The sequence below is a fragment of the Ruegeria sp. HKCCD3925 genome (assembly GCF_057221175.1).
Map to the genome: position 1 here is coordinate 53,815 of NZ_JBWVBI010000009.1, position 56,992 is coordinate 110,806.

General features: G+C 57.4%; 53 protein-coding genes (2 of these 53 running past the window's edge). 20 read left to right on the forward strand and 33 right to left on the reverse strand.

Features of this window, described 5'->3' with window-relative positions; genetic code table 11:
- The 3 genes from tig to AC2TEM_RS19175 all read right to left on the reverse strand — a co-directional run.
- Positions 1 to 955 carry the 5' portion of a trigger factor gene (gene tig / locus AC2TEM_RS19165; RefSeq protein ID WP_170422480.1) on the reverse strand. The gene continues 377 nt to the left of window position 1, outside the view, so only the first 955 of its 1,332 coding nucleotides appear in the window; its start codon is at positions 953 to 955; its stop codon lies off the left edge, out of view.
- A gap of 184 nt (positions 956 to 1,139) precedes the next feature.
- Positions 1,140 to 2,264: a porin gene (locus tag AC2TEM_RS19170; protein WP_170422244.1), complete on the reverse strand. Its 1,125-nt coding sequence runs from the start codon at positions 2,262 to 2,264 to the stop codon at positions 1,140 to 1,142.
- 300 nt (positions 2,265 to 2,564) lie between these two features.
- Positions 2,565 to 4,148 (reverse strand): NAD(P)H-hydrate dehydratase, encoded by a 1,584-nt coding sequence (locus AC2TEM_RS19175; protein WP_480856367.1) that lies wholly within the window; start codon positions 4,146 to 4,148, stop codon positions 2,565 to 2,567.
- A gap of 169 nt (positions 4,149 to 4,317) precedes the next feature.
- On the opposite strand from AC2TEM_RS19175, the gene AC2TEM_RS19180 reads away from it, so the two are divergent.
- From AC2TEM_RS19180 to AC2TEM_RS19200, 5 genes are all read left to right on the forward strand, one after another.
- Positions 4,318 to 4,656, forward strand: coding sequence for a P-II family nitrogen regulator (locus AC2TEM_RS19180; protein ID WP_170422248.1), 339 nt, complete (start codon positions 4,318 to 4,320; stop codon positions 4,654 to 4,656).
- Between the two features lie 33 nt (positions 4,657 to 4,689).
- Positions 4,690 to 6,096, forward strand: coding sequence for a type I glutamate--ammonia ligase (gene glnA, locus AC2TEM_RS19185; RefSeq protein WP_170396436.1), 1,407 nt, complete (start codon positions 4,690 to 4,692; stop codon positions 6,094 to 6,096).
- Positions 6,097 to 6,224: 128 nt separating this feature from the next.
- The gene (locus tag AC2TEM_RS19190) at positions 6,225 to 6,872 is read left to right on the forward strand and encodes an MSMEG_1061 family FMN-dependent PPOX-type flavoprotein (RefSeq protein ID WP_170422250.1); all 648 of its coding nucleotides are present in this window, start codon (positions 6,225 to 6,227) and stop codon (positions 6,870 to 6,872) included.
- A gap of 67 nt (positions 6,873 to 6,939) precedes the next feature.
- Positions 6,940 to 7,734 (forward strand): lytic murein transglycosylase, encoded by a 795-nt coding sequence (locus tag AC2TEM_RS19195; RefSeq protein ID WP_170396432.1) that lies wholly within the window; start codon positions 6,940 to 6,942, stop codon positions 7,732 to 7,734.
- Positions 7,735 to 7,910: 176 nt separating this feature from the next.
- The gene (locus AC2TEM_RS19200) at positions 7,911 to 8,840 is read left to right on the forward strand and encodes a hypothetical protein (RefSeq protein ID WP_255612055.1); all 930 of its coding nucleotides are present in this window, start codon (positions 7,911 to 7,913) and stop codon (positions 8,838 to 8,840) included.
- A 36-nt stretch (positions 8,841 to 8,876) separates the two neighbouring features.
- Here the strand turns inward: AC2TEM_RS19200 and AC2TEM_RS19205 are convergent, their stop codons facing one another.
- Positions 8,877 to 9,620, reverse strand: coding sequence for a heme-dependent oxidative N-demethylase family protein (locus AC2TEM_RS19205; RefSeq protein WP_170422252.1), 744 nt, complete (start codon positions 9,618 to 9,620; stop codon positions 8,877 to 8,879).
- Positions 9,621 to 9,744: 124 nt separating this feature from the next.
- Here AC2TEM_RS19205 and dddP point away from each other — a divergent pair, with 124 nt between their 5' ends.
- Positions 9,745 to 11,088 (forward strand): dimethylsulfonioproprionate lyase DddP, encoded by a 1,344-nt coding sequence (gene dddP / locus AC2TEM_RS19210; protein WP_170422254.1) that lies wholly within the window; start codon positions 9,745 to 9,747, stop codon positions 11,086 to 11,088.
- A gap of 10 nt (positions 11,089 to 11,098) precedes the next feature.
- On the opposite strand, the gene AC2TEM_RS19215 is transcribed toward dddP, so the two are convergent.
- On the reverse strand, positions 11,099 to 11,293 hold the full coding sequence (locus AC2TEM_RS19215; RefSeq protein WP_170396424.1) for a hypothetical protein: 195 nt from the start codon (positions 11,291 to 11,293) through the stop codon (positions 11,099 to 11,101).
- Positions 11,294 to 11,548: 255 nt separating this feature from the next.
- On the opposite strand from AC2TEM_RS19215, the gene AC2TEM_RS19220 reads away from it, so the two are divergent.
- Positions 11,549 to 12,763, forward strand: a complete 1,215-nt coding sequence (locus tag AC2TEM_RS19220) for a bifunctional alpha/beta hydrolase/OsmC family protein (protein ID WP_170422256.1) — start codon at positions 11,549 to 11,551, stop codon at positions 12,761 to 12,763.
- 55 nt (positions 12,764 to 12,818) lie between these two features.
- Here AC2TEM_RS19220 and AC2TEM_RS19225 read toward each other — a convergent pair whose 3' ends face one another.
- The 5 genes from AC2TEM_RS19225 to AC2TEM_RS19245 all read right to left on the reverse strand — a co-directional run bounded on the left by AC2TEM_RS19225 (position 12,819) and on the right by AC2TEM_RS19245 (position 15,291).
- Positions 12,819 to 13,169 carry a hypothetical protein gene (locus tag AC2TEM_RS19225; RefSeq protein ID WP_170403183.1) on the reverse strand — a complete coding sequence of 117 codons (351 nt, stop codon included), beginning with the start codon at positions 13,167 to 13,169 and terminating at the stop codon, positions 12,819 to 12,821.
- 10 nt (positions 13,170 to 13,179) lie between these two features.
- Positions 13,180 to 13,737 (reverse strand): hypothetical protein, encoded by a 558-nt coding sequence (locus tag AC2TEM_RS19230; RefSeq protein WP_170422258.1) that lies wholly within the window; start codon positions 13,735 to 13,737, stop codon positions 13,180 to 13,182.
- A 139-nt stretch (positions 13,738 to 13,876) separates the two neighbouring features.
- Complete coding sequence (locus AC2TEM_RS19235) at positions 13,877 to 14,464, reverse strand: biotin transporter BioY (protein ID WP_010442062.1); 588 nt, start codon at positions 14,462 to 14,464, stop codon at positions 13,877 to 13,879.
- A gap of 75 nt (positions 14,465 to 14,539) precedes the next feature.
- The gene (locus AC2TEM_RS19240; RefSeq protein WP_170422260.1) at positions 14,540 to 14,962 is read right to left on the reverse strand and encodes a DUF6314 family protein; all 423 of its coding nucleotides are present in this window, start codon (positions 14,960 to 14,962) and stop codon (positions 14,540 to 14,542) included.
- Positions 14,959 to 15,291 carry a hypothetical protein gene (locus AC2TEM_RS19245; protein ID WP_170396412.1) on the reverse strand — a complete coding sequence of 111 codons (333 nt, stop codon included), beginning with the start codon at positions 15,289 to 15,291 and terminating at the stop codon, positions 14,959 to 14,961. The genes AC2TEM_RS19240 and AC2TEM_RS19245 overlap by 4 nt, the downstream gene beginning before the upstream one ends.
- Before the next feature lie 88 nt (positions 15,292 to 15,379).
- Here AC2TEM_RS19245 and purB point away from each other — a divergent pair, with 88 nt between their 5' ends.
- From purB to AC2TEM_RS19265, 4 genes are all read left to right on the forward strand, one after another.
- Positions 15,380 to 16,684 carry an adenylosuccinate lyase gene (gene purB / locus AC2TEM_RS19250; protein WP_170422262.1) on the forward strand — a complete coding sequence of 435 codons (1,305 nt, stop codon included), beginning with the start codon at positions 15,380 to 15,382 and terminating at the stop codon, positions 16,682 to 16,684.
- 380 nt (positions 16,685 to 17,064) lie between these two features.
- On the forward strand, positions 17,065 to 17,607 hold the full coding sequence (locus AC2TEM_RS19255; protein WP_170403198.1) for a hypothetical protein: 543 nt from the start codon (positions 17,065 to 17,067) through the stop codon (positions 17,605 to 17,607).
- Between the two features lie 84 nt (positions 17,608 to 17,691).
- Positions 17,692 to 18,768, forward strand: coding sequence for a FliG C-terminal domain-containing protein (locus AC2TEM_RS19260; protein ID WP_170422482.1), 1,077 nt, complete (start codon positions 17,692 to 17,694; stop codon positions 18,766 to 18,768).
- Positions 18,769 to 18,853: 85 nt separating this feature from the next.
- Positions 18,854 to 19,777, forward strand: coding sequence for a lysophospholipid acyltransferase family protein (locus tag AC2TEM_RS19265; protein ID WP_170396406.1), 924 nt, complete (start codon positions 18,854 to 18,856; stop codon positions 19,775 to 19,777).
- On the opposite strand, the gene AC2TEM_RS19270 is transcribed toward AC2TEM_RS19265, so the two are convergent.
- Positions 19,778 to 20,479, reverse strand: coding sequence for a DUF1223 domain-containing protein (locus AC2TEM_RS19270; RefSeq protein WP_170396404.1), 702 nt, complete (start codon positions 20,477 to 20,479; stop codon positions 19,778 to 19,780).
- A 226-nt stretch (positions 20,480 to 20,705) separates the two neighbouring features.
- Between AC2TEM_RS19270 and acnA the strand changes: the two genes are divergently transcribed.
- The 3 genes from acnA to AC2TEM_RS19285 all read left to right on the forward strand — a co-directional run bounded on the left by acnA (position 20,706) and on the right by AC2TEM_RS19285 (position 25,833).
- Entirely contained in the window at positions 20,706 to 23,396 is a 2,691-nt protein-coding gene (gene acnA / locus AC2TEM_RS19275) for an aconitate hydratase AcnA (protein ID WP_170512889.1), read from the forward strand.
- 117 nt (positions 23,397 to 23,513) lie between these two features.
- Positions 23,514 to 25,016: a BCCT family transporter gene (locus AC2TEM_RS19280; RefSeq protein ID WP_480790363.1), complete on the forward strand. Its 1,503-nt coding sequence runs from the start codon at positions 23,514 to 23,516 to the stop codon at positions 25,014 to 25,016.
- A gap of 115 nt (positions 25,017 to 25,131) precedes the next feature.
- Entirely contained in the window at positions 25,132 to 25,833 is a 702-nt protein-coding gene (locus AC2TEM_RS19285) for an SDR family NAD(P)-dependent oxidoreductase (RefSeq protein ID WP_170422266.1), read from the forward strand.
- On the opposite strand, the gene AC2TEM_RS19290 is transcribed toward AC2TEM_RS19285, so the two are convergent.
- From AC2TEM_RS19290 to yajC, 10 genes are all read right to left on the reverse strand, one after another.
- Positions 25,828 to 26,370 carry a DsbE family thiol:disulfide interchange protein gene (locus AC2TEM_RS19290; protein WP_170396396.1) on the reverse strand — a complete coding sequence of 181 codons (543 nt, stop codon included), beginning with the start codon at positions 26,368 to 26,370 and terminating at the stop codon, positions 25,828 to 25,830. The genes AC2TEM_RS19285 and AC2TEM_RS19290 overlap by 6 nt on opposite strands.
- Positions 26,363 to 26,518, reverse strand: coding sequence for a heme exporter protein CcmD (gene ccmD / locus AC2TEM_RS19295; RefSeq protein ID WP_037321536.1), 156 nt, complete (start codon positions 26,516 to 26,518; stop codon positions 26,363 to 26,365). Before ccmD ends, AC2TEM_RS19290 begins: the two co-directional genes overlap by 8 nt.
- The gene (locus AC2TEM_RS19300; protein WP_170396395.1) at positions 26,518 to 27,291 is read right to left on the reverse strand and encodes a heme ABC transporter permease; all 774 of its coding nucleotides are present in this window, start codon (positions 27,289 to 27,291) and stop codon (positions 26,518 to 26,520) included. Before AC2TEM_RS19300 ends, ccmD begins: the two co-directional genes overlap by 1 nt.
- Positions 27,292 to 27,352: 61 nt before the next feature.
- Entirely contained in the window at positions 27,353 to 28,009 is a 657-nt protein-coding gene (gene ccmB / locus AC2TEM_RS19305) for a heme exporter protein CcmB (protein ID WP_170396393.1), read from the reverse strand.
- Entirely contained in the window at positions 28,006 to 28,620 is a 615-nt protein-coding gene (gene ccmA / locus AC2TEM_RS19310) for a heme ABC exporter ATP-binding protein CcmA (protein ID WP_170396391.1), read from the reverse strand. The genes ccmB and ccmA overlap by 4 nt, the downstream gene beginning before the upstream one ends.
- A gap of 130 nt (positions 28,621 to 28,750) precedes the next feature.
- A complete protein-coding gene (locus AC2TEM_RS19315; RefSeq protein WP_170403221.1) occupies positions 28,751 to 29,104 on the reverse strand; it encodes an Mth938-like domain-containing protein in 354 nt (117 codons plus the stop codon).
- A gap of 10 nt (positions 29,105 to 29,114) precedes the next feature.
- Positions 29,115 to 29,861: a TSUP family transporter gene (locus tag AC2TEM_RS19320; RefSeq protein ID WP_170404719.1), complete on the reverse strand. Its 747-nt coding sequence runs from the start codon at positions 29,859 to 29,861 to the stop codon at positions 29,115 to 29,117.
- Complete coding sequence (gene secF / locus AC2TEM_RS19325) at positions 29,854 to 30,822, reverse strand: protein translocase subunit SecF (RefSeq protein ID WP_170422272.1); 969 nt, start codon at positions 30,820 to 30,822, stop codon at positions 29,854 to 29,856. Before secF ends, AC2TEM_RS19320 begins: the two co-directional genes overlap by 8 nt.
- 1 nt (position 30,823) lies before the next feature.
- Positions 30,824 to 32,485 (reverse strand): protein translocase subunit SecD, encoded by a 1,662-nt coding sequence (gene secD, locus AC2TEM_RS19330; protein ID WP_170403231.1) that lies wholly within the window; start codon positions 32,483 to 32,485, stop codon positions 30,824 to 30,826.
- A 33-nt stretch (positions 32,486 to 32,518) separates the two neighbouring features.
- Complete coding sequence (gene yajC, locus AC2TEM_RS19335; RefSeq protein ID WP_155151194.1) at positions 32,519 to 32,806, reverse strand: preprotein translocase subunit YajC; 288 nt, start codon at positions 32,804 to 32,806, stop codon at positions 32,519 to 32,521.
- Positions 32,807 to 32,998: 192 nt separating this feature from the next.
- On the opposite strand from yajC, the gene AC2TEM_RS19340 reads away from it, so the two are divergent.
- Entirely contained in the window at positions 32,999 to 34,663 is a 1,665-nt protein-coding gene (locus AC2TEM_RS19340) for a mechanosensitive ion channel domain-containing protein (protein WP_170396382.1), read from the forward strand.
- A 72-nt stretch (positions 34,664 to 34,735) separates the two neighbouring features.
- Positions 34,736 to 36,028 (forward strand): serine--tRNA ligase, encoded by a 1,293-nt coding sequence (gene serS / locus AC2TEM_RS19345; RefSeq protein WP_170422274.1) that lies wholly within the window; start codon positions 34,736 to 34,738, stop codon positions 36,026 to 36,028.
- A gap of 52 nt (positions 36,029 to 36,080) precedes the next feature.
- Here serS and AC2TEM_RS19350 read toward each other — a convergent pair whose 3' ends face one another.
- From AC2TEM_RS19350 to AC2TEM_RS19370, 5 genes are all read right to left on the reverse strand, one after another.
- A complete protein-coding gene (locus AC2TEM_RS19350; protein ID WP_170422276.1) occupies positions 36,081 to 36,665 on the reverse strand; it encodes a helix-hairpin-helix domain-containing protein in 585 nt (194 codons plus the stop codon).
- Between the two features lie 88 nt (positions 36,666 to 36,753).
- The gene (locus AC2TEM_RS19355; RefSeq protein ID WP_170396376.1) at positions 36,754 to 37,740 is read right to left on the reverse strand and encodes a fatty acid desaturase; all 987 of its coding nucleotides are present in this window, start codon (positions 37,738 to 37,740) and stop codon (positions 36,754 to 36,756) included.
- Between the two features lie 164 nt (positions 37,741 to 37,904).
- Positions 37,905 to 39,368 (reverse strand): ribosome biogenesis GTPase Der, encoded by a 1,464-nt coding sequence (gene der / locus AC2TEM_RS19360; RefSeq protein WP_170422278.1) that lies wholly within the window; start codon positions 39,366 to 39,368, stop codon positions 37,905 to 37,907.
- Between the two features lie 49 nt (positions 39,369 to 39,417).
- Positions 39,418 to 40,740 (reverse strand): outer membrane protein assembly factor BamB family protein, encoded by a 1,323-nt coding sequence (locus tag AC2TEM_RS19365; RefSeq protein WP_170396372.1) that lies wholly within the window; start codon positions 40,738 to 40,740, stop codon positions 39,418 to 39,420.
- 40 nt (positions 40,741 to 40,780) lie between these two features.
- On the reverse strand, positions 40,781 to 41,452 hold the full coding sequence (locus tag AC2TEM_RS19370) for a hypothetical protein (RefSeq protein WP_170396370.1): 672 nt from the start codon (positions 41,450 to 41,452) through the stop codon (positions 40,781 to 40,783).
- A 226-nt stretch (positions 41,453 to 41,678) separates the two neighbouring features.
- Here AC2TEM_RS19370 and AC2TEM_RS19375 point away from each other — a divergent pair, with 226 nt between their 5' ends.
- Together AC2TEM_RS19375 and AC2TEM_RS19380 are read left to right on the forward strand one after the other, a co-directional pair.
- The gene (locus AC2TEM_RS19375) at positions 41,679 to 42,902 is read left to right on the forward strand and encodes an efflux RND transporter periplasmic adaptor subunit (RefSeq protein WP_170403249.1); all 1,224 of its coding nucleotides are present in this window, start codon (positions 41,679 to 41,681) and stop codon (positions 42,900 to 42,902) included.
- Positions 42,899 to 46,714: an efflux RND transporter permease subunit gene (locus tag AC2TEM_RS19380; RefSeq protein WP_170422280.1), complete on the forward strand. Its 3,816-nt coding sequence runs from the start codon at positions 42,899 to 42,901 to the stop codon at positions 46,712 to 46,714. The genes AC2TEM_RS19375 and AC2TEM_RS19380 overlap by 4 nt, the downstream gene beginning before the upstream one ends.
- A gap of 47 nt (positions 46,715 to 46,761) precedes the next feature.
- On the opposite strand, the gene AC2TEM_RS19385 is transcribed toward AC2TEM_RS19380, so the two are convergent.
- From AC2TEM_RS19385 to AC2TEM_RS19395, 3 genes are all read right to left on the reverse strand, one after another.
- Positions 46,762 to 47,085: a hypothetical protein gene (locus tag AC2TEM_RS19385; protein WP_170422282.1), complete on the reverse strand. Its 324-nt coding sequence runs from the start codon at positions 47,083 to 47,085 to the stop codon at positions 46,762 to 46,764.
- Between the two features lie 136 nt (positions 47,086 to 47,221).
- Positions 47,222 to 49,033 carry an ABCB family ABC transporter ATP-binding protein/permease gene (locus AC2TEM_RS19390; RefSeq protein WP_170422284.1) on the reverse strand — a complete coding sequence of 604 codons (1,812 nt, stop codon included), beginning with the start codon at positions 49,031 to 49,033 and terminating at the stop codon, positions 47,222 to 47,224.
- Between the two features lie 58 nt (positions 49,034 to 49,091).
- Positions 49,092 to 50,432: a LysM peptidoglycan-binding domain-containing protein gene (locus tag AC2TEM_RS19395; protein ID WP_170422286.1), complete on the reverse strand. Its 1,341-nt coding sequence runs from the start codon at positions 50,430 to 50,432 to the stop codon at positions 49,092 to 49,094.
- Positions 50,433 to 50,558: 126 nt separating this feature from the next.
- On the opposite strand from AC2TEM_RS19395, the gene AC2TEM_RS19400 reads away from it, so the two are divergent.
- A complete protein-coding gene (locus AC2TEM_RS19400; protein ID WP_480856368.1) occupies positions 50,559 to 51,110 on the forward strand; it encodes an LOG family protein in 552 nt (183 codons plus the stop codon).
- 47 nt (positions 51,111 to 51,157) lie between these two features.
- Here AC2TEM_RS19400 and AC2TEM_RS19405 read toward each other — a convergent pair whose 3' ends face one another.
- On the reverse strand, positions 51,158 to 51,610 hold the full coding sequence (locus AC2TEM_RS19405) for a baeRF12 domain-containing protein (protein WP_170396355.1): 453 nt from the start codon (positions 51,608 to 51,610) through the stop codon (positions 51,158 to 51,160).
- Positions 51,611 to 51,894: 284 nt separating this feature from the next.
- Positions 51,895 to 52,494, reverse strand: a complete 600-nt coding sequence (locus tag AC2TEM_RS19410; RefSeq protein WP_113789565.1) for a superoxide dismutase — start codon at positions 52,492 to 52,494, stop codon at positions 51,895 to 51,897.
- A gap of 101 nt (positions 52,495 to 52,595) precedes the next feature.
- On the opposite strand from AC2TEM_RS19410, the gene AC2TEM_RS19415 reads away from it, so the two are divergent.
- Entirely contained in the window at positions 52,596 to 53,363 is a 768-nt protein-coding gene (locus AC2TEM_RS19415; RefSeq protein ID WP_170422290.1) for an FkbM family methyltransferase, read from the forward strand.
- A 109-nt stretch (positions 53,364 to 53,472) separates the two neighbouring features.
- Here AC2TEM_RS19415 and AC2TEM_RS19420 read toward each other — a convergent pair whose 3' ends face one another.
- Both AC2TEM_RS19420 and AC2TEM_RS19425 read right to left on the reverse strand, forming a co-directional pair.
- Positions 53,473 to 54,039, reverse strand: a complete 567-nt coding sequence (locus AC2TEM_RS19420; RefSeq protein WP_170422292.1) for a sarcosine oxidase subunit gamma family protein — start codon at positions 54,037 to 54,039, stop codon at positions 53,473 to 53,475.
- Positions 54,032 to 56,992, reverse strand: the 3' portion of a protein-coding gene (locus tag AC2TEM_RS19425; RefSeq protein ID WP_480856369.1) for a sarcosine oxidase subunit alpha family protein. 54 nt of this gene lie beyond the right edge of the window; only the last 2,961 of its 3,015 coding nucleotides appear in the window; the start codon falls outside the window, past its right edge; it ends in the stop codon at positions 54,032 to 54,034. Before AC2TEM_RS19425 ends, AC2TEM_RS19420 begins: the two co-directional genes overlap by 8 nt.

Below are 56,992 nucleotides of genomic sequence, written 5' to 3' on the forward strand. Positions count from 1 at the left end.
GGTGTGCGATCTGCTTGGCTTCGGCTTCTACCAGTGACGGCGGCAGGTCGAACGAGACTTTCTCGTCCAGCACGTCCAACAAAGCGCGCTTCATAACTGCACGGGACGCACCAGCATATTCGGCTTCCAGACGCTCGGCGATCTGTGCTTTCAGAGCAGCCAGATCCTCAGCACCAAATTTCTTGGCCAACTCGTCGTCGACCTCAGCTGCGACCGGCTCTTTCACCTCTTTGATGGTGCAGGTGAAAACGGCGTCTTTGCCGGCCAGATGCTCGGCACCGTATTCCTCGGGGAAGGTGACGTTGACGTCTTTTTCTTCCTCGGCCTTCACACCGACCAACTGCTCTTCAAAGCCGGGGATGAAGCTGTTCGAGCCCAGAACCAGCGGGTAATCTTCAGCCGAACCGCCTTCGAACTCTTCGCCGTCAACTTTACCAACAAAGTCGAACACGATCTGGTCACCGTCCTTGGCTTTCGAACCCTTACGACGCGCTTTGAAGTTCTGCGCGGTCTCGGCCAGGTTGTTCAGCGCTTCTTCCACGGCTGCGTCGTCCGCTTTGACAACCAGCTTCTCCAGTTCAACCGATTTCAGGTCAACTTCTGGAATCTCGGGCAGCGCTTCGTAGGACATCGCAACTTCTACGTCGTCGCCTTCTTTCCAGTCCTCGTTGGTCATCTTGACCTCGGGCTGCAAAGCAGGACGTTCGCCGCTGTCCTCAAAGTGCTTGTTCATCGCACCGTCGATGGTTTCTTGCATCGCTTCGCCAAGCAAGCGCTGGCCGAACTGCTTTTTCAGCAGAGCCATCGGCACCTTGCCTTTGCGGAAACCCTTCATTTCAACCTCGGGCTGCGCTTCGGTCAGTTTCTCGTTGACCTTGTCGTCCAGCTCGGCTGCGGTCACAACGATGTTGTAGCCGCGCTTCAGACCTTCGTTCAGCGTCTCGGTAACCTGCATTTTGGTAGTCCCCATAGGATTCGGGGCGCGCAAAACGGGCGCGCCGGGCAAATTTGACGCCTTCTATTTGCACAGCCGCCTGCGTGCAAGAGGCAAAGGCCCTTTCAGGCTGGTTTTACCCCTATTACAGACGAAAAAACGCCCCGGCACAGGCCGGAGCGTTCGATCATCGAAAGCTGAGAAATCAGAACCTCCAGCGGGCCCCCAGCACCCACGCCTCGTTGTTGTCGAACGAAGCGCCATCTTCGAAATCGTGATTGCGGTATTTCAGATATGCATCTGTATTGATGCTGTCGATACGCTGAACAACAGCGATGCCCCAAGCATCGGTGCTGGAACCGTCATTTACGAAGTCCGAGCCCGAGTAATAGTCGATCCCGATACCGGTTTTACCCCAGGATACCCACTGATCCTCATAGGCAATCTTGCCGTAGAAGTAGTTCGGGTCAGACGCACCATCCGCGTCATTGTCCCGCGTACCGGCGGCTACGGTGAAGCTCAGGCCGTTTTGCAGCATAACCGAGGCCGACCCGATCGTATCCTTGCGGTCCCCCGATCCATCGTCAGCCGAACGCACCGAGTATGCAACCGCCGCTGCAAATTCAACCCCGCCGCCGAAGGTGTTGTTATAGCGAAGGCCGATATCGTAATAGTCATCGTCATCGCTGCTGGACAGAATGTTCTGACCATAGGCGATGCCGGCCTTAAAACCGCTGAACTCCGGCGTGTCATACCGAACGCGGCCACGGCGCGCACCGTCAAAGTTGCTGCTGGAATCGCCAACGGTGATGTCGCTCAGCAAACCGTCAGTACCGCGATAGAAGAACCCGCCATTTTCATCGTTGGTAAAGGAATACAGCGCAGTTCCAACGTAAGACAGATCCACTTCGGCAGCGCCATCGGCCACCATGCTGCCCTGACCGGCCGAGAATTTACCCCAGTCACCGGCAAGTGCGAAATCCACGTGACGGATATCTTCACGGGTCCAGCCGCTGAAATCTGTGCCCAGCTGGTTCCACTCGCTCGAGCTCGGCAGACCAAGCCCGGTTTCAAAACGGAAGGTGAAATCGTTGTTGCCGAAGGGCTGCAACAGTTCCAAACCGACGCGGCTGTTTGACAGGTCATTGTCCAGAACGCGCGTTTCGGTCTCTTCACCGTCGTCAACCGAGATTAAGGCCGGGTGCAACTGACCATAAAGCAGGACATAACCGCCCGTGTTGTTTTCGTATTTCAGTTCGGCGGCGGCGGGGATTGCCGTTGTTGCGACAAGCGCCGCGGCTATCGAAGTCAGCTTAAAATTCACTGTCATGTCATTCACCATAGATGGGTCAGTTTTTTAGATATTGCCGATATGCGCACCTGGATTAACGGTTCCAATGATTGCTAAAGCTTATTAGCCCGGCATTGCATTTCTGCCACAGGCGGAAGCGGGGACCTTCAGGGAAAGCGTTTTATAATCAATATTTTGACCTAGTTCGAAAGCAGCACCCAGCTAACCTGCAAGACAATTCTTGCGCTGCGTGTTGCAGCTTGCAAACACCCGTTATGCGCACAGGTAAATCATAAGGCGAAACATTGCCGCTTTGACCCGCGATCGGCCAATATTTGCCTATGACCCATTGATTTCAAGCCGTGCGAATACCGCTGGCAATTGTTCCGGCAGATCTTCAGCAATCAACCCCGGCCCAAATTGCCTGGCGCATTCCACATGTAACCAAGCTGCGGTCTTGGCTGCAGCCATCGGGTTGAAGCTCCGCGCCAGTAGTCCCGTTATGAACCCGGCAAGCACATCGCCCGACCCTGCTGTCGCCAGCCAGGGCGCCGCCCGGTCAAACAGCGCCGCATTGATCGCACATTGCCCATCCGGTGCAGCAATCACCGTGTCAGGGCCCTTGTATAGTACCACACAGCCAGCCTGCTTGGCCGCCTCACGCACGGCATCCACTTTGGAATAAGCCGGCCCTCTGCCCGGCTTGATCGAGAGCTTTTCGGAGATCTCCGGGAACAATCGCGCAAACTCGCCCCCGTGCGGTGTCAGAACACATCTGTCATGGAGCATGTCCAACAGCACCTCTGGCGCATCAGCAAACGCCGTCAAAGCATCCGCGTCCAGCACTGCGGGACGCCCCAAGGCCAGCGCCGCAGGAACCAGCTCCTGCGCACGCGCCAGCCCTAAACCAGGACCGAGGCATAGTGCATTCAACCGCGCATCCATCAGGACTTCCATCAGATCATCGCCGCTCTGGACCCGCTGCAGCATCAGCGCAGTGATGTGACTGGCAACCTCCATCTGAGCCGAGGGTGGAACACCCAGCGTCACCAATCCGGCCCCGATGCGTAATGCACCACGTGCCGCCAGCCTTGCCGCGCCGGTTGCCCCCGCACCTCCGCTAATAATCAAGGCATGCCCATGCGCATATTTGTGTAAGGCAGTTGCCTTCGAAAAATCAGCATCAGGGGTGGTCACCAGTTTGACCGCGCCCTGAACTCCCTCCTCCAAACCAATGTCCTTGACGACCAATCGGCCACTTCTGACCGGCCCCAGCCCCAGATAATGCCCCAGCTTTGCAGTATGAAACGATACCGTGAGCCTGGCCTGAACCGTCGCGGTCCCCGGGGCCAGCTCACGCCCACTATCGGAACACAGGCCAGACGGCATATCAACGGATACTGTCTTTTCGGCGATGGCTGGATCCGAGGCAGTCATTTCTGCCCATTTTAGAACATCACCCTCAAGCGGTCGCTGTAAGCCCGTCCCGAATAACGCATCGACATAAAGGTCAGCCCCTTGATGCGCGGCAAACACTTCGGAAAATGGGTGAACCTCCCCCAATTCACCCCATCTGTCATGATTCACACGCGCATCTGGTGGCAGCTTCGTCGGATCACCAAGAAGAAATGCCGCCACCTCCCAGCCGCGCTCCCGCAGCAAGCGTGCAACAACAAATCCATCCCCCCCGTTATTTCCTGGCCCGCAAAGAATTACCGCACGCGGCGGATCCTCTTCATCTGGCCCCAAATACCTCGGGGGTGCGGGGGCTGGCCCCCGCTGCAGCTCTGGCCATTCTTCAAATACGGCTTGAAGAACACCGCGCCCCGCCCGCTCCATCAGCTCCAGTCCGCTCACGTCACCGGACTCAATCGCGGACTTTTCGATCGTCCGCATCTGTGCCGCTGTCAGCAACTCTGCCATATTGCGCCCTCACGCGATTCAATTCTGATTACATTTTGTGCACATCGATCAAAATTTAACCCGTTGCACGATTTTGCAGCACCACAAGGCGACCAAATTCGCGGTTCCATTGCCGCCCGATCTTAGACGTGATCATTGCCATCAAGACAACCATACAAGGTGAGCCGGAATGAAAAAGATCGAAGCGATCATCAAGCCGTTCAAACTGGACGAAGTGAAAGAGGCGCTGCAGGACGTGGGAGTCCAGGGCCTCAGCGTGGTCGAGGTGAAAGGCTTTGGTCGCCAGAAAGGTCACACCGAACTTTATCGCGGCGCAGAATATGTTGTCGACTTTCTACCCAAGGTAAAGGTCGAGGTCGTCCTGGATGATGATCAGGTTGACGCTGCGATCGAAGCCATCGTTGGCGCCGCAAAGACCGACAAGATCGGGGACGGAAAAATCTTTGTTTCACCTATCGAACAAGCCATTCGTATCCGCACCGGCGAAACCGGTTCGGAAGCCCTGTAACACAGCAATCTTCAAATCAGAGGAACAAATAGTATGAGCAAGGACGCAGTTCTTCAGCTGATCCGTGATGAAGACGCCGAATACGTCGACATCCGCTTTACCGACCCGCGCGGCAAACTTCAGCACGTCACCATCATGTCCGATCAGGTCGATGAGGACTTCCTGGAAGAGGGCTTTATGTTCGACGGTTCGTCCATCGCGGGCTGGAAGTCGATTGAAGCTTCCGACATGAAATTGATGCCCGACACCGACAGCGCCTATGTCGATCCGTTCTATGCGGAAAAGACCATCTGCCTGCACTGCTCGGTTGTGGAGCCTGACACTGGTGAAGCCTATGAACGTGACCCGCGAGGCACCGCTCAGAAAGCCGAAGCGTACCTGAAGGCTTCCGGTATTGGTGATGTGGCCTACATGGGTCCTGAGGCCGAATTTTTCCTCTTTGATGACGTTCGTTTCTCGAACAGTATCAACAAGGTATCCTACGAAGTTGATGCGACTGATGCATCGTGGAACACCGACACCGAATACGAGATGGGCAACATGGGCCATCGTCCGGGCGTCAAAGGTGGTTACTTCCCCGTAAACCCCGTTGACGAAGCGCAGGACCTGCGCTCGGAAATGCTGTCGACCATGAAGCGTCTGGGCATGAAGGTCGACAAGCACCACCATGAAGTTGCATCGTGTCAGCACGAACTGGGCCTGATATTCGACAGCCTGACCAAGCAGGCCGATGAGCTGCAGAAATACAAGTACGTGATCCACAACGTTGCACATGCCTATGGCAAATCGGCGACCTTTATGCCGAAGCCAATCGCAGGTGACAACGGCACCGGCATGCACGTGAACATGTCGATCTGGAAAGACGGCAAGCCGCTGTTCGCGGGCGACAAATACGCCGACCTGTCTGATGAGGCGCTGTACTTCATCGGCGGCATCCTGAAGCACGCCAAAACGCTGAACGCCTTCACCAACCCGGCGACCAACAGCTACAAGCGTCTGATCCCAGGTTTCGAAGCCCCCGTCTTGCGCGCCTATTCGGCCCGCAACCGTTCAGGCTGCGTGCGTATTCCGTGGACCGAAAGCCCGAAAGCCAAGCGCGTCGAGGCCCGCTTCCCCGATCCGGCCGCAAACCCCTATCTGGCGTTCGCCGCGCTGCTGATGGCCGGTCTGGACGGCATCAAGAACAAGATCGATCCGGGCGAAGCCATGGACAAGAACCTGTACGATCTTCCTGCCGAAGAACTGGCCGACATCCCGACCGTCTGCGGCAGCCTGCGCGAAGCTCTGGAAGCGCTGGCATCTGATCACGACTTCCTGCTGCAAGGCGACGTGTTCACCAAAGACCAGATCGACGGCTACATCGCGCTGAAGATGGAAGAGGTAGAAACCTACGAGCACACACCTCACCCGGTTGAGTACGGCATGTACTACAGCTGCTGATTAAGAATTTTCGACGAAAATTCTCAGGGGGCGCCCATCGGGCGCCCCTTTTTCTGTATCTCCGCGAGATTTGACGGATCGATGATGATCTTTCAAAATTTGAGCTCAACATCAGGCGGAGAGAGCACATGCCCGCAAGCGACAAACCCTTTTCTGAGTATTCAGGACTTGTAACCTCGGAAAAAGATCTGGAACGCATTTGCGGGCAACCCTTGCCGCAGATCATTGCAAAGGAATTGCCTGCACTTGATGAGATGTGTCGAGACTTCATCGGCATGTCCTCGTTCTGCCTGATCGCTTCGGCCAATCCCGATGGGCATCTCGATATTTCGCCTCGTGGCGATCCTGCGGGGTTTGTGCAGGTGCTCTCGAACTCGATGATTGCGATCCCGGACCGGCCCGGGAACAAGCGCGTGGATACGTTTCATAATTTGCTGAAAGATCAGCGCGTCAGCGTGATATTCTTTGTCCCCGGAAAATTGGAAACTCTGCGCCTGCGGGGATCCGCGAGAATTAGCGCAGATCCCGAACTTCTTTCAAACATGGCCGTCGGTGGACGCGTGCCCAAGCTGGCCCTGTTAATCCATGTCGAAACCGTCTTTGCGCACTGTCCCAAATGCATCATTCGATCAAACCTGTGGCAACCCGATGAATGGCCGGACTCATCCAGTCTGCCAAATATGAACGCGATGATGGTCAAACATGCCAAGATCGACAAAACCCCGGATGAATGGTTCGAATCCCTGAAAGGCACAGACGAGCTTGATCTCTATTAAACCACTTTGCGGTAGGTCGAACTCGGCTTAGGCTGAGCGTAGTTTTTTCAGCACTCGGATTTCCTCTATGCCTCGTCTTCGCCTTTACGCTGCACTCGCGTTCCTTCTGCCCTCAGTGGCACTGTCCGCCCCTTGTGGGAATACCAGCAGCGGGTTCGAGGCCTGGAAAGCCGACTTTGCAAAAACCGCCAAACGGGCGGGTGTGAAAAAGAAGGGTCTGCAAGCGCTCGCGCAGACGCAATATGCAACACGTACGATTGCCGCGGATCGCAATCAGAAGAGCTTTAAATACTCATTAGACAAATTCATGCAGGTGCGCGGGGCAAACACCATCGTTGCGCAAGGGCGCAAGCGCAAAGCTCGCAATCCGCAGTTTTACGCCGCGCTCGAGCGTCAATATGGCGTACCGGCGGGTGTGCTGATTGCCATTCACGGCATGGAAACCGGCTTTGGAGGTTTCATGGGAGATAGTCAGGTTGTTTCCGCAATCACGACATTAGCCTATGATTGTCGCCGATCCGAATTCTTCATCCCGCACGCTATCGGCGCCTTAAAACTGGTTGACCAAGGTACCCTTACGATGGCGACAAAAGGGGCAAAACATGGCGAGCTGGGGCATACACAGTTCCTGCCCGGCAACGCCCTGACCTATGGTGTGGACGCCACCGGTGACGGTCGGGTCGATTTTTATAACATGACCGACGCGCTCGCCTCGACCGCGAATTTTCTACGTAAGAAAGGGTGGAAGCCCGGTCGCGGCTATCAACCCGGAGAGCCGAATTTTGCGGTCATACAGCAATGGAATGCGGCCTCGGTCTACCAGCAATCCATTGCAATCATGGCGGCGCGAATCGACAACTAGGGCAGTCATAGGCTTGACGTCAGAGCACCTGAATTCGGCCACATTGTTGCCACATAGATTTAAGGAAACCCCGATTTTCTTGGTTTCCAAAGCGTAATCAATCTTGGAATATTTCGACTTTTTTCCATTTTGGTCAAAATTTGCGCCATTTCGCCTGTTAATTTGTTGTGAAGATTATGACAGCAAAGGAACATGCTGTGACTGCAAAGCATAGTTACCACGGTGGCCTCCAGTTTGACGGGTCGGCAGATGGCGCGCTTGAGCGTCTGTGCGAGGTCGTCTCAACGACGCTGGGTGACTATGGCCATCTGGTCGAGCGCAAGACGCTTCTTAGCGCATCGGAGGCCAGTATCGTCAGCAGCCAATATCTCGTGCGTCTGACATTGGACTCGGAACCAACCCAAGTAGATCACAATCACCATGAGCGGATGGATCGAACCGCTGGTCTCAAAACTATGCCGCGTGCTGCGGTTACGCTGCCGGGAAACCGGCTGACGATCTCGATTTGTCCGGTGTCAAAACTGCTCGATGATAGTGAAATATCCGAGTTGATGCTTGTGGTGATCCTGTACCGAATGGTCGACATCTGCACGACCCGTCGTGTCGAATGGTTGTCGCCCAAAACGGTTCTGACCATCGAACAATTCATGAGTGCCTTTGATTCAATTGCGCCGCGCAACGCCCGGAACCGAAAGCAGATATTCGAAGCAGTCAGCGGCCCATTTGCGGGGCTTGATCTGCCCGATCCTGATGCGGAAGATACACAGACCAAACACGCCAAGCCGCGTCCGATCAAGCTAAGTGACGACCAACTGCTCAGTATCGCCTTCCGGACCGAGGCTGATGCTCCCCTGCCCGCCGGCAACATTCACCAGTCCGAGGACGAAACGGAACGCCCAAGCGATATTCTGCGACTGACCAGCTGGGGCATGACTGGTGCTGTGGCAAGCATATCGACACCGATTGCCATATCCCTGGCAGCAGTCAATCTGATCCGGGGTGAGGATTTCCGCCTCAACACTCAGGTTCTGGCTTTTACCACAGCGATTTTTGGCCTGAACGCTACGAATGCTTTTGCCGAGGTCGCCAGCGCGATTGGCATGTAATCAAATTACCCAAGACCCTCCTTGGAGGCCCCGCCGTCAGGCGGGGTTTTCCATTTTAAGGACCTGATCAGCGGCCATTACATAAGTGTGGATCGCGAACACCACTGCGTTTGTCTCAGGTAAACGCAAGAGAGTCTGACGTTCACTACGCAGATATCGGGCCGAATTTTCATCCCGCGGTGTGCGTCGCTGCATGAGACTACGCGGTTGGAACAATTCGGCATCATTGTACCAAAGCGCATTGAACCGCCAGAGTGGCCGGTTGGGCTGAATGCCGTCAAACAATCGTTGAACTCTGCGGGCAATATTGGCGTCGTAGGCATCAACCGGTTCATGGATCCCAATCAACGGGCGCATGAACTTTTCCGACAGCATCCAGCTTGCAGGAAAGCACAGGATCGCGCCAGTCAAAACATGCTCGTCATCGTGTTTCTGCAGAATGCAGAAATCCTCTTGCACCAAATGGCATAGCGTTTCCAACGGGCATTCCCGGTCAACCTCAACCCGTACACCGTCGGGCCGCACAACGTGATCGGAGACATTCGGATAAACTTGCTGAATGACCAGTTCCAGCAACTCCTGCGCGGGTGCCAACGCCTCGGGGCTTTGCGCCAAGACGTCCGGTTTTTGCTGCGCCAACAGCGCGGCGCGTCGTTGCATCTGGGCAGAAAACGCATCGTCGCGATGCAACCAGGCCCTGGGGTCCGCAGGCTTAATGCCAGGCAGCGGGTTTTGGGCGAGTGGATCATAGGGAATGGCTTGCTGTAGTATCACGGTCATAGTCGAGGCATAGCACCCTGCTCTGGCGCTGTCGGTCAAAAAGCGACCAGAAGACGGTCGCAAACCTAGAAGACGCAGCGCATCTGGATTTGCAGGTTGGTCAGGCAAGCAGAAAGGTCCAACCGTGAACACACCATATCGTGACACCCGTAAGATTGACCCGACCCGGGGCGCCACACTCGGGGACGGGACACCGAACGACAATGACAGGATCGAGATCGGACCGACACAGCTTGCCTTTGACGAATGGGCCGCTGCCGGGCTTAGCCTGCCCAATCTAGAACAGATGCGTAAATACCGCTGGAAACGCCTCACTCAGGCCATCGTGCAGCGCGATTGGGGCGGGATCCTGCTGTTTGACCCCCTGAATATCCGCTATGCGACTGACAGCACCAACATGCAGCTCTGGAATACCCATAACCCGTTCCGGGCCGTTTTGGTTTGCGCTGACGGGTATATGGTGATCTGGGACTACAAGAACTCTCCGTTCTTGTCGAAATTCAACCCGCTGGTGCGCGAGCAGCGCTCGGGCGCCGATCTGTTCTATTTCGACCGGGGCGACAAGATTGACGTTGCCGCAGATGTGTTCTCAAACGAGGTGCGCGCCCTGATCGAAGAACACGGCGGCGGCAACATGCGGCTGGGTGTCGACAAGATCATGCTGCACGGCCTGCGCGCGCTTGAGGCTCAGGGGTTCGAGGTGATGGAGGGCGAAGAGCTTACCGAGAAAACCCGTGCCATCAAAGGCCCAGACGAAATCCTCGCCATGCGCTGCGCCAGCCACGCCTGCGAGACCGCTGTGGCCGAAATGGAGCGCTTCGCACGTGTCAATGTCGGAGACGGGAAGACATCCGAGGATGACATTTGGGCAGTGCTACATGCTGAAAACATCCGGCGCGGTGGTGAATGGATCGAGACCCGCTTGCTTGCCTCGGGCCAGCGCACCAATCCCTGGTTTCAGGAATGCGGCCCGCGCATCACGCGGCAAAATGAAATCATCGCGTTCGATACCGACCTGATCGGGTCTTACGGCATTTGCGTCGACATCTCACGAACCTGGTGGATCGGCGATCAAAAACCGCGCCCCGACATGATCTATGCCATGCAGCACGCGCATGAGCATATCATGACCAATATGGAAATGCTGAAGCCCGGCGTCATGATCCCGGAACTAACTGCGAATGCCCATCGGCTGGATGACAAGTTTCAGGCACAGAAATACGGCTGCCTGATGCATGGAGTTGGATTGTGCGATGAATGGCCCTTGGTAGCCTATCCCGACAAGGCGGTCGAGGGATCCTATGATTATCCACTTGAACCCGGAATGGTGTTGTGCGTCGAAGCGGCAGTTGGCGAGGTTGGCGGCGATTTCTCGATCAAGCTGGAAGATCAGGTGCTGATCACCGAAGACGGCTATGAAAACCTCACGAAGTATCCGTTCGACGCACAGTTGATGGGGTCTGGCTAAGCGCTATCGCCTAGTTTGACCAGTGGGACCGTCTGACATTACCGTGCCAATCCTCAGGCGCTGTGAGAGTTGGCGTGTCCTCAGACGTATTCGTCAGCGGCCAGCTTTGTCCCAGTGCAAAACCAATTGCGCCAGTCACGAGAATTGCCAACAGAACTCCGGCGTGGAGTGTCGGGCTTAGCGGTGCAGATGTTGTATGTGCCATTTTGACCTCTGCTTTAGACAAGAAGGATGATTGCAAGTTGGGGTCCAAGAAGAAATAAGTAAAATGAATGTTTATACGACCTAACATCACATTTTTTGATTATTCAAAAACCAAACCCAACAAAGCATTGATGCGACGCGCCAAGGGCTACGTGGTCTCTCCCCCTCACCTTCCCGTTACGCCACTGACACAAGGGTTGAGAGAACCGCACACAGCACACAGTATTGTCGAAACCCGGACCACCAAGGATTCATCATGCCCACCGAACGCATTACATTCGCCGGTCACGACGGCAGCCAATTGGCCGCGCGCCTTGATCTGCCGGACGGGCCGGTACTGGCAACGGCTTTGTTTGCGCATTGCTTTACCTGCTCTAAGGACATACCTGCCGCACGGCGCATTTCGGCGCGTCTGGCGGCGATGGGCATCGCCGTGCTCAGGTTTGATTTTACAGGCCTTGGCCACTCGGATGGAGAGTTTGCGAATACGACATTCACCTCAAATGTCGAAGATCTGATCGCTGCAGCGCACTACCTGTCCGGCCGCAACATGGCCCCCGCCCTGCTTATTGGCCATTCACTTGGCGGCGCTGCGGTACTGCGCGCACGCGCTGGCATACCGTCGGTCAAGGCGGTCGTCACATTGGGTGCGCCTGCTGACCCGGGCCACGTATCACACCATTTCGAGGCCGCCCTGCCCGAGATTCAGGCGCAAGGCAGCGCAGAGGTTTCGCTTGGCGGTCGCCCGTTCCGCATTGGCAAAGCTTTTGTCGATGACATTTCAGAGGCCGCGCTTAGCCCTGCCGTTTCAGATTTGAAAGCAGCGCTTCTGATCCTGCACGCACCGCGCGATGACACGGTCAGCATTGACAACGCCAGCACCATCTTTCTGGCTGCGAAGCATCCAAAAAGTTTTGTCACGCTGGACGATGCCGACCATCTGATCACGCGCGCCGCTGATGCGGATTACGCGGCGGATGTCATTGCGGCTTGGGTGTCGAGATACGTCAAACTGTGCCCGCCCGCCCCACCACCCGGTGCCCCGGAAGGTGTTGTTCGCGTGACCGAGGCAGACCCGGCAGGGTTCCTGCAAGACATCCAGTCCGGCCCGCGCCACCATGCGGTCGCTGACGAGCCCGCCTCGTACGGAGGAACGGACCGAGGCATGTCCCCTTATGGATTTGTGTCCTCGGGATTGGGCGCCTGTACCTCGATGACCATTCGCATGTATGCGCGGCGCAAGAAATGGCCTCTGACGGGTATCACCGTCGATGTCTGCCACGACAAGGTACACGCGCAGGACGCCGGACTGGCCAGCGATGGCAAGGTCGATCAGTTCCGCCGCAAGATACGGCTACAAGGGCCGCTGGATGCCGCGCAACGTGCTAAGCTATTGGAGATCGCAGATAAATGTCCCGTGCACCGAACCCTTGAAGGCTCGGCCCATATCACGACTGAGCTGCTGGACTGAAAACCACCTTTGTCAGCTTATGATAATGATTGAAGGGGGCTTTTGCCCCCTTTTTCTAACGGCGCCTCGGTGAGGGTCGGTGAATTGGTGGCCGTGCCGTCGGAGGACGCGCCACCGGGGGATGCGGGCGCGACGGCGGTTTGGCGATCGGTGGCTTTGGCCGCGGTGGAGGGTTCGGACGAACCGGTCGATCGGGGCGGTCGGGCCGGTCTGGGCGGTTTATGTCAACATCTACATTCACGTTACGGTCGTGGTAGTAATCATTCCACAGCATCGAGTCGTAGAACGGGTCATACCCAACGCCATACCCCACCCCGACCGATACGCCATCGCAGGCGGACAGTGTAAACGTTGCAGTACCCAACCCCAGCGCCAGAACAGACCGTTTTAACAGTTTGCGAGTCATCCGAGCCTCCTTACTGCAAAGACCGGAACGACGCGAAAACGGCGTTCAAGGCATCAACATAAGACGGGTCGGCCCCGTCACGCAGGATCGCAACCCCTATCGCAACACGGTCACGCGGCAGGTCAATCACGGTGGCGGTAAAGTTTACGCCTCGCCCATCCCGATTGCCGGTGCCTCGAATAACGTGGGCTGGCCGCCCACCAATCCTTGTATTGCTGGTGCTGGTCACGGTCGGGTCTTTGACGAGGAATTTGTCGATATCCTCAAGATAGCTCAGCCCGCCCTGAATGCTGGAAACCCGTGATGGTGAGACGAAGCCCATCCAGACATTATCGTCGGTCACCGGTCTGATCCCCATGACGCGCGAAACCGCACGGGCATCGCCCAGATTGGTATCCTCGATTTCACGCGGGCCACCGGTACGCAATGTCCAGAAGTCGGGAACCTCAAAGCGGAACAGGGCGCGTCCTTCATCGGTGTAAGTCACCGGTGTGTCGGCTTGCACAGGCGTTACAGCCGACCAAGTCACGGCACTTGCAGCAAGCACCAAGCTTAACAAAATACGCATATCTCAATAACCTGATCAGTTTTCTGATGTCAGGTTGCCCATGCAGTTTGACTTTGTCCAGTATCCTGTTCTGCAGACAATAAAAAACCCGCGTCCGGAAAGCTCCGAACGCGGGTGTGTCTTGCGCAAGAGCGCGCTATCAGGTGCGTGCGTCGCCCAGCAGCTTCCACAGGCCAGGGATCAGCAGAGCGGCCAGCGCCAGCTTGATCGCGTCACCCAGCAGGAACGGTGTCAGACCCCATTCCAGGATCGGCTTGTCCCAGCCATACAGCTGACCCAACCACAGCAGTCCCGGCACGTAGATCAGCACGTTGGCCAGTACCAGCGCCAGCGCCAGCTTGCCGACCGAACGGTCCCAGCCGCGCGCGGCCAGTGCGCCCAGCAGAATGGTCGCCATCAGGTAACCGACCAGATAGCCACCGGTGCCACCCATCATGTAGGTCAGGCCGAATTTTTCGGCCGAGGAACCCGCAAACACGTCAAAGCCCAGAGCACCAACCAGCAGGTAACCCAGCATCGTGATCAGGCCAAGGCGCGCGCCATAGGCGGTGCCGATGGTCAGAACGGCGAATGTGCCCATGGTGATCGGAACCGGCCACATCGGCACTTTGATTTTGGCTGCAACAGCCAGAGCAACGATACCCAGGGCAACCAGAGCCACCTGCTTGACGCGCAGCGCCGTCCCCTCACGCGGGCCAAAAGCATTGGCCAGTACGTTTGCGTTCATCTCATTTCTCCACATTCGGACTTATTTGCACATGCAGCAATGCCCGTTCCGGGCCGTTGCTGCAAGATGATTACGCTATCGCAGCGCGTATTTGGTCTCCATTTCATAGGATTTTCGCGGTCCTGATACAGTCCAGCGGACTGTCCAGCGCGGCCATCCCGAGAAATCATAGTCTGCATCATAGCTGTCCGGCGGGCAATCGTGATGATCCTTGACGCGGGTTTGGCCAAGTTTAAGTGCGTGAAAAAACCGATCATCATCAAAGTGAATGGCGATCCGATCACCGGCGTCGCGCCAAAGGTATCGACGCGTTCCCGTCATTGCAGGCTGCCCCGGAACACGCAGCGTGACCGTCTCATCATAGACCAACCCTTGGGTATCTTGCCGTAGCTCTGCCTTACCCTCGGCCTGAATGATCTGGCCTGCACGCTCGTCCCGGATGAGGCGGCTCAGGTCCCAAACCCCCTGGAAATCATAAATATTTCTGGGCAGGCTCACTTCAAATAGATTCCGTCAGTTGTATTACCTGAATCATCCACAAACCGGATGGTTTCACCGCTTTGCTCAACATCATAACAAGCCCAGAAATCCGAAGGCGGCCAGACCGAGCAATAGCGATCATCACGAACGGCCCATCGTCCCGAACTTGGGCGGCCTGAAAAGTACTGCGTTTGCATATTGCTATCGAAGGTCTGGGTGATCCCCTCGCCATAGTCGAGCTTCTTGCCAGCAAGCGCCATCAGAATCTCATCACCCGTCAGTTGCTGAAACTCGTCGGCGGCCACAAATCCGGGCCAAAGCAATAAAATCAGGGCAAACCGTCTCATCCCAGCACTCGCGCCTTGTTCCTTGGTCAATGCGCGGCTAAACCCCGCGCCAACGCCTCATCCCAATCATAAAAAGGTGCTGCCGCCAATGATTCCCCGCTATTCACGCCCCGAGATGGTCGCCATCTGGTCACCCGAGAGCAAGTTCCGCATTTGGTACGAGATCGAGGCGCACGCCTGCGACGCCATGGCCGATCTAGGCGTGATCCCGCGTGAAAACGCCGAGGCCGTGTGGAAAGCCAAGGATGTGGAGTTTGATGTCGCCCGTATCGACGAGATCGAAGCCGTCACCAAACACGACGTCATCGCCTTCCTGACCCATCTGGCCGAACATGTGGGTAGCGAGGAAGCCCGCTTCGTGCATCAGGGCATGACCTCCTCGGACGTACTGGACACTTGCTTCAATGTGCAACTGACCCGCGCCGCCGACCTGCTGATTGCAGACCTCGAAGGTCTGTTGGCTGCCCTGAAACGCCGCGCGATCGAGCACAAAGACACCGTTCGCATCGGTCGCAGCCACGGTATCCATGCCGAACCCACCACGATGGGCCTGACCTTTGCCCGCTTCTATGCCGAGATGGACCGCAACTTGTCCCGGATGCGCGATGCCCGCGCGGAAATCGCCACCGGAGCGATCAGCGGCGCGGTCGGGACGTTTGCGAATATCGACCCGCAGGTTGAAGAGCATGTCTGCGACAAGCTGGGTCTGGTGCCTGAACCGATCAGCACGCAGGTCATTCCCCGCGACCGTCACGCCGCATTCTTCGCCACACTGGGTGTTATCGCCAGCAGCATCGAAAACATCGCTATCGAAATCCGCCACATGCAGCGTACCGAAGTACTGGAGGGGGCCGAGTTCTTCTCGATGGGTCAGAAAGGCTCATCCGCGATGCCGCACAAGAAGAACCCGGTGCTGACCGAGAACCTGACCGGTCTTGCGCGCATGGTGCGTGCGGCCGTGATCCCGGCGATGGAGAACGTGGCGCTGTGGCACGAGCGCGATATCTCGCATTCCTCGGTCGAACGCATGATCGGGCCGGATGCCACTATCACGCTGGACTTTGCACTCGCGCGATTGACCGGTGTAATCGACAAGATGCTGATCTTCCCCGAGAACATGATCGAGAACATGAACAAGTTCCCCGGTCTTGTCATGAGCCAACGAGTGCTGTTGGCGTTGACCCAAGCCGGTGTAAGCCGCGAGGATGCCTATGCCATGGTTCAGCGCAACGCGCTGAAAGTCTGGGAGCATCGCACCGACTTCAAAGAGGAACTGTTGGCCGACGCCGATGTCACCGCCGCGCTGAGCCCGAAAGAAATCGAAGAGAAATTCGATCTCGGCTACCATACCAAACATGTAGATACGATTTTCGCCCGCGTATTCGGCGAATAATTCAAACTCAAACAGTGCTAAAAACTTGGCCCGGCTTGCTCAATGCAGCCGGGCCTTGTGTCTTTGCCAGATTGGCAAAAATCGGTTAATCTGTTGGCACAGTTTCCGCGAAAGGAAAACTCGATGCTACGAACTGCTCTATGCGCAATTGCTCTTATCTGTGCGGGCACCGCCGGATTTGCCTGTAACGGTAACACCAAGCAAACCCAGTCCTGTGCTGAAGGCACAATTTGGGACAGCGAAAGCCAAAGCTGCATGAAAATCGTCAATAGCTGACATTTTTATTTCCTGCTTGTGAATAAAAGCGATCAGTCAATCGTTAGCTTTTTTGAAGATCAAGCTATGATTGTAACAAGTCTCTTTGACAACGGAGTAGGAAAATGCGTCTTGTACTAGCCTCGGCCATCGCTCTTCAGGCCTTTACCTTCGCGCCCATGGCCATTGCTGCGGGTGGTGGGGACAGCAGCCCGCCCAAGCCCACCAACACCACAAAGAAATGCCTGTTTGGACGCGTCTATGACGAGGCAGCCGGGCGCTGCGTCAAACCCAACAAGACAAATTTCACCGAAGACCAACTGTATGATGCCGTGCGCGAGTTGGCTTACGACGGGCAGTACGAAAATGCTCAGGGCATTCTGCGTATCATGGATCAAGATGATGATCGGGTGCAGACCTATTGGGGGTTCACCTATCGCAAGATGGGTGAGCTGAAACTGGCTGACGCATTTTACCAGAAAGCAATTGAATCCAACCCCGACAACATCCTCGCCCGCAGCTACATGGGTCAGGGATTTGTTACCCAGGGCAAGACCGAGTTGGCCATCGCACAATGGCGCGAGATCAAGGCGCGTGGTGGCGAAGGCACATGGGCTGAGACATCGCTGCGCGAAGCGATCAGAACAGGGCTGACATATAGCTACTGAGTTTCAGGGTTTCTTTACCCGACTCTCTATATTCTGCCTGCAACGCGAATGAGGCATTGCAGGCAGATGCAGGACACGAACCTAATGGTGCAGATGACGCCGGGCACGCAAACCCCGGTCGTTGAACAAGACGATGATGCGCCACGTGTTCTGCCGCGCGCCCTCAGCAACCGAGAGAAAGCCGCGGTTGTGGTTCGGCTGCTGCTGAACGAGGGGGCGGATATCCCGTTGGAAGAGCTTCCCGATTCACTGCAGGAACAACTTACCCACCAACTTGGACAGATGGGGTTGGTTGACCGGGTAACGTTGGCCGCCGTCGCACAGGAATTTGCCGATGCGCTGGATGGCGTAGGGCTTGCATTTCCCCATGGGCTTGCCGGTGCTTTGGACGCGGTGAACGGCAAGATCGCCCCAGCCACCGCCGCCCGGCTGCGCAAGGTAGCTGGCGTGAGGCAGATCGGTGACCCATGGCAGCGTTTGCGCGAAGTACCCTCAGAAGATCTGGCCGAAATGGCCAAAGCTGAAAGCACCGAAGTCGCCGCCGTCATGCTGTCGAAACTCGAAACCGCAAAGGCCGCCCAGTTGTTGGGCCACCTGCCCGGCCCCACAGCGCGACGTATAACTTATGCAGTCTCGAAAACGGCCAATGTGACGCCCGAGGCGGTTGAGCGGATCGGATGGTCCTTGGCCGCTCAGCTGGATCAACGCCCCGAGCCCGCCTTTCGGGATGGGCCGGGTGAGCGTGTGGGCGCGATCCTCAACCAGTCGGCCGCGGCAACGCGTGATGGTTTGCTGACCGCGCTGGACGAAGAAGACGCCGATTTTGCGGATACCGTCCGGCAATCGATCTTCATCTTTTCGCATGTGCCCTCGCGCATCCAACCCCGCGATGTTCCAGCGATTCTGCGCGGTGTGGATCAACCCGTTCTCATCACGGCGTTGGCCGGAGCCAATAGCGACGAAGACCTCGCCACGGTCGAGTTCTTCCTAGCCAACATGTCCTCTCGCATGGCGGAAAACTTACGGGAAGAAATCGCCGAACGTGGCAAGGTCAAACAATCCGACAGTGAAGAAGCGATGTCGCAGATCGTTGCAGCCATCCGCGCGCTTTTGGACGAGGGCGCGATCGCACTGGTCGAGGCGGAGGAGAATGCAGAATAGTCCGGCAAGGCGCGACCACTTGTGATCGCACGATGGGGCCTGTATGTCTCGTCGCGCAGTTCACAACGCTCAGGTGTCTCTCCCCATGCCCGTCGAAAAGTCGGAACTAAGCCGATTTGAGCTTGGAAAATACTACGTCGCCAACCTGTTTCTGACCGGCGTAATCCGCGGCATGCGCCTGCTGCCATATGAGCGCCGCATCGGAGCGATGGGCGCGATTGTGCGCTGGCTTGCCCCCATTGTCGGGTTTCGAACCCGCGTGCGCCGCAACCTGAAACTCACCTGCCCAGACCTGCCCGAGGCCGAGGTCAAACGCATCTGCCGCGCCGTGCCTGACAATGCCGGGCGCGCGATCATGGAGCATTTTTCAGCCGACGGTTTCATCGAGCGACAAAGCAAGGCCAAAGTATCGGGCTCGGGTGTCGAAGCATTTGATGCCGCCGTGGCGGAAGGGCGTCCAGTGATGATGATCACTGCGCATTTCGGGCACTATCTGGCCGCGCGGGTCGCGCTGCAGGCGCGTAGCGGTAAACCCATCGGCAGCCTCTATCGCCGCATGGCAAATCCATATTTCAACGACATGTATGTCGAGGCATTCTATCAGACCGGGTCGCCCATGTTCGAACAGGGCCGCCGAGGTATGGTCGAAATGGTCCGTTCACTGAAAAGCGGAGGCATCATTGCCATTGTATCCGACCTGCATGCGCATGGTGGTGAGGAACTGACCTTTTTCGGCAAACCCGCCGTCACCTCGGTGCTGAACGCGGAACTTGCGATCAAATACAAGGCTGTGCTGATTCCCTGCTATGCAGTGCGCCAACCCAACGGGATCGATTTTGAGATCGTCCTGCACGACCCGGTCCCGCATACTGATGCCAAAACCATGACCCAGTTCACCAATGACGACCTGGAAGCGATGGTGCGTCAGCACATGGGACAATGGTTCTGGATTCATCGGCGCTGGAAGTCCTGGAGGGGACTGGGGGTCCAGCCAAAGGATATGCCCTGATCACTTAACCCGCGCTGCGGCCACGATCGGACCATGGCCACTGCGCTGGATCAGAACAACGGCAGGCAATTCCGATGACAATGTTGCGGTGAAACTCTGCGGTGTTTGGCCATCCCAGCGACCGGCAATCTGCCAATTCTCGACCACGTTTGCATAATCCAGATCATGTCCGGCCAATTCGCCACGCCGGATCGAGGTGCGACGCATCGGCGAATACTGCACAATCCGAACATCATAGGTTTCGTCGTCTGGTAACTCGATCGGAACGACATTCATGGATACTTCGTTCGCAGTACGCGTGGCACTGACCTCGGCCTCCGGCGGCGCAGTCAGGTGTGCATCGATTAGCCGGTTCAGTTCAATTGACTTGGCCCCAACCACATCCTGCTGCCCATTCACAACCATCTGCGGCGTATAGATCATCGTCCGCCCGCCTTCACGTGCATAGGCGCGCTGACGATCGGTATGGTCGGGATTGGCGTATTCATCTTTCCAGCCAATGTAGTCCCAATAATCCACATGCAACGCCAGACCGATTACATCATCCCGCTTGGCCAATTCATGCATGATCCGGTCTGCTGGCGGGCAGGACGAGCACCCCTGCGAGGTGAACAGTTCGACCACCACCGGGTCATCCTGCGCCTGAGCCGGGGCAGCAAGAAAGAGTGAAACAAACGCGGTCGCAGCGACTGATCTGAGCATGTTTTCTCTCGATAGAGGATGATTGCCTGAAAGGTTTAAGTCGGAACCGAATAAACTGCCAATCAAGGTTTCTTGAGACCTCAGACACAAGCTTTCGATAAAATGTGTGCAATGGTATACAAAAAACCACCCAAACTGCCCGTTTCACCTTGAAACAACTGGTGTGGTAATGCAGATAACCCTTAGCGAAGCCCGTATTCCAAGTCATTTGAGAGGGAGGCCACAGATGCCCATCAAGGTCGGACAGGACACCGCCAAGACACGCCGCAGCCTGAACGTGAATGGCAAATCCATTTCCTATTATTCGATTCCAGCCGCGCAAGAAGCAGGCTTAGGCGATTTTTCGAATCTGCCTGCCGCGTTGAAAGTGGTTCTGGAAAACATGCTGCGGTTCGAAGATGACGGGTTCTCGGTTTCCGTCGATGACATCAAAGCCTTTGCCGAATGGGGTGCCAACGGTGGCAAGAACCCACGTGAGATTGCCTATCGCCCTGCCCGGGTTCTGATGCAAGACTTTACCGGAGTTCCGGCCGTGGTGGATCTGGCAGCGATGCGCGACGGCATCAAGGGCCTTGGTGGGGACGCGCAAAAGATCAACCCGCTGAACCCGGTCGATCTGGTCATCGACCACTCGGTCATGATTGATGAGTTCGGCAACCCACGCGCGTTTCAGATGAACGTGGACCGCGAATATGAGCGCAACATGGAACGCTATCAGTTCCTGAAATGGGGTCAGAACGCGTTCAACAATTTCCGCGTCGTGCCTCCCGGCACCGGAATCTGCCACCAAGTAAACCTGGAATACCTGGCGCAGACCGTCTGGACAGACACGGACCAAAGCGGCGAAGAAGTCGCTTATCCCGATACACTTGTTGGTACTGACAGCCACACCACCATGGTCAACGGCATGGCCGTTCTGGGTTGGGGCGTTGGCGGAATCGAGGCCGAGGCAGCGATGCTGGGTCAACCGATCTCGATGCTGATCCCCGAGGTTGTGGGTTTTGAACTGACCGGTTCGATGGTCGAAGGCACAACGGGAACTGACCTTGTCCTGAAAGTCGTCGAGATGCTGCGCGAGAAAGGCGTGGTTGGTAAATTCGTTGAATTCTACGGCGAAGGTCTGGACCGCTTGCCCTTGGCCGATCGCGCAACCATTGCCAACATGGCCCCCGAATACGGCGCGACCTGTGGTTTCTTCCCGATTGACGGCGAGACCTTGCGCTATATGCGCAATACTGGACGCGACGAAGACCGCATCGCATTGGTCGAGGCCTACGCCAAGGAAAACGGCTTCTGGCGCGATGCCGATTACGCGCCGATCTACACCGACACTCTGTCGCTGGATATGGGCACAATTGTTCCTGCGATCTCGGGCCCGAAACGGCCGCAGGATTATGTCGCACTAACCGACGCCAAGGCCGCATTCACCAAGGAAATGGCCGAGACCTTCAAACGCCCGATGGGCAAACAAATAGAGGTCAAAGGCGAAAACTACGGCATGGAATCGGGCAAAGTCGTGATCGCCTCGATCACCTCCTGCACCAACACGTCGAACCCGTATGTGATGATCGGCGCGGGCCTCGTTGCACGTAAAGCCGCCGCGCTGGGATTGGATCGCAAACCGTGGGTAAAGACCTCATTGGCGCCCGGCTCGCAGGTTGTGTCCGCCTACTTGGAGGCTGCAGGTCTTCAGGAAGATCTGGACAAGATCGGCTTCAACCTTGTTGGCTATGGCTGCACCACCTGTATTGGCAACTCGGGTCCGATCCAAAGAGAAATCAGCGAAGCGATTGCCGAAGGCGATCTTGTTGCCACTTCGGTGCTGTCAGGCAACCGCAACTTTGAAGGCCGCATCTCGCCCGACGTGCGCGCCAACTATCTGGCTTCACCGCCGCTGGTGGTGGTTTATGCTTTGGCTGGTACGTTGGACATCGACCTGACCTCGGAACCGATTGGACAGGATCAGGCCGGCAACGATGTCTACATGAAAGACATCTGGCCGACCCAAAGCGAAATCGCCGAATTGGTTGAGGCAACCGTGACCCGCGAGGCGTTCCAGTCGAAATATGCCGATGTCTTCAAAGGCGACGAGAAATGGCAGGAGGTCGAGGTTCCACAACAGGAAACCTATGATTGGCCACCGACGTCAACCTACATTCAAAACCCTCCCTATTTCCAAGGCATGGGGCCTGAGCCGGGCACGATCTCGAATATCGATGGTGCAAAGGTTCTGCTGATCCTGGGCGACATGATCACCACCGACCATATCTCGCCCGCCGGTTCGTTTGCGACAACGACACCTGCCGGGAAGTATCTGACGGATCGTCAGGTTCAGCCGCGCGAATTCAACTCGTATGGCTCACGCCGTGGCAACCACGAGATCATGATGCGCGGCACCTTCGCTAATATCCGCGTTAAGAACGAGATGCTGGATGGCGTCGAAGGCGGTTATACAAAAGGCCCGGATGGTGAACAAACCTCGGTCTACGAAGCATCGATGGCCTATCAGGAGCAAGGCACCCCGCTGGTCGTCTTTGGCGGCGAACAGTACGGTGCAGGTTCGTCACGCGACTGGGCGGCCAAGGGCACAGCTCTGCTTGGCGTCAAGGCAGTGATCGCCGAAAGCTTTGAGCGCATCCACCGTTCAAACTTGGTGGGCATGGGCGTCATACCGTTCGAATTCACCGATGGTGATACCCGCAAGACACTGGGTCTGAAAGGTGATGAGACCGTATCGATCCACGGGTTGGATTCAGTTGAGCCCCTGCAGGAAGTGCCCTGCACCATCATTTACGGAGATGGTACCGAAAAGACGATCACCCTGAAGTGCCGCATCGATACCGCGCCCGAGATCGAATACATCGAAAACGGCGGTGTGCTGCAATACGTGCTGCGCAATCTCGCAAAAGCGTCATAAATCAGCAGGTTGATATCCAACCTCAGCCCCCGGCCCTGCGCCGGGGGTTTTGTTTTCTGGCCATTTATTCAAAAATCTGAAACTGTTGAGCAAGACAGTCTTCGGAATTCCATCACCATGAAAAAGCCCAACGCCCTACTGGTTTGCTCGCTTAGCGTCATCGCCGTGATCGGGATCTGGGGCGTCGTCGATATCGAAAGCTTGGTGACTTGGGCCAATAGCATCGTGCAACAAACCTTCCACAGTCGCGGATGGTTCGTGATGCTCGCGGCCTCAGGCATGTTGATCGGGTGTTTGGTTCTGGCCTTTTCGCCATATGGCAAAATCCGTCTGGGCCGGGATGATGAAGAGCCCGAGTTCTCGACCGCCACCTGGATCTCAATGCTGTTCTCCGCAGGAATGGGCGTTGGACTGCTGTTCTGGGCGGTCGCCGAGCCCCTGACCCATTTCAACTTCATCTCGGGCATGGCACCCGACTATGTCGCCGCGCAGCAGGCCATGCTGGCAACAAACTTCCATTGGGGCCTGCACGCCTGGGCGATTTACGGTTCGACCGCGCTGACCATCGCTTATTTCAGCTTTCGGCGCGGGACGGGCATGATGGTCAGCGCACCGATCAAAAGCCTGTTCCCAGGAGAACGCTGGGCCGAGCGGGTCGGGTGGCTGTCGGATTTCATGGCCATTGTTGCAATCTCTATCGGTGTTGGCGGTTCAATGGCCATGGGCGTGTTCCAGGTTGCGGACGGGATTGCGGTTCTGGGTGGCCGGGAAACGGTTGGTGCCCTTCTGATCGGCGTTGTTTTCCTGGCGATGGTCGCAGCCTACATCCCTGCTCTGTTAATCGACCTTGGCCAAGGCATGGCGCGCTTGTCGAATGCGGCAATGCTGATCGCGATCTGCCTTGTGGCCTACACAGTGGTCCTCGGGCCTACAGAGTATCTGTTGAACACTGTGGTTCAAGGGTTCGGCGATTACGTCACCAATGTCATCCCTCGGGGCTTTCAGACCTTCACCTTCTTCGGCGATGACGTCACCAAATGGTTCAGCGACTGGACCCTCACCTATATGGTCTGGTGGATCGCCTGGGGACCTTTTGTTGGTGTGTTTATCGCGCGTATCTCTCGCGGTCGCACGATCCGGGAATTCGTGATCGGAGTACTCTTTGCGCCCACGCTGTTCTCGATCCTTTGGTTCGGTGCCTTCGGCGGCATCGGTCTGTTCGAGGCGCTCAACGGAGCCGGAGAACTGCTGGCCTATACGCAAACAAACATCGAGCGTGTTACCTTCGCCCTGCTCGACCGTTTGCCCTTATCGCAGATCACAATACTTGCAACCGTAGCAGCGGCGTTTCTGTTCATCGTAACCAGCGTTGTAAGCGCGGCCTTTGTGCTGGGTACATTCTCGTCCCAGGGGGACGAAAACCCGCCCCCGCGCGTGCGGCTGATCTGGGGTGCATTGCTGGGCTTGTTGAGTGTCGCGATGATCCTGTCGGGCTCGGTGGAATCGGTCAAAGTCCTGATCTCACTCGGGGCGCTGCCCTTTGTGTTCATTTCGGTTCTGCTGATGGTCTGCCTGTTCCGAGGGCTACGAGAAGAGGGGCTGAGCCATGCTGATCGGTGATCTGACGGATACGCTTATGAATCTGACCACCTTTGCATTCATCGGCGCGATGATCTGGATTTTGGTTCGTAAGTAACGGCTTGAATCCCGACCATTTTACCGATTTCCTACGATTATGGACAAAGTCGCATTGATAACCGGCGGTGCACGCGGAATTGGGCGTGCAATCGTCGAAGACCTCAGCCGTGATCACCGCGTCGCGTTTACTTGGTTGTCGAGCAAACCCACGCCCGAGCTACTGGGTGGGGATGTTCTGGCCATACGCTCTGATCTATCTGCGCCCGACCAGCCGGCTAGCGTGATTTCGCAGGTGATCGAGAGGTTTGGACGGCTGGATGTGATCGTCAACAATGCCGGCCTTGTGAAATCTACCCCCAAAGAGGAATTTCGGGCCGAGGACCACCGCGCCATTCTGGATTTGAACCTGCTGGCCCCCGCCGCATTGTTGGCTGCTGCGCTACCACATCTGAAACGCGACGCCTCAATCGTCAGTATCTCATCCATGAACGCGGTCTTGCCGCCTCGGGATGCTGTGACCTATGGGGCAAGCAAGGCCGCCCTGAATCTATGGACCCACGCCATGGCAAAGGAGCTTGGGCCAAAGGGGATACGCGTTAATGCAGTCGCGCCGGGTGCGATCAACATCCCCGAAGCGCCCCGGTCTGAGGAGTTGACCGCGCTGTTTGTCAAAGAAACCGCTTTAGGTCGCGCGGGAAAGCCCGAGGATATCGCCAAAGTCGTCAGGTTTCTGGCGTCCGATGCCGCATCCTTCATCACTGGTGAGGTTCTGGGCGTCACCGGTGGCTATCGCTTATGAGCCACCTGCGGCTTTCTCAAGTGCTGGGCGGATCGTGCTTTCGATCACCCGCTGAGTGACCGGACCAGCCCAGCGCAGGATGATCGTGCCCTCACCGTCGATCACATAGGTTTCGGGCACACCGTAGACGCCCCAATCCAGCCCCATGCGGCCCTGTTCATCCCGACCGATACCGGCATAGGGATCGCCCAGTTCGGCAAGAAATCCTTCGGCGTTGTCCAGTTGATCTTTGTAGTTGATACCATAGACCGGGATACCCTCGTCAGACAGAGCCTGTAGATTGGGGTGTTCGACGCGGCATGGTGCACACCAACTGGCCCAGTAGTTGACCAGCTTGACCTCGCCATCACGCAGTGTGGCATCATCGAAGCCCGGTTTGCCCGCGAACTCGGTCAGTACAACCGGCGGTGCTGGCTGACCCTCGCGCGCCGAGGGCAAGGCGTTGGGATCGTCGCGGAACATACCGATGCCCGCGAGTACAGCGAAGGCGCCGAAAATCAGCGGAGGCGCGATCATCAGGGGCGAAATCTTAGCCATTGCGTGACATCCTTTGTTCAACCTTCTCCATCTCGGCCCGTACCTTACGGCCCCGGATCACGCTGAAACCCACCAATGCGATCAGAAGTCCGATTGATACGACATAGGACCACAAGACGGTATCGGCATATTTTCCAAGATCAGGCATCACCCGCTCACCCTTTCACGCGCCATAAGCGCCTTGGTCCGGCGGGCGCGAATTTCTGTGCCCGTACGATAGAAGACCAGCGCAATGAACAGCAGTACAAAGCCGATGATGCAAAGCAGCAGTGGATAGAAGTAGATATTGCTTACCTTCTCTTCAGTATCCGTGCCTGTGATCGCCCCGGCGCGCATCACCGAAGCCCCCTGATGCAGCCCCTGATTCCAGAAATTCACGGCATACCGGCTGAGGAACGCAAAGACCGAGCCCACGAGGCAAAGGACCGAGGTCAGGTCCGCCGCTGTATCCGGATCTTCTATCGCTTCCCAAAGCGCGACATAACCTAGATAGAACAGGAACAGGATCAGGAACGATGTCAGGCGCGGGTCCCAGGCCCACCATGTCCCCCACATGGGCTGCCCCCAGATCGCTCCGGTGGCCAATGCGATCAGCGTCATCACGATGCCAATGGGCGCAGCGGCACGGGCAGCCAGCGCACTGACATGGTGGCGACGCACCAACCAGACCAGCGAGGTTGCCAGCATCATCAGCCAGCAATTGATCGCCATCAACGCGGCGGGCACATGCAAATAGATGATCTTTACGGTCGAGCCTTGCTTGTAGTCATCCGGGGTGAAGAAAAAGCCCCAGATCAATCCGACGACCAGACACAGACCTGAGCTGATCCAGAAGAACGGAAGGACCCGTTCGCTGGTCGCGAGGAACTTACGCGGGTTGGCGTATTCCCAAAGGGCATTGGCTTTGGCTGCGATTGTCATGGGCTCTATCTAGTCCGAGTCGGCGTGGTTCTCAATTGACCTCAGTCAAGCTTTGTGGCCATCACCTAAGATTGATGCGCAGTACCGCTGCGCTGGCAAAGGGTAAAAGTGCGACCGTTGCGGCGGTAATCCCTGCCAGCATTAGCAGGGGCGTTTGCGTCTCCATGCCTGTAGCACCGCGTCGGGCGACCTCGGCTCCGAAGATCAAAGTCGGCACGTAGAGCGGCAAAACCAGAAGCGACAGTAGCAGACCGCCCCGTTTTAGACCAACAGTAAGGGCCGCGCCAAAGGTGCCGATAACGCTCATCGCCGGAGTACCGAGGAGCAGTGAGATCACTAGCCACGAAAACCCGGGTACAGGCAGGTTTAGCAACACGCCTAGGAACGGCGCGGCCAGAACCAGCGGCAATCCGGTGGTTAGCCAATGGGCCAGCGCTTTGACGGTAACAACTGATTCCAACGGAAGCGGCGCGGTCGCGAGCAGATCAAGCGAGCCGTCTTCCCAATCCAGCGCCAGAAGGCGATCAAGTGACAGCAGACACGCCAAAAGCGCGCCCAGCCAAAGAACGCCCGGTGCGATGGTCGAAAGCAGCGAAGATTGCGGGCCAACCGAGAATGGCACCAAAACGGTGACGATCAGGAAGAAAGCAAGACCGAGGCCAAAGCCACCCCCCGCACGGAAGGCCAATTTCAGATCACGCAGCAATAAGGCGATCACAAGAAACCTCCGTCGAAATCGTCGATAGGTTTGGGCTTGGCCTTGTTGGGGCCAACGTCCAGAACCTCTCCGTCCAAGCCAAGATCAATATGGGTCGCAATCAGGGCCGAACCACCCTGCCCCAGATGCGCGCGCACCGCATCCGCAAACATCTGCACGGCGTGACGATCCAGCGAGACCGTCGGCTCGTCCAGCATCCAGATCGGGCGGCCAGTAACCAACATACGCGCCAATCCCAGACGCCGTTTCTGCCCCGCCGAAAGGTTACCCGCATGGCGGTCAGCCAACTCGTTCAGCTCAAACGCATCAAGGGCGTGCTGGATATCACGGGTGCCAAAGACCGACGCCCAGAAGTTGAGGTTTTCGACAACGGTCAGGGTCGGTTTTAACCCGTCGGAATGGGACGCGTATGCGATCTGGTCTTCTGCCCCGTCGATTTGCCCTGCCAGCGGCGGTTGCAGGCCCGCAAGCGTACGCAGTAGTGTTGTCTTTCCGATTCCATTCGGCCCCCGCAGGATCAGCGCCCTTCCTGCCTCAAGCGAGAAGCTCAGCCCTTCGAGCACGGGAACTCCGCCGCGTGCGATGGCCAGATCGGTTACCTTTAAAGTCATGAAGCCCGCTTAGCGGATTGTGCGTGTGGGCAAAAGGTCGGAATTGCCGCAGAGCGGCCGGTTGGGTCGCAGTGAGGGGCCAGCCCCTCACACTCCCCGGGATATTTTTAGCCAGTGGAAGAACAGATCCTCAGACCGGGATCAGCGCAAGCGCAACGCGGCGGCCTTCGGAAAGCAGCACGTTGTAGGTGCGGCAGGCCGCCGGAGAGTTCATGATTTCGACACCCAGACCTGCCTCTTCCAATGTGGTGCGCAAGTCGGCTGGGATGTGGGTCAGTTCTTTGCCCGTACCGATGAACAGAACATCGACATGTTCGGACAAGGCCAGCAGGGTCTGGGCGTCGGAGTAACCCGCCCAAGCCGATGTACCAGTGGGACCGGTCAGGACTGCCCCATCATGAACTTCCCCGCCTATCCGAAAGAACCCGGGGCCATAGCCATCAACCGGCTGAGCGTTTGTATATGTGATCTCGTTCAGGCGCATGTGCAGGGTTCTAGCCCCAAAACGGCAGGCCGGACAAGGCCGCTGTTGCAATCACCAGATAGGCTGCGGCGCGGTAGAGGTTCTCGTACTCGGGTCGGAACATCCAGCCCCCCAGCCAGTTGCCCGCGATGTTGGGAACCGCAAGCGCAAGGCCCAATCCGATGCTCGCGATCGAAAGACGCCCCATCCCGCCAAGATATCCGAGGATCAGCAAATCGAAAGCAAACAGGAACAATAGGATCGTCGCGCGGATGATCTCAACCGGTAAGGGCCGTGACATATAAAACAGGATGACAGCAGGCCCCGGTATCCCGGCTACCCCGCCAAGTAGCCCTGCAGCCCCGCCGATCGCAGCAACCATGCCACGCGATACCGCTCCCCGGTAGCGCAGACCAAAAACCAGAACGGCCAGCATCGACAAGGAAATCAGGCTGACGATATAGCGAAACACTTCAGGATCGGTCCGGGTCAGCAGCCATAAGCCAACCGGTAGAAGTAGCGCGCACCCGACCAAAAGGCGCATCAGATCTGCCTTGTCAACAACCGTCCATGCGCGGCGCAGGTTCGGGATCGGGCCAAATATGTCCATGACCGTCAGCGCGATGATGGCACCGAAGGGGCCAAGATACGGGCTGGCGATGGGCAGGAAGATCAGGGCCGTCCCAAAGCCGGAGAACCCACGCACGATGCCCCCAACAAAGGCGGCGAAAATAATAACGGCCAGACCGGTTGGGGTCTGGCCGAAATACTCAGGCATCAATGTTGGCAAACTGGTTGCCCGCCGTATTCGACGGCTTCGACCAGTCGCGCTTGACCCCCAGCCACAGCAGGATGGTCGAGGCCACGAAGACCGACGAATAGGTCCCGACGATCACGCCCCAGATCATCGCGAAGACAAAGCCTCGGATCACGTCTCCGCCCAGTACATAGAGCGAGATCAGCGCCAGCAGCGTGGTCACAGAGGTCATCACCGTCCGGCTGAGCGTTTCGTTGATCGAGATGTTCAGCACCTCTTTGAGGTCTTTCTTCTTATACTTCCGCAGGTTTTCGCGAACCCGGTCGAAGACGACCACGGTGTCGTTCAGCGAATAGCCGACGATAGTCAGTAGAGCGGCGATGATCGCCAGGTCAAAACGGATTTGTAGTTCCGAGAAGATGCCGATTGTCAGGATCACGTCATGCACCAACGCGGCGACCGCCCCGAGTGCGAACTGCCATTCGAACCTGAGCCAGATATAGACAAGCACTGCGCCAATCGCCAAGGCGACCGCAATGACCGCGGTCTGGATCAACTCACCCGAAACCTTGGGGCCAACCGATTCTACCGAGACGAACTGGATATCCGGCGCGGCAACGGTCAGCGCTTCTTCGACGGCTGTGACGGTTGCGGCCGCCACAGCTTCGGCCCCGTCCTGTGCCTGAATGCGGATCATCGCGACGTTTTCATCGTCGCCAAAGGTGGGATCAAAAATCTCGGTGATAGTCACATCGCCAAGCTCTAGCGGCGCGATGGCGTCGCGATAGGCGCCGACGTCGATCTCTTGCGCGCTTTGGGTCCGAATCGTGGTGCCGCCGCGAAAGTCGATGCCGAAGTTCAGCCCTTGCAGCAGGAATGACGTGAATGCGATCACCATCATCAAACCCGAGATGCCCAGCCAGACCTTCCAACGGCTAAAGAAATCGAACGAGGTGTTTTGGGGTACGAGTTTCAGTCTCATGTCAAACCTCGATCGTTTTCGGACGGCGGCGTTCGAACCACATCACGATCATCAGACGCGTCACAAAGATCGCGGTGAAGACCGAGGTCAGAATACCCAGACCAAGCGTAATGGAGAAGCCGCGCACGGGACCACTGCCCATGGCAAACAGGATGGTTGCGGTAATGAACGTGGTCACGTTTGCGTCCAGAATGGCCGAAAGCGCTTTTTCGTATCCCAGCTCGATGGCACGCGCCGGACCTTTGGCAGATTTCAGCTCTTCGCGGATACGCTCGAAGATCAGCACGTTGGCGTCAACTGCCATGCCGACGGTCAGCACGATACCCGCGATCCCGGGCAAGGTCAGCGTGGCGCCGATCAGTGAGAGCAGGCCAAACAAAAGCCCCACGTTCAGGATCAGCGCAATATTGGCGAAGATGCCGAACAGGCCGTAGCTGAGAGCCATGAATACCAACACGGCGACAAAGGCCACGATTGTCGCGACTTTACCTGCGTCGATACTGTCCTGACCCAGCTCAGGGCCGATGGTGCGCTCTTCCAGGAAGTCCAGACCTGCAGGCAAGGCACCTGCGCGCAGCAGAACGGCCAAATTGGTGCTTTCTTCAACTGTGAAGTTGCCAGTGATGATGCCCGAACCACCTGGGATATGGCTTTGGATTACAGGGGCCGAGATCACCTCGTCATCCAGGACGATAGCAAAGGGTGCGCCAATGTTTTCTAGCGTGTAATCGCCGAATTTGCGCGCGCCAGAGGTGTTGAACCGGAAGCTGACCGCAGGGCGGCCGTTCTGGTCGAAGGATGGCTGCGCGTCGACCAATTCTTCACCGGTCACGACGGGTGCGGCGTCCAGAGTGTAATACACACCATCTTCATCGATCGATGGCACAAGCTTCTCGCCAACGCCCGGAATGGCATCCGGGTCAGTCCCGCGTCCAACGACAGGATTGAACGTCAACTGTGCCGTCGTGCCGATAATCTCTTTGAGCTCCCCGGCGCTGCCGATGCCGGGCACCTGAATCAGGATACGATCAGCGCCCTGACGCTGGATCGTTGGTTCGCGTGTGCCAACCTCGTCGATCCGACGGCGGATGATCTCAAGGGACTGGCGCACAGTACGATCATCCGAAGCAAGCTTTTCGGCCTCGGACAGTTGGACAACGATAGTGTCCCCCTCAGCGCGGGCCTCTATATCTGTTGCCCCTGCCCCGGTCAGCGTCTGCACCTGTCGGGCCAGACCGCGCACAACCTCTAATGCGCGGGACATGCCCTCGGGTTGGCTGATGCGCACGCGAATCTCGTCAGGCGCCGAATCCTGACGACGGATCGTGCCGACCGTCGCGCGTTCATCACGCAGCGCGTCGCGGATTTCGGGCCACATCGCCTCCATCCGGGATTCGTAGACATCATCAACCTTGACCTCGGCAAGCAAATGCGCGCCGCCGCGCAAGTCGAGCCCGAGATTGACCAGAGACGACGGCAGCCAGTTCGGCCATTGCGCGGCCTCGGCCTGCATTTCAGGTGTATCAATGCCCAGCTCAATCGCAGCCTTGGCATCGTTAGATTGTTCTACGCGCGTATAAAACGCATTCGGCAGGGCAAGGAACAGACCGATCACACAGACCGACCAGATCAGAACCCGCTTCCAGGAATCAATTTGCAGCATTACCCTGCCTTTTCAAGGAATTGTCGCGCGAAGTTACTTCGCAGGTTCGGTCTTGTTCAGAACCTGAGCGATGGTCGATTTGACCACGCGAACCTTAACGCCCTCGGCGATCTCGACTTCGATCTCGTTGTCGCCTTCCTTGACCTTCGACACCTTGCCGATCAGCCCGCCTTGGGTGACAACCTGATCGCCCCGGCGCACGGCTTCGACCATGGCCTGATGTTCCTTCATCTTTTTCTGCTGCGGACGGATCAGCAGAAAATACATAATCGCGAAGATCAGGATCAGCGGGAGAAACTGGGCGATTGCGCCACCTTCCATGGGATATTCCTTTGTTCTGATGATGCAGAGAGCTCTCTGCAAAGTTTGCGGGAACCTATGCTTTGAAACATGGGTTTGCAAGCAAACCTGGCCCCATTTCGATCATCGGGTTCAAAGGTTTGCTGCCGGACGTTGCAGATATGTTCTAGGCAGACCCTTCCAGTCAGATATAGTCCTGTGGCAGGAGGCCTAATGATTCAATCAATCCAGACCCTTGGCGCGTTTGTTCGCCTGATGCTCGTGACAACCTGTATAGGTCTTTTGGCGTCGCCCGTATGGGCACAGAACGCCACTAGCGAAGAGCCTGCTATAGAAGACACTGAATCAGAGATTTTTCAGGCTCCGGTTATCGTTGACGGCGACACCTTGTTTCACCTGCGCGGCTCCAGCGCGCTGCCCGCTCCGGAACGGGCCGCGAGTGTACAGAACAAGATCATCGAAATCGCCGAGGCCTCAGACGCCGAGCAGGTCTCAATAACCTTCGAGGACTCAGAGTTCGGCATTCGAATCTTTGCCGATGGTGTTCAAGTTTCGATCGTGACCGATGCCGATTCCGAGCTTGAGCAGATGGACCTGAACGTTCTCAGTTTGTTGCACGGCGACGCTATTAAACAATCCATTGAAAGCTATCGCGCAAACCGCACCGAACAGGCGCGTGTTTCGGGTGCCATCGAAGCCTTGGCATGGACAGCTGGATTCGCGCTTTTTGTCGTCGTTATCCTGTGGCTGCATCGGCGTATTCGCCGCCGTACGCTGAAACTGGTCAAGCGTTACCTCAAGGATGTCGAAACCGCGACCGCAAAAAGCGTTCAGGCCGAGGCCATCGCCGCGTTGATCCGGTATGCTCTGAATTTTGTCCTGCTGGTGATCTTTTTCCTCGGCTTCTACTACTATCTCTCCTTCGTTCTGCTTGCCTTTGCCGAGACGCGCTATTTCGCGCAACTCCTGCTGACCTACTTGACCGAGCCGGTCCTGCTAATCTTCAAAGGCATCCTCAGCTACATCCCAAACCTGATCATGTTGATACTGATCGCATGGATAACGCTGTATATTATCCGGGGCATGCGTGTGTTCTTTGACGCCGTCGAGGCGGGAACCTTTGACATGGGCGATTTTGAAAGCCACTGGGTGAACCCGACCTTCAACATCGCCCGCGTCGTCGTTATCCTGATCGCTCTGGTCTTTGCTGTCCCTTACATCCCCGGGTCAGACTCGGCGGCGTTTCAGGGGCTGACGATTCTGGTTGGTGCCATGCTGTCGCTGGGCGCGAACTCGGTCGTGTCGAACATGCTGGCGGGGCTGTTTGTGATCTATCGCCGCTCGACCTCTATCGGGGATCGGATCCAGATCGGGGACCATATCGGCGATGTGGTACAGATCAAGTTGATGGAGACGCATCTGAAGTCCATCAAGAATGAACTGATCTCGATCCCGAACGCCCAATTGATGAATTCGGACGTGGTTAATTTCTCGAAGAGAACCGACGGTAGCGGGTTGCTGCTGCACACGACCGTAGGCATCGGGTACGAAGAGCCACCCGAGAAAGTTGAGGCAATGCTGATAGAAGCCGCCCATCGCACCAAGGGGATCAAGGCAAAGCCCGAACCCTTTGTTTTATGGACCGCATTGGCCGATTACGCGATAAACTATCAGATCAACGGTTATACCACGCGGGGCAGTATCATCCCGAAAATCCGCTCGGACCTGCATCGCAACATCGTGGCCGTGTTCAATGAGAATAACGTGCAGATCATGACACCTTCGTACATGGCCGACCCGCCCGAGCCGAAAATCCCAACCGAAGAGTGGGATGGCCATCTGGCGCATGAATCCCACGAGGAATCGGATAAGTCGTAACCGGTGCTACACCCTGCCATTCAGATGGTGCATAAGCGGATTCAGTGATTCACGCAGTTAAGGATCTGAACCATGCACGACATCCGCGCCATACGCGAAAACCCAGCCGCCTTCGACGCCGCCCTTGCGCGCCGTGGGGACGCGCCGGTGTCGTCAGACCTGCTGAGGCTGGACGAAAGCCGCCGCGCCAAGATTCTGGCTGCTGAGACAGCTCAGGCCGAGCAGAACAAGGCCTCCAAGGAGGTTGGCGCTGCCAAAGGGCGCGGGGATGAAGCTGAATTCGAACGCCTGCGCGCTCTGGTCGCCGAGAAAAAGGCCGAAGTGGCCCGGATGCAGACCGAGGCCAAGGATCTGGACGCTCTGCTGGCCGACCAGCTGATCCGCATCGCGAACCTGCCCGCCGAGGATGTGCCCGAAGGCGCGGATGAGAACGACAATGTCGAGATCAATCGCTGGGGCACACCACGCGAATTGGATTTTGCACCTAAAGAGCATTTCGAAATCGATGCCGTCCAAAACGGCATGGATTTTGAGACGGCTGCCAAACTCTCCGGCTCGCGCTTTGTGCTGCTGTCGGGCGGCGTCGCTCGCATCCATCGAGCTTTGGCGCAGTTCATGCTGGACACGCATATCAATGAGAACGGGCTGACCGAGGTCAACGGCCCGGTTCTGGTTCTCTCGGAAATGATGCAGGGCACCGGCCAGTTGCCGAAGTTTGGCGAGGACAGCTATCAAACCCGCGAAGGCTGGTGGCTGATCCCGACTTCCGAGGTTTCACTGACCAACATCGTCAACGACACGATGATCGAGGAAAGCTATCTTCCCCGCCGCTATACCGCCCATTCTCTGTGCTTCCGGTCCGAGGCTGGATCGGCGGGCAAGGACACACGCGGGATGCTGCGGCAGCACCAGTTCGAAAAGGTCGAGATGGTCTCGGTCACCCATCCGGACAAGTCGGATGATGAACAGAAACGTATGCTGCGCTGCGCCGAAGGCATTCTCGAAAAGCTGGGCATCCCCTATCGCACCGTGATCTTGTGCACCGGCGACATGGGCTTTGGTGCACGACGCACTTACGACATCGAGGCGTGGCTGCCGGGCCAGAACACTTATCGCGAGATCAGCTCGGTCTCGACATGCGGGGATTTTCAGGCGCGCCGCATGAATGCGCGCTTCCGGCCCGAGGCCGGGGGAAAGCCAGAATATGTCCATACCCTGAATGGTTCGGGCCTGGCCGTGGGGCGCTGCCTGATAGCTGTGTTGGAAAATGGTCAGAACACGGATGGGACGGTCACCCTGCCCGAGGTTCTGGCACCCTATCTGGGCGGCAAGCTAACCCTTCAAACCAACGGCACGCTGACTTAAAAAAACCGGCGCATTCAGGCGCCGGTTCCCGATCGGATAAGGCGGAGAAGTATCACTTCTTCGCCTTTTTCTTATCTTTCTTCTTTCCGGGCTTCTTGTCGGACTTCTTCTTATCGTCCTTCTTTTTGGCGTCCTTTTTCTTAACGTCTTTTTTGGGCTTCTTGTTTTTCTTACCCTTCTTGGACTTTTCTTTGACCTTTTCCTTAGCTTTGGAAAACACCGCCTCCATTTCAGACTTCTTCTTGGCCGCCTTTTCAGCCTTCGCCTTGGCTTTCGCCTTTTTCTTTGCCTTGGCCTCGGCAGCGGCCTGTTCTGCCGCCGCGCGCTCCTTTGCCGCCTTACGCTCGGCCTCGGCCTTGTTCGCAGCCGCATTGCTTTTGGCTGTCGCGCGCTGCACAGCCGATTTCCGCTCTGCAGGCTTGCGGGTGGCAGCGCGGGGCGCGGGCTTGGGCTTGGCATCAACGACTTCTTTCGCAGCCGCGATCAGCTTAGCTGCGCGGGTGGAACCGACGCGCGGGGTGCCGGACAGATCTTCCGGTTTTGCCTTAGCAATGGCTTCTGCTGTTTTGTAGCCCTTTGCATTCAAGGCCTTTGCCAGCGCTGGCCCTACGCCACGCACCTCAGTAACTGCGGTCATTTCGTTTCCTTTCGTTAACTCCCCCAGATTGTAAACGCACAGCACATACGTTCCTGCGAGAGCGCCAATTCAAGAATTAGACAGGAGGTTACCCGCTTTCGGCCAGGCGATGGCCTGCAGTCCGGCTGGGAAATGGGACAAGTCTTTTGGCATCTTCATCCCATAGTTTCAGATTCAGCGCCGCCACCGCCTCGGGAAACTTGATCCGTCGCGGTGTGTATTCTGGCGGCAGGTTATAGTGGCACGCGCGCAGCCGGTAAGATGGGATGCGGGCATTGAAATGGTGGATGTCATGCAATGTGATGCAGGCCACCGCATTATCGAACCACCAGCCGAAATCCAGCGCCGAGGACCCCTCCAACGCAGCCAGCTTTGGATCCAGCTCGGGGCGGCGATCCCAGTAGGTGTCTTCGAAATTGTGCTGCAAATACACCAGGAACACCCCAAGCATCCCGCCCAGCAGCGAAAACACCAGCCAGACCAGAATGCCGGTGGCACCGGCGATCAAATACAGCAGCCCCAAAAACACAACAATCGAGAGGTTGTGCAGCACCACGCCCATCACGCCGAACCGCACGGTGTTCTTGGGCCAGCGATAGCGGATGAAGTATGTGAATAGCGCGCCAACCGGCACCAGAATGAAGGGATTCCGATACAGTCGGTAAAACAAACGCTTTTTCCAATCCGCCTCGTTCCATTCGCGCAGCGTCATGGTGTGGATTTCACCGGTCTCGCGATGCTCGAGGTTGCCGATTCCGGCGTGATGCAGATTGTGGTTCTGCTTCATCACCTCGAACGGGGCAAATGTGAAGGGCGATAACCCATGGCCAGCCCATTCGTTCTGCTCGCGCGTTTCAAACAACGAATGGTGCCCGCAATCATGCTGCAGGACATAGAGACGCACGGCAGAGAAGGCAAAAACGATCCCGGCCGGGATCATGATGTACCAGCGGTCGACATAGGTGATCGCCAATGTAAGCGATGCGAAATACACCGCGAATGTTCCGAAGTAACTGAGCGCGGCAAGCTTGTTGTCCTGCACCGCGTATTGTCTTGTATATTCTCTCAGATCCATCACGCCCGCTCCCCACGGAGGTCCGACCAATCACAAATTCAAAATTAAGTGCGGAGATCCCGCAAACAAGCAACACGTGCAAAACAAATGCACGTGCTTGAATGCTAACGCGCAGAAACGGGGCTGTCACGCCCCCTCTCTGAAAATGCTTGAAATTAGCGCAGTTACGCCCGTCCCTTGAGATGCTTGGCCAGTGCGCCTGCGTTTTTCTTGCGCCGCCCTTTGTAGGGGTTCTTGTCCCCTTGCCCGCGCAAAGTCAGGCGGATCGGAGTGCCCGGCATATCAAAATCCTCGCGCAGGCCATTGACCAGATAACGCGAATAGCTGTCAGGCATCTTGTCAGGGTGCGAGCACATGACCACAAACCCCGGCGGACGGGTCTTGGCCTGCGTCATGTAACGCAGCTTGATCCGGCGCCCCTGCGGCGCGGGCGGCGGGTGCTGTTCCAGCATGGCGGTCAGCCAACGGTTCAGCGCTGCGGTCGGCACCCGGCGGTTCCAAACATCATGGGCACGCAGGATCGCGGCGCGCAGACGTTCCAGACCGCGGCCTGTTTTTGCCGACACGGTGATCAAAGGAGCACCACGCAACTGCGGCAGCAGACGTTCGAAGGATTCTTTTAGGTCGCGCAGCTTTTCCTGTTTGTCTTCTTCGATGTCCCATTTGTTGACGGCGACGACCACAGCACGACCCTCACGTTCGGCCAGATCGGCAATGCGCAGATCCTGTTGCTCGAATGGGATAGCCGCATCCAGCAACACGACGACGACCTCGGCAAACTTGACTGCGCGCAGCCCGTCGGAAACCGAGAGTTTCTCAAGCTTCTCCTGCACCTTGGCCTTCTTCCGCATCCCGGCGGTATCAAAAATCCGCATCGGGGTACTGTCCCCGTCAGGGTCGGCCCAGTCGATCCGCAAGCTGATCGCGTCGCGCGTGATCCCGGCCTCGGGGCCGGTCAGCAATCGATCCTCGCCGATGATCTTGTTGATCAGGGTGGATTTACCGGCATTCGGACGGCCAACTACAGCGACTTGCAGGGGTTTGTCAGCGGTGATCAGCGGGGCTTCGCCTTTCCCGTCTTCGTCCAGCTCGATATCGGTTTGCGGTGTCTCTTCTACGCGCGCCTCTTCAGCCGCGTCAGCCAGTGGCATCAACTGCGCATAGAGGTCCGTCATCCCCTCGCCATGTTCGCCCGACAGACGCACCGGCTCGCCAAGGCCAAGGTTGTATGCTTCAAGCACGCCCGCATCAGCCGCGTTCCCTTCGGCCTTGTTCGCTGCCAGGATCACGTGTTTGGAGCGCTTACGCAGAATCTCGGCGAACATTTCGTCCGTGGGCGTCAAGCCCACCCGCGCGTCAATCATGAACAGGCAGACATCGGCCAAGTCCACTGCACGCTCGGTCAGGCGGCGCATCCGACCTTGCAAGCTGTCATCGGTTGCGTCCTCAAGACCCGCCGTATCGATCACGGTAAAACGCAGATCGCCCAGCCGCCCTTCACCTTCGCGCAGGTCACGCGTCACGCCGGGCTGGTCGTCGACCAAAGCCAGGCGTTTGCCCACAAGGCGATTGAACAGAGTGGATTTGCCCACATTCGGGCGCCCCACGATGGCGAGGGTCAGCGACATGATACTCAACTTTCAAGACTCAAGATGCGCCCTTTAACGCATCTTGTCGTCAACGGAAAGCGTGCAGTTCGCCCTTGGTCGATACAACATACAGCGTCTGACCCGCCACGACCGGTGCCGTGGTCGCGCCACCCGGCACTTCGACCTGATGCACCAGCGCTCCGTCGACGGGATTGAAGAAGCGCAGATAGCCGTCGTTCGAAGCCACGACAAGGCGTCCACCGGCCATGATCGGGCCGTAATGGGCAAAGATCGGACCCCGGCGGCCCGGCTTGTTCTTGACAAAGCCCGGCAGATCGATGGCCCAGACAGTCGAGCCATCGGCTGCATCCAACCGTACCAACTGGCTGCGATCACTGATCAGAAAAACACTGTTCCCCGCCGGCCAGACTGTATCAACGGCCCCCTCCGGTGCAGTCCAGTTCCGCTCACCCGAATTCCCGTCGAAGGAAACCGTGCGCCCCGAGTGGTTGCCGATTATGACCGAACTACCCGACACCATGGGCCCGGCGGTCACATCCACGATCTGAGCTGCCGCTCGGCCCCGACGCCCGCCTGCAACGGACGCGTTCCAGCGTAAAATACCGCCCCGGCGGAATGTTGCCGCGACATCACCCGATCCAAAGGCAAAGACTGACAAGTCCGAGGCAATCACGGGCGCAGGTGCACCCAGAACGTTGCCGACGCTCGGCGTGCCTTCGATTTGCCAGATGATCCGCCCATCCTTGGTATTCACCGCCCAACCGGTTTCGTCCCCGGCCACCAGATAGAGTATGCCGCCGCTAACCAATGGAGCACCGCTGCCAGTTGCATTCAGACGTTTCTGCCACCTTTGCGCCCCGGATTTCGCATCGAGCGCGGTCAGCCTACCGAAACCCGACGAGACATAAAGCACACCGTCGGCATAGGCGAGCCCTCCGCCTGTGGCATCCCCGTCCTTTTCATTCGGCGGGATAAGGTTTGTGCTCCAGGCGACCTGCCCTTGGGGCGTAACAGCCGAGACATTTGCCCCGGAATCGAGCGTATATATCAGGCCACCAGCAACAACAGGGTCTGCGGTGATCCGCTGTTTTCGGCTATCGCCGGACCCAATGTTAGCAGACCAAATACGTTGCGGTGTGGCACTCAGCGCTGCGTTGGTAGTGCGGAAGGCGGGTGTACCCGCGCTTTGCGACCAGTTGGCGTTGCGGCTTTGAGCCGGAATACTGATCGGTTTGGCGCCACGGGTTTCAACGGTTTCGTTGTCGATGGAGGCACGAATATCCTCACGCTCACCCGGCAGAATGACTTCGGGTTCCTGACAGGCGCTGAGAACGGTGAGCGCGGCTGCCGCAACCGGCAATCCGAAGCCTGAGAAATAACGTGATAGCATAATCTACAAACTCGCCTGTGATGTTCCGTTTCGCTGCCGGTTAACCCTGCTGGTTCGCCACGGGCTCGGGTTCGCCCCCAAGCGCGACGATCAGTTGAGCCGCGCGCTGTTGCAGATCGACGCTGGCCTCGGCGTCCTGGCGCAACGCCTGCAAACGGTCCAAAGCGGCTTGCGTATTGCCCTCGGCCACATCGATCAGGGCCAATTGTTCTTCGGCGAGCAGACGCAAAGGAGCACCAGGTATGGCCAGCGCTTCGAACTGTTGACGACGATCCGCCACTGGCATCGTGTCAGTTTGCAGTAGCAATGCCTTGAAACTTGCAATCGCGCGATAGATTTCAGGCAAATCCCCCTGCGTGGCGATCGCGTTCAGACTGTTCACCGCATCTTGCGCCGATCCGGCCTCGGCCTGAGAGGCGGACAGCAACATGTTCAAAACCGCGTCACCGCCGACAGACGCAGCATCGATCGCCTGCAGGCTTTGTGCCCGTTCGGCCGATCCGTTTTCAGCCAGCGCCGACAGAATCGCATCACCCAGAGCCTCGGCCTGGTTGGTATCACGTGCTTTTCGGTATTCGTTGAACGCAGCGCCCCCGACAATGGCCACGACAGCCAGCACACCGACCCAGCCCCAACGGCGCAAAAGAAGGTACATGCGATCGCGGCGCACCTCTTCGGTGACCTCTTCAATAAAACTGTCGGCGTCGCTCATCCCTGCCCCCAGGCTTAAGTGTCCGGTTTTCTAGCGCCATGTCATACCCCGGCGATCAGGCCAAGCCAAGTGCCCGAATTCATACATTTGCCACCATGTGGGTGACCCTTGCGTAAAAAACTAAACCGAACTATTCAGTTCAGTATGGAAAAGACATGGCCACAGCCCCATTTTAAGGGATAGCGGCTAAAGCCGACCGCGCGAACAGATCTGGAGATTCTACCGCATGCGATTGATTTCATTCGTTAACGCCATTTTGGTTATTGTTGCGTTGTATTTTCTTGTTTTCGAGCGCGACGCGCTGTTTGCTTTTGCAGGTCGCGGAGACGAGCCATCCGAGACCGCGACCGAGGCCTCGGAATCGGTGCAATCACCGGACTCGATCGGCGTTGTCGTGCTGCGCTCGACTGCGCGCGAGATCGGCAGCGCCGTTCAATTACGGGGTCAGACCAAGGCAAACCGCCAGGTCGAGGTCCTTGCCGAAACCATTTCGACAGTCCTGTCCGAGCCCAAGCGCAAAGGAGCTTTTGTCGAAGCAGGAGATCTGCTGTGCGAGCTTGATCCCGGAACCCGGCCCGCGAGCCTGGCCGAAGCCATGGCAGCCAAGCTTGAGGCCGAAAGCCGCGTTCCCGAGGCCGAAGCGCGCCTGGAAGAAGCTCACGCCCGTTTGGCTGAAGCCGAAATCAATCTGAAAGCAGCCCGCAAGCTGTCGGAAACCGGGTTTGGATCAGAAACGCGCCGTATCTCAAGCGAAGCCGAAATGAGCACTGCCGAGGCCGGAATCAAATCCGCCGAGGCCGGTCTGGAAGCTACGCAAGCCGGGATTGAAGCCGCCACCGCAGCAGTAGCAGCAGCCCAGCGCGAGATTGATCGCCTGACCATCAGCGCACCGTTCAAGGGTCTGCTTGAAAGTGATACTGCGGAATTGGGCAGCCTGATGCAGCCCGGCTCGCTCTGCGCAACCGTCATCCAGCTCGACCCGATCAAGCTGGTGGGTTTTGTGCCTGAATCAGAAGTGAATCGGATCATTGTCGGATCGATGGCAACTGCGCAGTTGGTTACGGGTCTGCAGGTCGAGGGGCGCGTGACCTTCCTCAGCCGTTCGGCTGATGAAACCACGCGGACATTCGAGGTCGAGATCACAGTGCCAAACCCGGAACTGCTGATCCGTGACGGCCAAACCGCCAACATTCAGATCGCGGCCGAAGGGGTCAAGGCACATCTGCTGCCCCAATCCGCACTGACTTTGAACAATGAAGGTGAGCTTGGTGTTCGCACCGTGGTAGCCGACAATGTGGTTGATTTTGTTCCGATCCGCCTTCTGCGTGACACCGCTGATGGTGTATGGGTTGGTGGCCTGCCGGAAACTGCTGATATCATCGTGATCGGGCAGGAATTCGTCACACGTGGTGTGACGGTCGCGCCGACATACAGGGAAGTATCGCAATGACGGGTATCGTCAGTTGGGCCGCAAGCCGTGCCAGAATGGTGCTGGCTTTCATCGCGATTTCGCTGGTTATCGGCGGGTATGCTTATGTCGGGCTCCCAAAAGAGGGTGAACCCGACATCGATATCCCGATGCTCTTCGTGTCGGTGCAGTTTCCAGGGATTTCAGCCGAGGACAGCGAAAGCCTGCTGATCAGGCCGATGGAAACCGAGATGGCCGATCTCGACGGGTTGGACACGATGACGGCCACCGCCGCCGAGGGCTACGCAGGTATTCTGCTGGAGTTCGAGTTCGGTTGGGACAAATCCGCCACCATCGCGGATGTTCGCGATGCCATGAACACCGCGCAAGCTGATTTCCCTGATGGGGCTGAGCAATACACGATTACCGAGGTCAACTTCTCTGAGTTTCCCATCGTCATTGTTAACCTGACCGGCCCGGTACCTGAGCGTACAATGGCACGCGTTGCCAAAGATCTGCAGGACGAACTTGAGGCGTTGGACGCAGTGCTGGAAGCTGGCATTGCCGGAAACCGCGATGAAATGCTTGAGGTCGTGATCGACCCGCTGCGGCTTGAGGCCTACAACGTCACGGCCGCCGAACTGATCAACGTTGTGCAAAACAACAACCAACTGATCGCTGCAGGTGAGGTCGAGACCGAACAGGGCACGTTCTCGGTCAAGATCCCGTCGTCATTTAAGACTGCTCAGGACGTCTATGGCCTGCCTGTCAAGGTCAACGGAGACCGTGTGGTCACCTTAGGCGAACTGGCCGAAATCAACTATACGTTTGAAGACCGCGCGGGCACGGCCCGGTTCAACGGCGAACCCACCGTCGCGCTGCAGGTCGTCAAGCGCAAGGGCTTCAATCTGATCGACACCGTTGCGCTGATCAAAGCCACCGTCGCCGAAGAACAAATCAAGTGGCCAGCCGAACTGCAGGCCGCTGTTGATGTGGGCACCTCAAACGACCAAAGCCGCATCGTCGATTCAATGGTGCGCCAGCTTGAAGGATCGGTTCTGACCGCTGTCGCGCTGGTTATGATCGTGGTGCTGGCTTCGTTGGGAACACGCGCCGCCTTGTTGGTGGGTTTTGCCATTCCAACCTCGTTTCTGTTGTGCTTCGCCTTCCTCGCGATGATCGGGGTCACCATCTCGAATATGGTGATGTTTGGCCTGATCCTTGCCGTGGGCATGCTGGTCGATGGCGCCATCGTTGTTGTGGAATATGCCGATAAGCGCATTAAAGAAGGCGTTGGTCCGATGCACGCCTATGTCGAGGCGGCGCAACGGATGTTCTGGCCGATTGTTTCGTCGACGGCCACTACACTGTGTGCATTTCTTCCGATGTTGTTCTGGCCCGGTATTCCCGGCGAGTTCATGAAGATGCTGCCCATCACGCTGATCTTCGTTCTGTCGGCCTCGCTGATTGTGGCACTGATCTACCTGCCGGTCGTGGGCGGTGTCTCGGGCCGTATGAGCCGCAGTTTCGAGCGCAGCTCGAACTGGCTGCGAGCCCGCACGCCTTGGTGGCTGCGAGTGCTTCTGGTGCCGCCTTCACTATATATGATCTTCCTCGGCGCAATGCAGGTCTTGAACCCCAACTATCTGCTGCCCGGCGGTTCACTTTCTGGCGTGCTACTGTTTCTGTTCGGCGCCTTTGCTGGGTCGGTCACGCTGAGTGCTGCCAAGATCGAACGCGCCCCGGATGAATATGTTCATACCGCTAAAGAGCACACGCCCTTCGGTTATGTGATCAAGTTCCTGGTCGGCAATCCGGTCATGCCGGTGGTGTCCATCGCAGTCGTCTTTGCGGCGGTGTTTTGGGTCGCATTCATCATATTCCCGCAAAACTCTCGCGGCGTTGAATTCTTCGTGGAAAGCGAACCGGAACAGGCCACGGCCTATGTCCGGGCGCGCGGCAACCTGTCTCTGGCTGAAAAGGACGAAATGGTTCTTGAGGCCGAGCGCGTGATCAGCGAACACCCGGCGGTGATCAACGTATTTGCCTTTGCGGGCGAAGGCGGGCTCAATCAGAACAATGGCGGTGCAGAAGCCCCCGCCGACACAATTGGTCGCGTCCAGTTCGAACTCATTCCTTGGGAAGATCGCCCAATCAGCTCTGAACAGATTACCGGTTGGTTCTGGGGACCGATTGCAGGTCTACTTGGCTTTGCAAAGGAAGAAGTCGCGGCGGAATATGACGGCAATTTTGTTCTGGACGAACTAACCGCAGAGCTGGCAACCCTTCCTGGCTTTATCGTTGATCTTCAGGCGCTGGAACAAGGTCCTGCTTCCGCCAAGCCCGTTCATCTGCGCATCAAAGGCGATAGCTGGGAGGATCTGACGGCCGCGACCGTCACAGCACGAGAAGCCTTTGACACCACACCCGGCTTGATCAAGATCGAGGACACCCTGCCCCTGCCCGGCATCGACTGGCAGATCGACGTGGACGTGGCCAAGGCGGGTCGATTCGGCGCGGACGTCGCAACCGTTGGCGCGATGGTACAGCTTGTGACGCGTGGCATCTTGCTGGGTGAAATGCGGCCGGATTCAACCGATGAAGAGGTAGAAATCCGCGTCCGCCTACCTGATCAGGATCGCGTCCTGTCAACGCTGGATACGCTGAAAGTTCGCACACCGGACGGGTTGGTCCCCCTGTCGAACTTCGTCACCCGCAAACCCGTGGCTAAGCTCGCCGAGATCAATCGCGCGGATCAACAGCGCTACTATGACGTTAAAGCGGATGTCGAGCCTGGGCTGAGCAAGATCGTGACCACCGGTCCTGACGGTGCAGAGCTGCGTTTGGCAACCGTGCGCGCGATTGGCGAAGGTGCCACACCAACTGGCACCACGATTACCAGCGCGGACGGAGCAGAGTTCGAACTCGTTCAACTAACGGGTGCCGAGAACGTGGGTGAAGTGCGGTCCGCCATCGAAAGTGGTGACGCTCGGTTTGCCCTGATAAATCCGAACGAACGGATTGCCGTGCTGACCGAGTGGCTGGAAACCGATCCTTTTGGTCGCACCATCACTTGGGAATGGACCGGCGATCAGGAGGATCAGGCTGAAAGCCAGGCGTTCCTGTCCAGCGCATTCCTGGCAGCACTGGGTCTGATGTTCGTGATCCTGCTGGCGCAATTCAACTCGTTCTACAACTCGGTGCTGGTGCTGCTGGCCGTGGTTCTGTCTACGACCGGCGTGTTGCTGGGCATGATGGTAATGCAACAACCGTTCTCGATCATCATGACCGGGACCGGGATCGTGGCGTTGGCCGGTATCGTGGTGAACAACAACATTGTTCTGATCGACACCTATCAGGAATATAGCGGCTACATGTCTCGCATTGATGCAATTGTCCGCACGGCTGAGGCGCGCATCCGTCCGGTTCTGCTGACTACGCTGACAACAATGGCGGGTCTGACCCCGATGATGTTCGGCCTGTCGCTGGATTTCATCGGCGGAGGGTATTCGATCGACAGCCCCACGGCACTGTGGTGGAAACAGCTGGCCACGGCGGTGGTCTTTGGCTTGGGTACGGCCACGGTGTTGACACTGATCGTGACGCCGTCATTCCTGGCGCTGCGGGTGTGGGTCACAACCTACGCGGTATGGCTGGGTAAGGCGCTGGCACGCGCCACGGCGGGTCGATCCAGCCAAATCGCGCAGGACATGGCAATCGGCCAAAGCGCGCGAGATGTGCAAGCAGCCGAAATGATCTGGACCGATGAACAGGACAAAGCTGCCCCTGATCAGAGCGCTCAGGACGACCGCCCCGATCATCCCCCGACAACACCGCTGAAGGCGGCGGAATAAAAAAAAGGCGAGCCCAAGGGCTCGCCTTTTCGTTTCTGGCATGGCCGTTACTCGACGAACGCGTATTCGCCCAGATCGCACAGGTTCAGACCATAGTCTTCAATCGATTCTCCGTCACTGAAAACACCACGGATGTCATAGACACAGGTGGTCAGCCCGTCCGCAATAAGGACGTCCACTTCGAAATCCGCGCCCAAATAACCACCCTCAAGCAGGTTGCCTTCCCAGCTGCCGGACGAGGCCGGAGACACGTTGAACTCAACCAGGTCATAGCTGGTTTCGTTGATAATCAAGAATTCCAGATCCTCGGCTGCCGCCGAAGTGGCCATCAACAGTGTTGCAGTCAACGCTGCTGCTGCTCGCATTTTCATGAAGTTTTTCCTTGTCTGTGTTTCGGTCTGCAAAGTGTCGCGGCGGCGGATCCGCGTCAAACGGAAACCGTACCACAGCAGCCGATTTTCTTTTCGAACCGATCCGCACAATCATTGGCAGTCAAGGCTGTCGGGCCTAGGCTGCTTCGCTGTCGGCCTGTTGACGGTTCCATAGCTGGGCATATCGCCCTTCGCGGCTGAGCAGCTCATCATGCGTGCCCTGCTCAATGATCTCACCACGTTCCAGCACGACGATCCGGTCGGCCTCGGCAATGGTGCTAAGGCGGTGTGCGATGGTGATCACCGTCCGCCCCTCACCCGCTCGGGCCAAAGCATCTTTGATGTCCTGCTCGGTATCCGTATCCAAGGCTGACGTCGCTTCGTCCAACAACAGGATCGGTGGGTTTTTTAGCAAGGTTCGGGCGATGCCGACGCGTTGCTTTTCACCGCCTGATAGTTTCAGGCCGCGTTCGCCGACCTTGGTATCGTATCCGTCTGGCAGGCTGACGATGAAATCATGAATCTGCGCGGATTTGGCGGCGGTCTCTACATCCTGCTGGGTCGCGCCTTCGCGCCCATAAGCGATATTGTATCGAATCGTGTCATTGAACAGGACCGTATCCTGCGGAACGACACCGATCGAGGCATGCAGGCTTGACTGGCTAACATCGCGCACATCCTGCCCGTCGATTTTCAGCGACCCGCCGGTGACATCGTAGAACCGAAACAGCAGCCGCCCGATTGTGGATTTCCCAGACCCGGTGGCGCCGACAATCGCAACGGTCTGACCGGCTGGTACGGCCAAGGAAACGCCCTTGAGGATTTCGCGATCAGGCTCGTATCCAAAGCGGACATCTTCAAGCGTGACCTCCCCACCATTTACCTTCAGGTTCGGGGCGCAGGGTTTGTCCATCACTTCTGCTGGCTGTTCCAACAGATCAAACATCTGCCCCATATCCACCAGTGATTGACGAATTTCGCGGTACACCGTGCCAAGAAAATTCAGCGGTACGGTTATCTGGATCATGTAAGCATTAACCATCACGAAATCGCCGACGGTCAGCGCCCCCTTCTGCACGCCCATTGCAGCCAGAACCATCACGCCAATCAGGCCACATGTGATCAGGAACGACTGACCAAAATTCAGGAATGCCAGCGAATAGGCCGTCTTCAGCGCGGCCTTCGCGTAACCTTTCATCGAAACATCATACCGTTCGGCTTCGCGGGTTTCGGCATTGAAATACTTGACTGTTTCGAAGTTCAGCAGGCTGTCGATGGCGCGCTGGTTGGCCTCGGTATCCTGATCGTTCATCTCGCGCCGCAGCTTCACGCGCCACTCGGTCACCGCAAAGGTGAACCATATGTAAAGCGCAATCGTCACCGCAACGACGACCAGATACCAGACGTCGAATAACCATAGCAGGATGATCGACACCAGAAGCAATTCCAGGATCAGCGGCCCGATTGAAAACAGCAGAAACCGCAACAGAAACTCTACGCCTTTCACGCCCCGCTCGATTATCCGGCTGAGACCACCCGTGCGCCGGGTCACGTGATAGCGCATCGAGAGCTGGTGAATGTGCTGGAACGTCTCAAGCGCCAGCGCTCGCAGCGCGCGTTGCCCAACCGGTGCAAAGAACGCATCCCGCAATTGCTGGAAGCCAACAGTCATCATGCGGGCCACACCATAGGCAACGGTCAATCCAATCGCACCCAACGCAAGCGGCGGTACACCTTCGCCCGCCAAACCATCCACGGCACCTTTGTACAGGATGGGAGTATACACCGCGATCAGCTTGGCCAGCACCAGCATCGCCATCGCCAAAATGACACGCCGTTTCACCCATGGCTCGTCCTCGGGCCAAAGATAGGGCGAAACCTTGCGGATGGTTCGCCAGCCCGAACGATGCTCGTCCGTGTCGGTTTTGATCGCGGATGGTTGTCTCATCACGTACCTTAACTGCGGTCAGAGAATTGCCCTGGCCCAGTTGGGCCAGTGGTCATGTTTATTCAGGAATGGTGAAAATCTGCCCTGGATAGATCAGGTCAGGATCACGGATCGAATCTTTGTTAGCCTCGAAAAGTTTGACATACAGCACACCGTCACCAAACCGGTCGCGCGAGATCGCCCAAAGCGTATCACCCTTTTGAACCGTGACCGAGCGGATCGCCGGAGCGTCGGTTGAGGCCTCACCCGGATTGGTGGTTTCGGTCGCGCGCAAAACCTCAACGGGTTCGCGTTTGAACGGTGTCTCAAGCCTGCTGACCACAGTGCCATCAGGGGCAACCTCATCCACCCTCAGAGTGTACACTCCGGGGTCAATGCCCTCGACCTCGCCGCGCCATTGCCCGTCAGTCGCTGGTGCAATGTCGGCCACAAGCTGGTTGTCCAGATACAAGCGTACGGCCGATCCATCCTGTGCCCGCCCGGTCAATTCCACATCACCCGCGTCCGAATAGCCAATCGTGTCCAGGGCAATCTGCTCTGGCGGCGTATCCTGAACAGTGGGTGCTTGCAAAAGTTCAACCCCTTCTTCGCCCGAGCGCAGGATCGCAACCTGCTGGTCAGGCGCGTCGCCTGATTCCGGCTGAGTTTCAGTCGCGGGCGCGGTCTCATTCACAGGTGGCGTTGCGGCACCTGCAACTTCTGGTTCATTCTCTTCGGTTTCAGCTTGGTTGGCTGCTTGCTGATCGGTTGTTTCCGTATCCGTCGTCTGTGCCTCGGCAACCTCTTCGACCGGCTCATCGGCAGCGGGCTCCGACACGGCCGGTGGGGCCGGTTCGGGCAGCGCCGCGATCAGATAATCATCTGAACGGCTGGTGTCTTCGCCTTTCCGGGTCTCAAGAACAAGCCCGCGAGCGTCGTCTGCAAACGGGATCGATACAAACTCGGCGAACTGGCCGCTGTCATCGACGGTAAAGCTGTGAACAGTCTCACCGTCCAGCAAAACACTGACCTCGGACCCCGGCTCGGCATTGCCGGATAGTACCGCGTTTCCATCGGTTTCAACGAATATCTGATCCAGAACCGGCGCGGCCAAAACCGGAACATCCGCTTCTTCGCTATCCGGAGTTTGATCGGAAATCTCGGGCGGTGTGTATTCAGCAACAGATTCGCTGGCTTCCGCCGCCTGGCTTTCGGGCTGCGCCTCCGCTGGCTGGGTTTCCGGCTCAGCGACCTCCGCAATCGGCTCGGATGTTTCGGTTGCTTCCTGCTCAGCCTGCTGTTCCGGCTCGCCGAACAGACCGGACAGGTACAACCCGCCCGCAACGAGCACCACAACGATCCCGGCAACCAGCCCCCATATGAAGGTACCAGAACCTCCGCTTCCCGATTTGGCGTTCATTCTTTTCCTTTCACTCCGCCCAGGAAATGCCCAGTTTGGCGCGCATTTCATGGAGCGGTTGAGCCAACCTATCAATCCCGCTATCAGGGGTCAAAACCCCTAACACAAGAGCAGAAAGCCCTACCTATGTCCCAGAAATCCGTCTGTGTGTATTGCGGGTCACGCAATGGTGTGAATCCTGCCTACTCCGCCGCTGCCCACAGCTTTGGAACCTTGTTGGCCAACGAAGGCTGGCGGCTGGTCTACGGGGCCGGAGATGTGGGTCTTATGGGCGAGGTCGCGCGGGCGGCACAATCGTCCGGCGGCGATACATTTGGGGTGATCCCGGTGCACTTGCTTCAGCGCGAGGTCGGCAAGACCGACCTTACCCGGTTCATCGTGACCGAGACGATGCACGAGCGTAAAAAAGTGATGATCATGAACGCGGATGCCGTAGTTGTCCTGCCCGGCGGCCCCGGATCATTGGACGAACTTTTCGAAGCACTGACATGGCGGCAACTGGGGCTTCATGACAAACCCATTCTGGTGATGAATGTTGACGGGTACTGGGACACGCTGCACACGCTGCTGGATCAACTGATCGGTCAGAGGTTTGCAGATGGTTCTTTGGCAGAATTCATCACCTGGGTCGACACACCGGATGCGACCATGTCCGCGCTTCGCAAATTACTGAACTAAAAAACTGGCAATCGGGCGGCGCAAACCGCCCGAATCTCAGTATTCGTTTAGGCAGGTTTCGCCAATCGGGTCTTCAGTATCCGTTCGACCTTGTGCAACGGGTGGTTTGTGAGTGTTTTGTCGACTTCTGCCACAACCTTTGCCAGCACTTCACTGTGCAGCCGACGGCGCAACAGGCCCAGAACATGTGGACTGGCAACCAATACCAATCGTTTATAGGCCCCTTTCAGCCCCTTGCGATTCAGAAGGTTCGCCACATCCTGAACGAACAGAGATTTTGCGTGGGACTTCCATGTCTCCTCTTCAACCGCAGATTTCTGGTTCGGTCCCGTATCGGGTCGCCGCCCTGCCCTGTCACTTGGCTTGGTCGGTGCTGCGTCCTGTTCTTCGACCGACACGACGACCAAGTTGGGGTCCTGTGCGTCCGTGATATTCTCCATCACCAGCGCTTTTTCCCCATCGGCGATGATAACCCATGTTCCCTGTTCAAGTGCAGCCATTCGTGATCTCCTGTATCGCTTAGGTTGGCCTTCGCCTGTCCCTTAGACACACCTGTTTAACGATGCGGCGTTGGTGTTTCGCTCGCATTTTGATAGGTTTTTGGTTGATTGGCGGTTCTCTCCCTCCGCCTACTTTACGTAGGTGCTGAAAGGCCGTGCACAATAGGTGGGATAATGAAAGTTGACGTACCGGCAGGTTTTTACCGGCCACCCATCAATTCATAACAAAAAGCCCGCCAGCATCACTGCCAGCGGGCCATTCATTAAGTTCTACCAAGTGGAAATCACATCCGCGAGGCTACGTTTTCCCAGTTCACCAGGTTGTCGAGGAAGTTCGACAGGTAAGCCGGACGCTTGTTGCGGAAATCGATGTAGTAGGAATGCTCCCACACATCACAGCCCAGCAGTGCGGTCTGACCGAAGCACAGCGGGTTCACGCCGTTTTCAGTTTTCGTCACTGCCAACGAACCGTCGGCATTCTTGACCAGCCACGCCCAGCCGGAACCAAACTGACCGGCACCGGCAGCGCTGAACTGCGACTTGAATTCGTCAACCGAACCAAAGCTCTCGGTCAGAGCCTTCTCCAGCTCACCGGGCATCGCGTTGCCACCGGGGCCCATCATCTCCCAGAACTGGTTGTGGTTCCACAGCTGGCTGATGTTGTTGAAGATACCGTTCTGCGCGACGGCATTTGCGTCGTATGTGCCAACGATGATCTCTTCCAGTGACTTGCCGTCCCACTCGGTGCCGGCGATCAGCTTGTTGCCGTTGTCGACATAGGCCTTGTGGTGCAGGTCATGGTGATATTCCAGCGTTTCCGCGGACATACCCTTGGCTGCCAGCGCGTCATGTGCATAAGGAAGATCAGGAAGTTCAAAAGCCATCTCGGCCCCCTGTTGAAAATGAATGTTGCGGTTCCAAAGGTTAAATGCTTTGACAGCCGCCGCAGGTCAAGGGCCGCAACACAAAAACCCGGAGGTCCGCGATGCTGACACAGGCGCGCAAAATGTTCTTTCGCGCCCGCGGATACTATGCGGGCAACTTGAACGGTGAACCCTTTCGCCTGGACCCCTATCACTCGAAATTCTGGCGCAAGGTATCAGCCGGGGAGTGGGAACCTGAGACATTTTCGGTGCTGGACCACTATCTGTCGCCCGAAAAGGACTATCTTGATATCGGTGCATGGATTGGCCCCACGGTCCTCTATGCCGCGCGCCGCGCTCGCCATGTGTGGTGTTTTGAACCTGACCCAGTGGCTTACCGCCATTTGGTCTGGAACCTAGAGCTGAACGACATCCGAAACGTATCAGCCTTCAGCATCGCCTTGTCAGATGGGTTTGGAGTGGCACGAATGGCTTCAGCGCACGGAGAGGCAGGCGATTCAACGTCATCATTGCTCCACGAAGGCAGCCATGGCACTGACGCACTTACCATCGGTTGGGATCAATTTTCTGAATCCGTCGACCTGACTGATGTCTCTTTGGTCAAAATGGATATCGAAGGCGCTGAATTTTCGGTCCTGCCTTCTATGCTGCCTTGGTTAGAAAAAGATAACCCTGCGCTGTTTCTCTCAACGCACGCACCTTATCTGAGCGCAGACAACCGCAGCGCGGCCATGAAAAAACTATCAGAAGACCTGGCTTTCTATCGCCAATGCCACGACCCACACACAGGCGAAACCGGCAAGTCAGCCCTGACGGGCCAGCGTGCACTCACTCAGTTCCCGACATTCCTGTTCAGCACGACCCCCTGAGACCCGAACCAGAGATCCGACCTTCATCTAAACAGAAATATCCTGGGAGTGAGGCCGCAGGCCGAGGGGGCAAAGCCCCCTCACCCACATATCATCAGGCGATCAGGGCTTAATAAACCCCGACCTCGCTGCCGGGCTGCGCCGCAACCTTCAGCAATTTGAACGCATAATCCGCCGCAGAGCGGAAGCAGACGATGCGAAAAGTCTCAGCGTCGTCCATCCAGAAGGCACCTGCCACCTGCGCCAAACGCGAACGGCGGATCTGGCCGGGTTGGAATGCCTCGGCCGACAGCTCAACCGGAGCCAGCTTGCCCAAAACCTCGCGCGCGTTCGCGCCCGAAACGCGGAATACGGCCCGCGCGTCGGAGACGTTGACCGCCAGTGCGTGCGTACCACTTAGCGCGTTGGTCATCGCGGCCAGTTTGGCCTCGACCTCGGCATAAGGCACAAGCACCAGCAATTCGTCGGTGGACATCCAGCAAACACCGGTGTCGCCATTCACAAACGCTTCACGCTGACCGGGCACTTTCTGCCCGGTGGCGTCTTTGACAGCCTTAGCCAGTACCTTATCCGACAGATCACCGCGCAGTGTGATCATGCCCTGTAGGCCGCATTCCTCGATCTTGGCGATGCCATCATATGAGGCGTGGTTCAGTGCGCTGATGGGTTCAGACATTCTGCTTCTCCCCGTCCTTGTCATAGAAGATCGGGTCCACGATCTTGGCCTTGTAGGTTTTGCCGTCAGTGCCCGGGAACTCGACCACTTCGCCCATCCGGTCGGGGCCGTGTTTGATCAGGCCCATGGCGATGCCTTTGCCCAGATTGGCCGAGTAGTAGGTCGAAGTTACGCGACCGATCATGTTGCGCTGACCGTTCGCATTCACGCCCTCGCCCACCGCATAGGCACCGTCCGGCAGAACCGATCCATCCACAGTCTCAAGACCAACCAGTTTCCAGCGCTCAGGATCGGCCATATGGGTCCGCGAATGGGCGCGTTTTCCGAGGTAATCCTCTTTCTTTTTGGACAGCGCCCAGTGCAGCCCCAGATCCTGCGGGATCACGGTGCCGTCGGTCTCATCGCCGATCATGATAAAGCCTTTCTCGGCACGCAGAATATGCAGACATTCGGTGCCGTATGGCATCACTCCGAACTCCTGCCCTGCCTCGATCAGAGCGTCCCAGAACGCCTGACCTTGGCTTGCAGGGACCGCGATCTCATAGGACAGCTCACCCGAGAACGAGATACGGTAGACCCGCGCGTCGAACGCGCCGATCTTGCCATCGCGCCATTCCATGAAGGGCAGCGCCTCTTTCGACAGATCCATGCCGCCCAGCTTCTCAAGTACCTTGCGGGCGTTCGGACCTACCACGGCGACCTGCGCATATTGCTCGGTGACGTTCGCGACGTAGACTTTCCAGTCCCACCACTCGGTCTGCAGCCATTCTTCCATGTGGCCATGGATACGCTCGGCCCCGCCGGTGGTGGTGTGGCACAGCCACGTGTCCTCATCGATGCGGGCAACAACGCCGTCGTCGATCAGGAAGCCATTCTCGGAACACATCAGGCCATAGCGGCATTTGCCGACCTTCAGCGTGGACATCATGTTGGTGTACATCATGTCCAGGAACTTGCCTGCGTCGGGGCCTTTGACGATCAGCTTGCCGAGGGTCGAAGCGTCCAACAGCCCGAGGTTTTCGCGGGTGTTTTTAACCTCGCGATTCACCGCATCATGCACGGATTCACCGGGTCGGACATAGGCATAGGTTCGACGCCAATGGCCGACCGGCTCCCAATCGGCCCCGTTCTTATCGTGCCAGTTATGCATCGGCGTTTGACGGATCGGCTGGAACACCTCACCACGCGCTTCACCACCAATCGAAGCCATCGAGATTGGAGTATATGGCGGGCGGAAGGTGGTGGTACCGACCTTCGGGATCTCTGAATCCAGCGCATCAGCAAGGATTGCCAGACCGTTGATATTACTCAACTTACCCTGATCCGTTGCCATGCCCAGCGTGGTGTAACGCTTGGTGTGCTCGACACTTTCATAGCCCTCGCGCGCAGCCAGTTGCACGTCCGAGACCTTGACGTCGTTCTGGAAGTCCAGCCACGATTTCATGCGCAGATCAATCTCGGCATTAGAAGGCATGAGCCAGACAGCGGCCATTGGGGCCTCGGCCGTAGTCTCACCAACTGGCGCTTTGGTGCGCTTCGCGGAGAACCCGGCCGCCTTCGCTGCCGCTTTGCCGGCAGTATCTGCATCCTTCAGGACATCCCCCAGGGCCAGTGGGCCGTTCGAAGCCCCTGCCGCCAGAACAAAACCTTCACCGTCTGCCCCCAGCGGAGGACGTGAAGGATCGGGGCGGAAATGCGCGTTCGCCTCGTCCCAGATTAGCTTACCGCCGCAATGCGACCACATATGCACGACCGGAGACCAACCACCTGACATGGCAATCGCATCGCATTCGACCTCTTCCCGGGCGCCTCCGATCCCCTCTTGATTGCAGATCGCAACTTTCTTGACCCGCTTGCCGCCTTTGACCTTTGCGATCGCCTTGCCCGGATCGACGCGGATACCCAGCTGACGCGCCTCTTCGGCCAGAGGTCCGGCGGTGTCGCGCGCATCAACCACGCGCAGGACATCGACACCGGCCTGTTTCAAGGTAATTGCAGTCCGGTAGGCGTCATCATTGTTGGTGGCGACAATCACACGCTCGCCCGGCGTCACGCCCCAGTTGACCACATAGTCGCGCATGGCAGAGGCCAGCATAACGCCAGGCACATCATTGCCTGCGAATGACAGCGGACGCTCAATCGCACCAGTCGCGGTCACGACCTGCTTCGCACGAATGCGCCACAGGCGGTGACGCGGCCCCTGAACACCCGGCTTGTGGTCAGTCAGACGCTCATAACCCAGTACATAACCGTGGTCATAGACCCCCGCACCCATGCAGCGATTGCGCATGGTGACGTTGTCCATTGTTTCGATTTCGGAAACCAATTGTTCCACGAACTTATCCACAGGCTCACCATTGATGGTTCCGCCATCAACCGGAGCACGACCACCCCAGTGCGCAGTCTGCTCGATCAGCATCACCTTGGCACCGGTTTGGGCTGCCACCTTGGCGGCCTGCAAACCCGCGATACCACCACCAATCACCAAGACATCGGTGAAGGCGTAAAAATGCTCGTATGTGTCCGCGTCACGGTTGTCCTTGTCGGGCGCTTTGCCCAAACCCGCCGACTGGCGAATAAACGGCTCGTAAACATGTTTCCAGAACGGTTTCGGATGGATGAACATCTTGTAATAGAATCCGGCTGGCAGAAACCGCGACAGATGCGTATTGATCGCGCCGATGTCGAACTCGAGGTTCGGCCAGTGGTTCTGTGACGCGGATGCCAGACCATTGAACAGCTCTGTCGTGGTGGCGCGCTGGTTCGGCTCAAACCGGTTGCCCTCACCCAGACCGACCAGAGCGTTTGGCTCTTCCGCGCCACTGGCGACCACGCCGCGCGGGCGGTGATACTTGAACGACCGGCCCATCATCATCTGATCATTTGCCAGCAAGGCAGACGCGAGCGTATCGCCCTCGTAGCCCTGCATCGAGGTGCCGTTGAAGGTGAAATT

Bases quoted from the DNA above. Each gene is read 5' to 3' on its own strand.
- der (WP_170422278.1), bottom strand. From the start codon at position 39,368: ATGTCGCTGACCCTCGCCATCGTGGGGCGCCCGAATGTGGGCAAATCC.
- secF (WP_170422272.1), bottom strand. From the start codon at position 30,822: ATGAGACTGAAACTCGTACCCCAAAACACCTCGTTCGATTTCTTTAGC.
- AC2TEM_RS19290 (WP_170396396.1), bottom strand. From the start codon at position 26,370: ATGGCTAAGATTTCGCCCCTGATGATCGCGCCTCCGCTGATTTTCGGC.
- glnA (WP_170396436.1), top strand. From the start codon at position 4,690: ATGAGCAAGGACGCAGTTCTTCAGCTGATCCGTGATGAAGACGCCGAA.
- purB (WP_170422262.1), top strand. From the start codon at position 15,380: ATGATTCCCCGCTATTCACGCCCCGAGATGGTCGCCATCTGGTCACCC.
- AC2TEM_RS19405 (WP_170396355.1), bottom strand. From the start codon at position 51,610: ATGGCTGCACTTGAACAGGGAACATGGGTTATCATCGCCGATGGGGAA.
- AC2TEM_RS19375 (WP_170403249.1), top strand. From the start codon at position 41,679: ATGCGATTGATTTCATTCGTTAACGCCATTTTGGTTATTGTTGCGTTG.
- AC2TEM_RS19390 (WP_170422284.1), bottom strand. From the start codon at position 49,033: ATGAGACAACCATCCGCGATCAAAACCGACACGGACGAGCATCGTTCG.
- AC2TEM_RS19270 (WP_170396404.1), bottom strand. From the start codon at position 20,479: ATGCTCAGATCAGTCGCTGCGACCGCGTTTGTTTCACTCTTTCTTGCT.
- AC2TEM_RS19255 (WP_170403198.1), top strand. From the start codon at position 17,065: ATGCGTCTTGTACTAGCCTCGGCCATCGCTCTTCAGGCCTTTACCTTC.
- AC2TEM_RS19225 (WP_170403183.1), bottom strand. From the start codon at position 13,169: ATGACTCGCAAACTGTTAAAACGGTCTGTTCTGGCGCTGGGGTTGGGT.
- AC2TEM_RS19350 (WP_170422276.1), bottom strand. From the start codon at position 36,665: ATGACCGCAGTTACTGAGGTGCGTGGCGTAGGGCCAGCGCTGGCAAAG.
- AC2TEM_RS19315 (WP_170403221.1), bottom strand. From the start codon at position 29,104: ATGCGCCTGAACGAGATCACATATACAAACGCTCAGCCGGTTGATGGC.
- AC2TEM_RS19260 (WP_170422482.1), top strand. From the start codon at position 17,692: ATGGTGCAGATGACGCCGGGCACGCAAACCCCGGTCGTTGAACAAGAC.
- AC2TEM_RS19395 (WP_170422286.1), bottom strand. From the start codon at position 50,432: ATGAACGCCAAATCGGGAAGCGGAGGTTCTGGTACCTTCATATGGGGG.
- acnA (WP_170512889.1), top strand. From the start codon at position 20,706: ATGCCCATCAAGGTCGGACAGGACACCGCCAAGACACGCCGCAGCCTG.
- ccmD (WP_037321536.1), bottom strand. From the start codon at position 26,518: ATGCCTGATCTTGGAAAATATGCCGATACCGTCTTGTGGTCCTATGTC.
- AC2TEM_RS19190 (WP_170422250.1), top strand. From the start codon at position 6,225: ATGCCCGCAAGCGACAAACCCTTTTCTGAGTATTCAGGACTTGTAACC.
- AC2TEM_RS19245 (WP_170396412.1), bottom strand. From the start codon at position 15,291: ATGAGACGGTTTGCCCTGATTTTATTGCTTTGGCCCGGATTTGTGGCC.
- AC2TEM_RS19215 (WP_170396424.1), bottom strand. From the start codon at position 11,293: ATGGCACATACAACATCTGCACCGCTAAGCCCGACACTCCACGCCGGA.
- AC2TEM_RS19420 (WP_170422292.1), bottom strand. From the start codon at position 54,039: ATGTCTGAACCCATCAGCGCACTGAACCACGCCTCATATGATGGCATC.
- AC2TEM_RS19300 (WP_170396395.1), bottom strand. From the start codon at position 27,291: ATGACAATCGCAGCCAAAGCCAATGCCCTTTGGGAATACGCCAACCCG.
- AC2TEM_RS19280 (WP_480790363.1), top strand. From the start codon at position 23,514: ATGAAAAAGCCCAACGCCCTACTGGTTTGCTCGCTTAGCGTCATCGCC.
- AC2TEM_RS19380 (WP_170422280.1), top strand. From the start codon at position 42,899: ATGACGGGTATCGTCAGTTGGGCCGCAAGCCGTGCCAGAATGGTGCTG.
- AC2TEM_RS19265 (WP_170396406.1), top strand. From the start codon at position 18,854: ATGCCCGTCGAAAAGTCGGAACTAAGCCGATTTGAGCTTGGAAAATAC.
- AC2TEM_RS19285 (WP_170422266.1), top strand. From the start codon at position 25,132: ATGGACAAAGTCGCATTGATAACCGGCGGTGCACGCGGAATTGGGCGT.
- AC2TEM_RS19355 (WP_170396376.1), bottom strand. From the start codon at position 37,740: ATGGATCTGAGAGAATATACAAGACAATACGCGGTGCAGGACAACAAG.
- AC2TEM_RS19370 (WP_170396370.1), bottom strand. From the start codon at position 41,452: ATGAGCGACGCCGACAGTTTTATTGAAGAGGTCACCGAAGAGGTGCGC.
- AC2TEM_RS19230 (WP_170422258.1), bottom strand. From the start codon at position 13,737: ATGCGTATTTTGTTAAGCTTGGTGCTTGCTGCAAGTGCCGTGACTTGG.
- AC2TEM_RS19195 (WP_170396432.1), top strand. From the start codon at position 6,940: ATGCCTCGTCTTCGCCTTTACGCTGCACTCGCGTTCCTTCTGCCCTCA.
- secD (WP_170403231.1), bottom strand. From the start codon at position 32,485: ATGCTGCAAATTGATTCCTGGAAGCGGGTTCTGATCTGGTCGGTCTGT.
- ccmA (WP_170396391.1), bottom strand. From the start codon at position 28,620: ATGACTTTAAAGGTAACCGATCTGGCCATCGCACGCGGCGGAGTTCCC.
- AC2TEM_RS19400 (WP_480856368.1), top strand. From the start codon at position 50,559: ATGTCCCAGAAATCCGTCTGTGTGTATTGCGGGTCACGCAATGGTGTG.
- AC2TEM_RS19385 (WP_170422282.1), bottom strand. From the start codon at position 47,085: ATGAAAATGCGAGCAGCAGCAGCGTTGACTGCAACACTGTTGATGGCC.
- AC2TEM_RS19220 (WP_170422256.1), top strand. From the start codon at position 11,549: ATGCCCACCGAACGCATTACATTCGCCGGTCACGACGGCAGCCAATTG.
- yajC (WP_155151194.1), bottom strand. From the start codon at position 32,806: ATGGAAGGTGGCGCAATCGCCCAGTTTCTCCCGCTGATCCTGATCTTC.
- AC2TEM_RS19200 (WP_255612055.1), top strand. From the start codon at position 7,911: ATGACAGCAAAGGAACATGCTGTGACTGCAAAGCATAGTTACCACGGT.
- AC2TEM_RS19340 (WP_170396382.1), top strand. From the start codon at position 32,999: ATGATTCAATCAATCCAGACCCTTGGCGCGTTTGTTCGCCTGATGCTC.
- AC2TEM_RS19175 (WP_480856367.1), bottom strand. From the start codon at position 4,148: ATGGCAGAGTTGCTGACAGCGGCACAGATGCGGACGATCGAAAAGTCC.
- AC2TEM_RS19415 (WP_170422290.1), top strand. From the start codon at position 52,596: ATGCTGACACAGGCGCGCAAAATGTTCTTTCGCGCCCGCGGATACTAT.
- AC2TEM_RS19410 (WP_113789565.1), bottom strand. From the start codon at position 52,494: ATGGCTTTTGAACTTCCTGATCTTCCTTATGCACATGACGCGCTGGCA.
- AC2TEM_RS19180 (WP_170422248.1), top strand. From the start codon at position 4,318: ATGAAAAAGATCGAAGCGATCATCAAGCCGTTCAAACTGGACGAAGTG.
- AC2TEM_RS19320 (WP_170404719.1), bottom strand. From the start codon at position 29,861: ATGCCTGAGTATTTCGGCCAGACCCCAACCGGTCTGGCCGTTATTATT.
- AC2TEM_RS19365 (WP_170396372.1), bottom strand. From the start codon at position 40,740: ATGCTATCACGTTATTTCTCAGGCTTCGGATTGCCGGTTGCGGCAGCC.
- AC2TEM_RS19205 (WP_170422252.1), bottom strand. From the start codon at position 9,620: ATGACCGTGATACTACAGCAAGCCATTCCCTATGATCCACTCGCCCAA.
- serS (WP_170422274.1), top strand. From the start codon at position 34,736: ATGCACGACATCCGCGCCATACGCGAAAACCCAGCCGCCTTCGACGCC.
- AC2TEM_RS19170 (WP_170422244.1), bottom strand. From the start codon at position 2,264: ATGACAGTGAATTTTAAGCTGACTTCGATAGCCGCGGCGCTTGTCGCA.
- AC2TEM_RS19235 (WP_010442062.1), bottom strand. From the start codon at position 14,464: ATGAACGCAAACGTACTGGCCAATGCTTTTGGCCCGCGTGAGGGGACG.